Source organism: Nocardiopsis deserti (assembly GCF_008638355.1).
Lineage (GTDB): Bacteria > Actinomycetota > Actinomycetes > Streptosporangiales > Streptosporangiaceae > Nocardiopsis > Nocardiopsis alborubida.
Genome location: NZ_VWVS01000020.1, coordinates 1 through 57,671 on the forward strand (window position 1 = coordinate 1; position 57,671 = coordinate 57,671).

Genomic DNA, 57,671 nt, shown 5'->3' on the forward strand with positions numbered 1-57,671 from the left:
ATCAAGATCCCCCGCGGACAGGGCATCTGGCCCGCCTTCTGGATGCTCGGCGCCGACTTCCCCAACACCCCCTGGCCCGACTCCGGCGAAATCGACATCATGGAGAACGTCGGGTACGAGCCCCACATGGTGCACGGCACCGTGCACGGCCCCGGCTACTCGGGCGCGAACGGCATCGGCTCCTCCTACACCCACCCCCAGGGCTGGTCCTTCGCCGACGACTTCCACACCTTCGCCATCGACTGGAGCCCCGGCTCCATCACCTGGTCCGTGGACGGCAACGCCTACCACACCCTCACCACCGCGGACGTGGGCGGCAACACCTGGGTCTACGACCAGCCCTTCTTCATGATCCTCAACATCGCCGTGGGCGGGAACTGGCCCGGCTACCCCGACGGCACCACCCAGTTCCCCCAACAGATGCTCGTCGACTACGTCCGGATCTACTCGGACGGAGGCGGCTCCGGCGGCACCGGCACGATCACCGCCTCCAACGGCATCTGCCTCGACGTGGCCGGGGCCGCGACGGGCGACGGAACCCCGATCCAACTGGCGCACTGCAACGGCAACCAGGCCCAGCAGTGGACCGAGGGCTCCGACGGCACGTTCCGGGCGTTCAACAAGTGCCTGGACGTGGCGGGCGGCGCCACCGCCGCGGGCACCGCGGTACAGCTGTGGACCTGCAACGGGACCGGCGCACAGCGGTGGACCTACGACAGCGGGACGCAGGCCCTGCGCAACCCGCAGTCGGGCCGCTGCCTGCAACCCCAGGGCCGGGCGCAGAGCGACGGCACCCGCATGGTGATCGCCGACTGCGACGGCAGCGCCGTCCAGCGCTGGAGCCTGAACGGCTGACCCCTCCCCCCAGCGCCGCCCGCCGACCCCCTCCGGCGGGCGGCGCGCTGTCTCGCCGCTCCTCAGGCAAACAGCGGCATCCGTCCCTCAGGACCGGGGGGCCGCCGTGTCGACCATCCGCCACGCCCCGGGGTCGGCCGGGGCATCGGTGAAGGCGTAGCGCACGGTCTCGCGGTCCATGGCCAGCAGGGTCACCGACCCGGTCTCCCACGTCCTGCCCCCGCCCAGGTCGGCGCGGGCGACCAGGCCCGTCGGGTCGCCGGACTCGTCGGGACCAGCCGAGCGGGGCGCGGAGTTGGCGGCCTCGTTGACCAGGCGCGGCCACTCCCCCCACACCTCCTCCACCCCGCGGGCGCGGGCCAGGTCGGCCGGGTCGGGCCGGGTGCGCGCGAACTCGGGCGTGTGGCGGGCGGCGCGCGGGTCGTCCGGGTTCAGCCCGGTGTTGACCACCATGCTCACGCCGACCGGCAGCGGACGGGTGTCCAGGCACCGGCCGTCCCAGCTGCGCAGTCCGGCCCGGTGGGCGTCGGCGTCCAGCAGGTGGAAGGGCGCGTAGAGGGTGGGGTCGTCTCCGTGCAGCGGGTCGCGGCCCGGGTTCCTGCCCGCGTGCGCGAGGGCGCGCAGCGGCAGTTCGCCCCGGCTGGCCGGGTAGGTGCCCTCCCAAGGCATGCGCCCGTCCCAGGGCCAGCCGTTGAGCAGGGCCGCCGTGCGCGGGCCCGTCGGGTCCACCGCCAGCCAGGTGCCCCCGGCGAGGCGGTCACGGCCGCCGACGAGGTCGGGCCGGTCGGGCCAGTGGCGGGCGGGCCGGTCCCAGGGACGGGAGGACATCTCGTCCCTGAGCGCGGCGATGACCAGGGGCGTGTCCGCGCCGGGGTCGAAGCCGACGATGACGGTGCACATGACGACCTTGTGACCTTTGCTGTGGGTCCCCGGTGTGGTGCGGTCCCCGCGACGGTGCGGGCGGAACGGGGATGTGGACAGGAGGTAGACGCAACCGTACCCGGAGGGTGCCCCCGGCGGTGCTCCGCGCGGGCCCGGGGTGGTGCGGGCACCACCCCGGGCCCGGGGGACGGTGTGCCTGTTCCTGGTCCAGAAGTCTTCTACTCTGTAGTCTCCCTCCCCCTTCGCGTGTGCGGGGCGGATGCCGCGTCCAAGGCGCCTCCCGCCCGTCTCGTTTCCCGGACCACACAGGAGTAGTGCGTGCCCGAGCAACCCGACCGGACCGACGACGGTGCGGACAGGCCGCAGGACGCGGTTCCCGAATCCCCAGCCGGAGCCTCCGCCGAGCCCGTCCCCGCAGGCCCCAAGGGTCCGTCGGGCCCTCCGCCCGAGACCGGCCTGACCGGTCAGCAGGTCGCCGAGCGGGTCTCGGCGGGGCGGACCAACGACGTACCCGTGCGCGCGAGCCGCACGGTCGGCCAGATCATCCGCGGCAACGTGTTCACCCGGATCAACGCCATGGTCGCGGTGCTGTTCGCGATCATCGCCGTGATCGGCCCGGTGCAGGACGGGCTGTTCGCGATGGTCATCCTCTTCAACACGCTGATCGGCATCGTCCAGGAACTGCGGGCCAAGCGCACCCTGGACAAGCTCGCCATCGTCAACGCCGCCCGGCCCCGGGTGGTGCGCGACGGCGCCACCGTGCGCGTGGCCACGCAGGAGATCGTCCTGGACGAGATCCTGGAAGTGGGTGTGGGAGACCAGATCGTGGTCGACGGCACCGTCACCTGGGCCGGGGGGCTGGAGGTCGACGAGTCGCTGCTGACCGGCGAGGCCGACCCCGTGGTCAAGCGACCCGGGGACACGGTGATGTCGGGCAGCTTCGTGGTGGCGGGCACCGGCCGGTTCCGGGCCACCAAGGTGGGGCGGCACGCCTACGCGGCGCGGCTGGCCGAGGAGGCGAGCCGCTTCTCGCTGGTGCACTCGGAGCTGCGGTCGGGCATCAACCGCATCCTGACCTGGATCACCTACGCGCTGTTCCCGATCGGCGCCCTGCTGATCTACAGCCAGCTGTTCCTGGGCGGGCACGTGGGCCTGGAGGAGTCGACGGCGGGGGGCCAGATCTCCGGCCCGCTGGCGGACGCCCTGCGCAGCATGGTCGCGGCCCTGGTGTCGATGATCCCCGAGGGCCTGGTCCTGCTCACCAGCATCGCGTTCGCGGTCGGGGTGATCCGGCTGGGGCGGCACCAGTGCCTGGTGCAGGAGCTGCCCGCCATCGAGGGCCTGGCCCGCGTGGACGTGGTGTGCACCGACAAGACGGGCACGCTGACCGAGGCGGGCATGAAGCTGGCCGGAATCCGCGACCTGGGCGGACACGGCGGGGAGGCGTCCCCCTCGCTCGTGCTGGCGGCGCTGGCGGCCAGCGACCCCGACCACAACGCGAGCATGGCGGCGATCGCGCGCGGGTGCGAGGCCACGGGCCAGGCGGCGCCCGACTGGACGGTCACGGCGCTGGCGCCGTTCTCGTCCGCCCGCAAGTGGAGCGGGGCCAGCTTCCTGGCGCCCGGAGGCGAGGAGCACTGGGTGCTGGGCGCGGCCGACGTGCTGGCCTCTCCACAGGACCCGGCGGCCGCCGAGGCGGCCCGGCTGGGCGCGCAGGGCCACCGGGTGCTGCTGCTGGCCCGCGCGTCGGCGCGGGTGGACTCCGACGAGGCGCCCGGAACCGTGCTGCCGGTGGCCCTGGTGGTGCTGGACCAGAGGCTGCGCGAGGACGCCGGTCCGACCCTGGACTACTTCGAAGAGCAGGGCGTGGGCGTCAAGATCGTCTCGGGCGACCACGCGGCGTCGGTGGGCGCGGTGGGCCGTGAGCTGGGTCTGCCGGGCGCGGACCAGCCGGTGGACGCGCGGGCGCTGTCGGAGGACGGCGACGAGCTGGCCCGCGAGGTGGAGGAGCGTTCGGCGTTCGGCCGGGTGACGCCCGAGCGCAAGCGCGACATGGTCAGGGGTCTGCGCGACCGCGGGCACACCGTGGCGATGACCGGCGACGGCGTCAACGACGTGCTGGCGCTGAAGGAGGCCGACATCGGCGTGGCGATGGGCTCGGGGAGCCCGGCGTCGCGGTCGGTGGCCCAGCTGGTGCTGCTGGACAACCGGTTCGCGGTGCTGCCGCGCGTGGTGGCCGAGGGCCGCCGGGTCATCGGCAACATCGAGCGGGTGGCCAACCTGTTCCTGACCAAGACCGTGTACACGATGACGCTGGCGATCATCGTGGGCCTGCTCGCTGTGGCCTACCCCTTCTTCCCCCGCCACGCGACGCTCATCAACGCGGTGACCTTCGGCATCCCGTCGTTCTTCCTGGCGCTGGCGCCCAACACCGACATCGCCCGCCCGGGGTTCGTGATGCGGACGCTGCGGCTGGCGATCCCCTCGGGCATGGTGGCGGGCTTCGCCGCGGTGACGACCTACCTGCTGGTGCTGGGCGGTCGGACGGTGCCCGATCCGGCCGACCGGACGGCGGTGGTCATCACGCTGTGCGCGACGACGCTGTGGGTGCTGCTGCTGGTGGCCAAGCCGTACGTGTGGTGGAAGGTGCTGCTGGTGGGCTCCATGGTGGGCCTGTTGACATTGGCGATGGTGACACCGCTGGGACAGTGGTTCTTCGACCTGGACGTGAGCGACCCGACCAAGGTGCTGACCGGTCTGGCCGTGGCGGGTGTGGCGATCGTGGTGATCACGGTGATCCGGTTGGTGGACGACCGGATGATGGCCCGGTCCGAGGCGCGTGCGGCAGAGAAGGAGAACACGCGCGAGGCCGAGGAACGCACCCCGGAACCGGTGTAGGAGTGCGGTGTGGAGGCCCACGGTCCGCCGCAGATTGGTGTAGAACCCGCAGCGATGGCACCCCGCAGGGGGTTGTTCCTTTCCAGACGACCCCAACCAGGCACCCGTAGAGCGTGCGGGTTCCCCGCCCGCCCCTGGGGGGTGGGCGGTCGTGGTGGGCACTGGCTCCAAGGGTCAGTGCTGGGGGCGGGGACCGACTGAGGGCAAGTTCGCCTAGCGAACTTGGCGAAGGAGATCCCTTGACTCCGATCACTCCAGGGGCCTGGTGGGCGTCACGAAGGCGTTCGGAAGAACACCAGGAGGAACGCCCACCGGGAGTGACCCCTCAGCCATCCAGGGGCGGGGGGTCAACACGGTTCAGACCAACATCAGCCACCAAGCCCCGCACGTGACCGCGCGTCGTAGGGGGCCCGCACGTTGTAGAGCATCCTTGCGTCAGCAACCACGCACCCGTAGAGCCCGGGCTGGTGGTGCACACCAGTGCCGTGCGCGAGCCGGAGGAGACGGAGAGGAGCCGCCACGCCTACGTGATGGCTCGGCGCCCCGAGTGAGCAGCGCCGAGCCCGCGCGGTGGTGAGCCGACCGCCCCGGCCCCGCGAGGCGGCTCCCTCCTTCTCCGGGGCTAAGCTACGCGGGTTCCACGGCAGGGCCCGGGAGAGAGGGCAAGAAGGAGAAAGGACAGGACCATGCTGAGCGAAACCGACATGCGCCACCTGCGGCGCGCGGTCGATCTGGCCGAGGAGTCCCTGGAGGCGGGCGACGAGCCCTTCGGTTCGGTGCTGGTGTCCCGGGACGGGACAGTGCTCTTCGAGGACCGCAACCGCGTCGCCGGAGGCGACCCGACGCAGCACCCGGAGTTCGCCATCGCCCGGTGGTCGACCACCCGCATGAGCCCCGCCGAACGGGCGGCGGCGACCGTCTACACCTCCGGGGAGCACTGCCCCATGTGCTCGTCCGCCCACGGCTGGGCGGGGCTGGGCCGGATCGTCTACGTGAGCTCCTCGGCGCAGCTCGTCTCGTGGCTGGAGGAGTGGGGCGTGCCCCCGGCGCCGGTGCGGGCGCTGCCCATCGGCGAGGTCGTACCCGGAATCGCGGTGGAGGGCCCGGTGGACTCCCTGGTCACGCGGGTGCGGTCTCTACAGGCACGCTTCCACGGTCGGAGCTGACGTCAGCTCCGTCCGCCCCGCCGTCCGATCGGTCCTGCCCTACCACCGCCGGGCCGCCCGGGCCCCATCGCCCGGACTCCCGGTGGGCGCTTCTCGCGGCCCCTCGGCTCCCTACGGCCCGTTGCCGGTGTCGCGCCGTGAGGACCGGGACCGCAACGACCGCGCTCAGTCCCTGTCGTCGTCGCTGGGCTCGAACTGCCCCTGGATGACGCGGCCCCGATTCTTCGGGGCGGCGTCCCCGTCGGTGCGGGGACCGAACGGACTCTGACCGGGGCCGAACGGCCCCGCCGCCGGGCCCGGCCCCGATCCCTGGCCGGGGGCGGTGGACCCGCGGACGACGAACTCCTCGTTCATCCGCTCCTGCATCCTGCGCACACGGCGCTGCGCCCAGGAGGCGAAGGCCCAGCGCAGGACCGGCCGGGTGAAGGGCAGGGCCATCAGCAGGCCGAGCACGGCGGTGATGAACCCGGGAATCACGAGCAGGATGCCGCCCGCCATGAGCATGAGCGGGTCGAGCAGGCCGCCGCGCGGCTGCTCCCCCGAGCGCATGGCCTGGTCCGCGTCCCGGAAGGCCCTGGTCCCGGCCCGGCGCAGCACAGCCACGCCCAGAACCATCAGCGAGACCAGCGCGGCCAGCGTCCACGGAACGCCGATCCAACCGCCGACGGCGATCATCAGCCACACTTCGAGGAACGGCAGCGCCATCAGCGCCAGCACTGTCAGCAGCGGCATGCGTAACCATCCTCCGGGTCATCGGCGGGAGCTCCCCTACAGGAGAGAACGCGCGCGCGAGCGCCAGGGTTCCCGCGGGCATGCTCCTCTCGGAGGCGATGCGGACGTAACCCCTCAGCCACCCCGACGTCAGGCGTAGCGGCGTAGCCCTCTCACCCAGATACGGCTCCTCCTTGCGCAGACACTCCTTGTTGCGCAGACACTCCTTGCTCAGACACGACGACGGCGGCCCAGGACCACCGCCACGACCGCCGCGCCCAGCCCCAGAGCGCTCAGGAGGGCCTCCGGCACCGCGCCGAGGCGGGTCGCGACCGTGGTGCCCTCCATCGCCTCCAACTCGGCCACGTGGATGTCGGGCACCGCCTCGGGCGAGCTGTAGGCCAGGGTCCCGTCGGGGTTGACCACGGCGCTGACGCCACTGGTGGAGACGACCACCGCCGGGCGCCCGTGCTCGACGGCGCGCAGCTGGGTGATGGCCAGCTGCTGGTTGGTCTGGCCGGTGAAGTTGTAGTTGGCGTTGTTGGTGGGGATCACGATGACCTGTCCGCCCGCGGCGACGGACTCGCGCACCGGGAGGTCGAAGGCCACGTCGAAGCAGATGCCCACGGCCAGGGTGGTGTCGCCCACGTCCAGGGCGCCGGGCTCGGTGCCGGGGACGGCGTCGGAGCTGACCTGCTGGAGGCGGGCCACGAACTGCGTGAAGAAGTCGCGGAAGGGGACGTACTCACCGAACGGCACCAGGTAGCGCTTGTCGTAGATCTCGCCCGGGCCGGTCTCGGGGTCCCAGACCACGCTGCTGACGTAGCGGGTGCCGTCGTCGTTGAAGCGGCTCATGCCCCACAGCAGGGGGACGCCCGCGTCGGCCGCGGCTGCGTCGATGATCTCGCGCGCCTGGGGGTCGCGGAAGGGGTCGATGTCGCTGGCGTTCTCCGGCAGCAGCACCATGTCCGGCTGGGGGTACTCCCCCGCGCGGACGGTGTCGGCGAGCTCGTGGACCCCGTTGGCATGGTTGTTGAGGACCTGCATGCGCTCGCCCGCGATGGACATCTGGCCGACGTTGGGCACGTTGCCCTGGACCATGCCGACGGTGACGGTGTGGGAGACGTCGGGACGGCCGATCGCGGGGGCCAGGGTGCCGCCGACGACGACGGCCGCACCTGCGGCCAGTCCGAGGACCGCCGGGACCCAGCCGGTCCGCAGCGGGCCGTCCTGCCGCGCCGGGCCGCCCTGCCGCGTTGAACCGCCCTGACCTTCGGGACCACCCTGACCTTCGGAGTCACCCGGACCTCCGGAACCACCCGGACCTCCGGAACCACCCGAACCTCCGGAGTCGCCCGAACCGTCGGGACCACCCTGCCGCGCATCCGTCGCCCACGGCGCGTTCTGGTCGTTTCGGTCGTCCCGATCACCGTCCTGATCACCGTGTCCGGTCCACCAGGCGCCCACCAGCCGCAGCACGCTCCACAGCAGCAGGCCGCCGGTGAGGGCGACCGCGAAGGTCACCAGGGCCGAGGAGCCGAGGGCGGCGTAGCCGACGAAGGGCGTGTCGGGCTGGGCGAAGGCGAGCTTGCCCCAGGGGAAGCCGCCCAGCGGCCAGCGGGCGCGCAGGGCCTCCTGGGCCACCCACAGGGCCGCGGTCCACAGCGGCCAGCCCGGCAGGCGCATGGCCAGCGCCAGGGCCATCGCCATGGGGAGGAAGTAGACGGTCTCGGCTCCGGCGATGAGCAGCCACACGTCGACGCCGAAGATGTCCTGCCAGTGCACCAGCGGCACCATGAGCGTGGCCCCGGACAGGGCGCCGAGCCAGGCGGCGCGGCGCATCCGGGTTCCGGCGACGGCGAGGGCGAGCAGCGCGGCGCTGAGGGGGCCCAGCCACCACAGGCCGTAGGGCGGCAGCGCGAAGAGCTGGGCGAGACCGGATCCGACCGCGGCGAGCACCCGCCACAGCAGGTCGTGGCGTCCCCAGCGGTGTCCCGGCGCGAACACGGAGGCAGCCCCGGAGGCAGCCCCCGAGGCAGATCCGGGACCAGAGGCGGAGGAGCGTGCCGGGTTCGCCGTCCGCTCCCGCCCCACCGGTTCCGGCGAGGGTCTGTCGGAGCCGTGGGCGCTGCCCTGCTCGGTGTGCTCGGCAACCACGTGGGGTGCTCGCTTTCCGCTTGCTGGTGGGAGGTGCTCGCGGTCAGCATATGGGGGGACGCGGAAAAGGCCCGAGCCACCCTTCGGACCGGCTCCGTCCCGTCGGCGGCGAGCTCGGAAGACCGTTGTCTACTGGATGTTCGGGCCTTTTCCGGGTCCAACCCCCCGCCCGGTCGCGGTACTCCACCCCTCACCCGATCCCAACTGCACCTGGCGCGTGATGCAGCGTCCAATCGGACGAGTGGGGGCCGCACAACCGGTCCGTCCAGTGCTGGACTGGTCGTTAGGTTACCCAGACTCCCCGACCCGATGCCTCAACCCGGCTGCCGTGTCGTGGCCGCCGACCCGAGGGCGTGGAGGGGAGAAAGGAAGGAACCGTCGGACAGGCTAACGCACCTGGGGCCGCCACGCCAGCTGAGCGGACGGGGTTTGTGTCTGACCGCAATCGGATCGACATCGACCCAAGTATGGACTTTTCGATCAGGATCGTGTCTGATGTGATCAGCACAACGGCCTGGTTCGATCAACTGCGAAAGTTCCAGGTCGGCGGCGCGGACACTCCGAGATCCGCGTCACCCCACATCTCGACCCCGGCCCGGGAGCTGACAACCATGGCGGAGATCGTCCTCGATGGCGTTGACAAGATCTACGGCGGCGACGTCAAGGCCGTCGACAACCTGAACCTGAAGATCGAGGACGGCGAGTTCATGGTGCTCGTCGGCCCCTCCGGCTGCGGCAAGTCCACCGCGCTGCGCATGATCGCGGGCCTGGAGGAGATCACGGGGGGCACGCTGGTCATCGGCGACGAGATCGTCAACGACCGTCCGCCCAAGGACCGCGACATCGCGATGGTCTTCCAGAACTACGCGCTCTACCCCCACATGACCGTCGAGCAGAACCTGGCCTTCGGCCTGAAGCTGCGCAAGGTGGCCAAGCCCGAGATCGCGCGCCGCGTGAAGGAGGCGGCCGAGATGCTGGGCCTGGAGCCCTACCTCAAGCGCAAGCCGGGCGCCCTCTCCGGCGGTCAGCGCCAGCGTGTGGCCATGGGCCGCGCGATCGTGCGCGAGCCGCGCGCGTTCCTCATGGACGAGCCGCTGTCCAACCTGGACGCCAAGCTGCGCGTGCAGATGCGCGCCTCCCTCAACCAGCTCCACGAGCGCCTGGGCGTCACCACCATCTACGTCACCCACGACCAGATCGAGGCCATGACCCTGGGCGACCGGGTCGCGGTGATGCGCGACGGACGCCTCCAGCAGGTGGACACCCCCAAGCGCCTGTTCGACGCCCCCAACAACCTGTTCGTGGCCGGGTTCATCGGCTCCCCGGCGATGAACTTCGTCGACGCCGAGCTGGCCGCCGAGGGCGACGGTGCGGTGCTCACCTTCGCCGACCACAAGCTGCCGGTTCCGGCGAGCGTCCTCGGAGAGCGCGAGGGCCTGCGCGACTACCTGGGCCGCAGCCTCATCCTGGGCATCCGTCCCTCGGACTTCAACGACGCCGACCTGGACAACAACGGCGACCCGCAGATCCAGGTCAAGGCGAGCGTGACCGAGGAGCTGGGCACGGAGATCAACGTGATCTTCACCGTGGACGCCCCGCCGGTGCGCCACGAGGACGCCGCCGCCCTGGCCAAGGACGCCGCGGGCGAAGAGGGCGAGGGCGACGGCCTGCCGCTGGGCGGCAACACCTCGCTGTTCACCGCCCGGGTCAGCCCCCGCAGCAACGTACGCCCGGGTCAGCCGATCAGCCTGTCGGTGGACGTGAGCCAGCTGCACTTCTTCGACCCGGAGAGCGGCCTGGCCATCGGCCACCCCAACAACGTCTGAGCCTGTCTCCCCGTGCCCCGCCGGGCCCTTCTCCTCCTCCGTGAGGGCCCGGCGGGGCGCACCCGTGTGTGAGGGGTTCCCGACGGCCGAGGGGCCGCGCCGGTGCGCGCCCACGGGACAGGTGAGGCCATGCCGACCGCCTCCGGGGGCACGCCCCCACGCGTCCGCGAAACCGGTCGGGCTGTCCGGCTTCTTCCCCGGATGCTCGGGCACGTCCCCACGTCCCCACGCCCCCCGCGACCGCGCCCCCGCGCTCCATGCCCCCACGCGACCGCACTTTCGCGGGACCGGGACGAGGGAGTGGGGGAGTGGTGGGGCGGAGGCCTTTTCCAGTCGGCACCGCGGCAAACCTTGCCTCGAAGACACAGTCGCGCGCCCCTGGGCAAGGCATCTGTTCCTTGACCCCCGGATGAGCGCACCCCAACGATTGTGTGGTGCCCAACCGAGCCCCCGGAGCCGCTCCCGTCACCGAGTCCGCGCCCGAGCCCGATCCCGAGCCCGCTGTCGACGTCGACGTCCTGCACGGCCGTCCCGTGCCCGACCCCTACCGGTGGCTGGAGTCCGCCGACTCCCCCGAGACGCTGAGCTGGCTGGAGGAGCGGGACCGTGAGTACGCTGCGGAGGCGCTCACCTGGCCCCTGCGCGACCGCCTGGCCGGGCTCATCCGCTCCCTGGTGGGCACCGACCTGTGGAGTCCTCCGGTGCACCGGCCCGGCGCGGTGTTCGCCACCGTGCGCCCGGCCGGGAGCGAGCACCCCCGCCTGGTGGTCCTGACCGGGGACGGACCGCCGCGCACCGTCTACGACCCCGTCGCCGAGGACCCCGCCGGGCACACCACCCTGGATGCCTGGGAGCCCTCCCCCGACGCAAGCCTGATCGCCGTGCAGACCTCGTCGGGGGGCGTGGAGCGCGGCGTCCTGCGCGTGATCGGCACGGAGACCGGGGAGCCCGTCGGCCCCGCCGTACCGGGGGTGCGCTACTCCCACGTGGCCTGGGCGCCCCGGAGCGTCCCCGCCTTCTACTACGTGCGCCGCGACGGCGCGCGGGGCGTGCGCGGCGTGTGGCTGCGCCGGGTCCCCGACGGCGCCGAGACGCTCGTCCACGCCTGCACGGCGCCCGGCACCGTGCCCGGGGTGCGCGTCCTGGGCGACCGGTGGCTGCTGGTGACCGAGAGCCACGGCACCGGGCACCGCACCGACCTGTGGCTGGCCGACCTGGCCGCCCCGGCCAACTTGGAGAGCCTCACCAACCTCACCAACCTCACCAACCCAGCCGCTCCGACCGACCCCACCGGTCCGGCTGATCCGGCCGTCCTGACCGACCCGGCCGACGCCCCCGAGCACCCCCCGCTGCGGCCCGTCCAGGTGGGCGAGGAGGCCGAGACCGAGGCCCGGATGGGCCCGGACGGTCTCCTGTACCTGCGCACCACCCTGGGCGCGCCGTGGCGGCGGATCTGCGCGGTCTCCCCCGAGGAGCCGGGGGTGGGGCACTGGCGCGAGGTGGTGCCCGAGGAGGACGGGGCGACCCTGGACGCCTTCGCGCCCTGCCCCGCCGGACCGGAGGGCGGCACCGCCCTGTTCGTCGCGCGCACCCGCCTGGGGATCAGCTCCGCGGCCGTCCACGACACCCGCACGGGCGGGCTCCTGTACACGGTGGACCTGCCCGGCGAGGGGATGGTCTCCGCCCCTGAGGCGGCGCCCGACGGGTCGGTGTACCTGGGGTACGCGGACGTGTCCACCCAGCAGCGGGTCCTGCGCCTGGCCCCCGGGGAGCGGACCCCGCGCCCCTGGCCGCCCGGCACCGCCGAGGCCCAGCCCTCCCCGGCCGTGGAGCGCTCGGTGGTCTGGTGCCGCTCCGCGGACGGCACGCGGGTCCCGGTGACCGTGTTCACCGCCGCGGGCCGCGTACGCACCGCGCCCGGCACGGGGCTGATCCCCGAGCCGACCCTCCTGCACGCCTACGGCGGCTTCGGGCGCCCGCGCCAGTTCGGGTTCAGCGCGACCGTGCTGGCCTGGCTGCTCTCGGGCGGCCGGTACGCCGTCGCCCACGTGCGCGGCGGCGGGGACGCGGGCCGCGACTGGCACCTGGCCGGTTCGGGCCGCGGCAAGCCGCGCGCCGTGGAGGACCTGGTGGCCGCGGCGGCGGCCCTGGTCGGGGCGGGGATGTGCACCCGCGACCAGCTGTGCCTGTCGGGCGGCTCGGCGGGCGGGCTGCTCGTCCTGGCCGCCGCGACCGCGCGCCCGGACCTGTGCGGGGCGGTGATCGCCTCCGCGCCGCTCGCGGACATGGCCCGCTTCGAGCGGATGGGCCTGGGCCGGATGTGGACCCGTGAGTTCGGCACCGCCGCCGACCCCGACGACTTCGCCGCCCTGATGTCCTACTCCCCCTACCACCGGGCGCTGGAGGGCGCCGGGGACGGACACGGGCTGCGCTTCCCCAGCGTCCTGCTCACCGGCTTCCACGGTGACACCCGCACCGACGCCGCCCACCCGCGCAAGATGTGCGCGGCGCTGCTGGCGGCGGCCGCGCGGGAGGAGGGGCGCCCACCCGTCCTACTCCGGTACGAGCGCGACGTGGGCCACGGCCCGCGCGCGGTCAGCCGGGCGGTGGGACTGGCCGCCGACGCGCACGCGTTCGCGGCCCACCGGACGGGGCTGTCGCCGCGCTGAGCGCGCGGGGGCGGTCCTGGCAAGAGAAACGGCACACAGAAAGCGAGGTGTGGTGCGTATGGACCCGATCGAGGTCGAGACCGAGGACCTGGCCGAGGTGACCTCCCGCGACATCACCGCGGGTGGCGACAGCGACGGCACCGACTCCAGCTCCGACTTCATCTGACCGCGTCCCGCCCGGCCCGGTCCCCCCGGGCCGGGCGGGGCCCCACCCCCGTGCACGGAGAGGACGCCCCCTCATGACCGATCCCGGCCACCTGTTCACCCGGACCCTGAGCGACGTCGTGGGAAGGGAGGCCCTCACCGAGCGCCTGTCCGAGGAGTTCGTCTTCGCCGACCTGGGCGCGGACGCGGTGCGTTCGCTGCTGACCTTCGACGACCTCAACGACCTGCTGGCCGCGTGCTCCCCCGAGCCGCCCCGGCTGCGCCTGCACCGGGACGGGGCTCCGGTCCCGGCCGACCGCTACACCGAGGCGGCGACCTCCTCGCGGAGCGCGCGGCGGGTGGTGCGGCCCGAGGCGCTGTACCGGGAGCTGCGGGAGGGGGCGAGCCTGGTCCTGGACAGCGTGGACCGGATGCACCCGCCGGTGGGCGCGGCGGCCGACGACCTCATGCGGTTGGTGCGCGAGCGCGCGCAGGCCAACCTGTACCTGATCTGGGGCGGCTCGCGCGGCTTCGACACCCACTGGGACGATCACGACACGGTGATCGTCCAGGTGGAGGGGACCAAGCACTGGCAGGTGCACGGCCCGGGATCGCGCCCGTACCCGATGAAGAACGACGTGGACCACGCCCACACGCCGCCGCGCGACGCCGACGGCGAGCTGCACCTGGTGTGGGAGGGCGTGCTGCGGCCGGGCCAGGTCATCCACGTGCCGCGCGGCTGGTGGCACACGGTGACCGGGACCGGCGGGGTGAGCATGCACCTGACCTTCGGCTTCACCCGGACGACCGGGGTGGAGTGGGCGGACGCGCTGGTGCGCCGGCTGTTCGAGGAGGAGGTCTTCCGTAAGGACCTGCCGCGCTTCGCCGACCCGGACGTGCGGCGCAAGCACCAGGGCGAACTGGTGACCCGGATCGCGGAGCTGGCCGAGGAGCTGGACCTGGACGGCTTCCTGGCCGAGCGGGACGCGCGCTTCCCGCGCCGGACCTCGTTCTCGCTGCCGTGGCCGGTGGAGGAGAGTGCGCCGCCCGCGCACGCGCGGGTGGAGTTCGTGCCGATCCTGCCGCCGCCGCTGTCGCGGGACGGCGAGAGGGTGGCCGTGACGGTGGGCGGGCGCCGGTACCGGTTCCCGGCCGCGGTCGGGCCGGTCCTGGAGGCGCTCGCCGAGCACCGGGAGCTGACCGTGGCCGGACTGGCCGAGCGCGTGGGCGCGGAGGTCGAGCGGACGGCGGAGGTCGTGTCCGTGCTGTCGCAGCACCACCTGGTGGTGGTGCGGTAGTCGTCCACAGGCGCGCGGAGGGCCTGGTGGGCCCGGCCCCCGCACGCCTACCGTAGTACTAGGGGGGTCCCCGGCCCGCCCGCTTCGCGCTGCCCGCGCCCAGCGGCCACCGGCACCGCGCCAGGGGAGGCGGGTCAGCACGTGGAGGTCTCAGGCGGCCTCCATCCGCAGGGGCGGTCTGCACCGGTCCGCGCCCAGCAGCCACGGGCACCGCGCTAGGGAAGGCGGGCCAGCACGTGGGCGTCGAGGAAGCCCCGCTCGGAGGCCGGATCGTGGAGCAGACGGGCGAACGTGACCAGCCCGGCCCCGGTCACCAGCTCGACGAACCGGTCCACCGGCCAGCTGTAGGCGGGCGCCACCTTGTGGTCGAAGCGGACCGGCTCCGGTCCGTCGGTCGCGAAGAACGAGGCCAGGAGCAGGCCCCCCGGTGCCAGGACACGCGCCTGCTCGGCGAGCAGCGCGGGCAGCTCCCCGGGCGGGGTGTGGATCATCGAGTAGTGGGCCAGCACTCCGCCGAGCGCACCGTCCCCGACCGGCAGGGCCTCCATCCGCGCCTCGTCGAACCGCAGCGCCGGATGTGCCCGCCGGGCGTGCCCGACCATGGCCGGGGAGAGGTCGAGTCCGCGCGCGTCCAGCCCCAGGTCGCACAGCATGGCCGTCAGATGCCCGGGCCCGCACCCGACGTCGGCCGCCCGCGGGTTCCCCGTCCCGCGCACCAGCTCGGCGAAGGTGCCGATCATGTTCCGCGAGAACGGCTGCGTCTCCAAACGGTCGGCGAACATCGACGCGTACAGCTCGACGACCCCGTCATAGGCCGCCCTGGTCTCGTCCTGGTGCTCCGTCATGGAAGAGGAAGCTAGCACCCGCGCGCGCTCGCCGCCTCCCCGAGCCCGCTGCTTCCCCGATCCCGGGGACCGTTCGGCTCGGGGCGGCCAGGACGAGGTGGACGCCGACCGGCCCCGCTACTCCCCCGCTCCCGGGTGCCGTCCCCGCTCCCCCGCGGCGCGCTGGCGCTCCACGTACACCTCGATGCCGTCCAGGACCCGGCGGATGGAGAAGTCCAGGTCCTCCGCGGGCCCGCCCGTGCCCTCCTGCGCGGCGTCCGAGAACTCCTCCATGACCCCCTCCCGGAGCAGCCGGTCGATGGTGGGGAACCCCTCCTCGGTGACGACCCGGCGCAGCCCCCGGCTGTAGTCGCGCCCGGTGTCGGCCATCGTGCCGCCCGCCGCCCGGGCCGCGCGGCTCATGTCCAGCTCGATGCGGATCGTCTCGCGCAGGATGGCGGACAGCATCGTCAGCATCTGGAGCGACCAGCCGAGGTCCAGGCCGGACCGGGAGATCTCGCGCAGCCCCGACTCCATCCAGCGCAGCCCGTTGGGTCCGCTGGGCGGCCCGTTCAGGGAGAGGTAGACCGCCCACGGGTGGCCTCGGTACATCACGATCAACCTGCGGGCCCACTCCGCCACACCGGACCGCCAGTCCCCGTCCTCGCGCGGCTCGGGCGGGTCCCCCTCCATGGCCGCGTCGCTCATGAGGACGAGCATGTCCTCCTTGCTGTCCACGTACCGGTACAGCGACATCGTGGTGTAGCCCAGCTCCTTGGCCACCCGCTGCATGGAGACGGCCTCCAGGCCCTCCGCGTCGGCGATGGCGACCGCCGCCGCCACCACCGCCTCCCGGCTGAGCCTGGGCTTGGGGCCCCTCCTCGGTTCGGGCTGGCGCAGCCCCCACAGGAGCTCGACCTCCCGCTCAATCCGGTTCGTCCCCTGCTGCTCGGCCGTCATACCCCACCCGTCGTCGGCTGCGTCTTTGACACCATCCTAGATCTGTGTATTACTTACACTAATACATGTACGGCATAAACAGTTTATGGAGCACACTGACATGCCCCACACGACCCCGGCCATCAGCGCCGAGGGGTTGCGCAAGGACTACGGCGCCACCCGCGCCCTGGACGGCCTCGACCTGACCGTCGGAGCCGGAACCGTCTTCGGCCTGCTCGGCCCCAACGGCGCCGGCAAGACCACCGCCGTCCGCGTCCTGGCCACACTGCTGCGCCCCGACTCCGGGCACGCCCGCGTCGCCGGGTACGACGTGCTCACCCAAGCCGACCGCGTGCGCGCCGAGATCGGCCTGACCGGCCAGTACGCCTCGGTCGACGAACTCCTCACCGGCCGCGAGAACCTCGTCATGTTCGGCCGCCTGTACGGCCTCACCCCCCGGGGCGCCGACGAGCGCGCCCGTGCCCTGCTGGAGCGCTTCGACCTCGTCGAGGCCGCCGACCGCCGCGCCGACGGATACTCCGGCGGGACGCGCCGCCGCCTGGACCTGGCCGTCAGCCTCATCCAGGAGCCCGGCGTCCTGTTCCTGGACGAGCCCACCACCGGTCTGGACCCCCGCAGCCGCCTCCAGGTCTGGGAGTCGGTGCGCGCCCTGACCGCCTCCGGAACGACCGTGCTGCTCACCACGCAGTACCTGGAGGAGGCCGACCAGCTCGCCGACGCCGTCGCCGTCATCGACCACGGCCGCGTCATCGCCGAGGGCACCCCCGACTCCCTCAAGTCGCAGGTGGGCGGCGACCGCCTCGACGTGGTCGTGCGCGACCCCGCCGACCTGGAGGCCACCGCGCGGCTCCTGGGCGCGGCCGTGTCCGCCCGGGCCAGCGTGCACCGCGAGGAACAGCGCGTCAGCGTTCCGGCCGAGGACCGCATGGAGGCGCTGACCCGGGCCGTGCGCGCCCTGGACGGCTCCGGACTGCGGGTGGAGGACGTCGGCGTCCGCCGCCCGAGCCTGGACGAGGTCTTCCTCGGCCTGACCGGAACGACCGCCACCGGCCACGAAGGCGCACACCGCGCCCCGCAGGAGGTGTCCCGATGACCGCCGCCGCCACCGCTCCCTCGACGGGTCCGCACCCGCTGACCCACGGGAGTCTGCCGCCCCGCCAGCTCACCCGGGCCCAGCGCCTGCGCAAGGCCGGCGCCGACACCCTGGTGCTGACCCGCCGCAACTTCCGGTACATGGTCCGCGACCCCTTCGAACCGGTCATCGCGATCACCATGCCGGTGGTGATGGTGCTCCTGTTCGGCTACGTGTTCGGCGACGTGATGGCTCCCCCGGGCACGGAGAACTACCGTGAGTTCCTGGTCCCGGCGATGCTGGCGATGGTCATGCTCTACGGCGTCGGCGGCACCGCCTCCGGGATCGCCCGCGACACCGCCCGCGACGTGATGAGCCGCTTCCGGTCCATGCCCATGTCCCCCGCGGCCCTGCTCGGCGCCCGCGCCCTGGCGGACATGGCGCGCGCCTGCCTGGAGGTGGCCCTGCTGCTCCTGGTCGGGTTCGCGATGGGCTGGCGCGCTGAGAACGGGGTCCTCGGAGCCCTGGCCGCCGTCGGCGTGCTGCTGCTCTTCCGGCTGGCCCTGGTGTGGCTCGGGGTGCTGTTGGGTCTGGTGCTGCCCACCGCCGACTCCGTGAGCATGGTCGTCTACCCGCTGACGTTCCCGCTCAGCATGCTCTCGACGAGCTTCGTGCCGTCCGAGGCCATGCCCTCCTGGCTGGCCCCCGTCGCCGAGTGGAACCCGCTGTCGGCGGTGGTCACCGCCACCCGCGACCTGTTCGGCAACCCGTCCCTGCCCTCGGACGCCTGGCCCGCGGAGAACGCGCTGCTCGTGGCCCTGGCCCTGCCGGTGGTCGTCATGCTCCTGGCCACCCCGCTGGCCGTGCGCCGCTTCCGGCGGCTCAGCCGCTGACCCGGCCGCGCCGGCCCCGCCCGGTTGCCCCGGTCACGCTGGCCCCGCTCCACCGTTCCGGTGCCCGCGGTCCGGGCGGCTCCCACGAAGGCGGAGCCGCCCGGACGCCCAGCAGAACACGCGGCCCAGCCGTGCCCGCCGGGCGGCCGAAGTCCGGCCGCCTGCCTCCCCCTCACCCTCGCCCGCGAGCCCGGCCCCCGCACCGCGGCCCCACCCCCGTACCCGTCTCTTCCAGAAGGACCGACATGACCGCGACCGCCGCCGCCCCTCCGGAGCGGACCGTCCAGCGCCCCGGCCCCCGCTGGTGGCAGCGCCCCTGGATCCTGCCCCTGGCCCTGTTCAACGCGACCTTCCTGGCCTACGCCCTCCCGCCCTACCTCGGCCTGGACCCGGCCCAGGCCCGTCTGACCGTCCCGGAGGACGTCGCCTGGTACTACCCGCTGCTGATCACCCACATCTTCGTCGGTTCCCTGCTGACACTGCTGGTGATCCTCCAGGTGTGGCCGTGGCTGCGCACCCGCCACCCGGCCGTCCACCGCTGGAGCGGCCGCGTCTACGTCCTGGCCGGGATCCCGCTCGTGGGCGTCCCGGGCCTGCTCATCGCCCCGTTCAGCGGTTTCGGCATCAGCGTCCAGATCAGCAACATCATCTGGGCGCTGATGTGGCTGTCCTTCACCGTCCTCGGGTACCGGATGGCGCGTCGACGCCGCTTCGCCCTCCATCGCGAGTGGATGCTGCGCAGCTTCGCCCTCCTCTACGGCATCGCGTTCAGCCGGGTCCTCACCGTCGTGCTGGTCATGGCGAGCCTGCCTTGGCTGGAGAGCGGGTACGGCGGCGACGCCGAGGCGCTGGGGCTGGCCATCGCCCCGGCCAACGCCTTCCTGTCCTGGATCGTGCCGCTGCTGCTGGTGGAGTGGTGGCTCAAATACCGGCGCCCGCGCGGACGGCGTTCGGGCACGGTGGCCGCCGCCTGAACCCCCGGGGCCCTCCCCGCGGCGCGACCGCGGAGAGGGCCCTTCCGCGTGCCCGAGGTGCACGGGGCTGAGCACACGCCCTGGTGTCCCTTCCGCGCGCCTGAGGCGTGCGCGGTCGGTTCCGGATGTGTCCTCCGCGACCGTGCCCGGACGGTGTGCGCGACCCCGCGCGACCCCGCGCGACCCCCCGCGTGGGGCTGGAGGGACGCAAGAGCCGATCTCTGCCGACCCTTCCGACGCTTGTGGCACACCGCGCGCACAGAGGAAACGGTGCCGGTGACGCACGCCACGCCCGCCGCCCCCGGAGAAAAACGCCCGTACCTGCATCTTCTGCCCGCGTTGCGGTTAGGGGGTAGTCCGATGATCATTGCGGTACACGCGTTCGTTAGGGTAGCCTCACTTAAGAGGCGCAGATGCACTCGTTCCCCGAAGGTCACTGCACCCACACGACCCCCGGACATGACGGCATCGTGCGACGAAGGGCAGGTTACGCGGTGGCTCCAGATCCACTCGACGCGTTCCGCGACGCCTGTGCGCCGCTGAAGTTCGCGCCCCTGCCCGAACTGCTCTCCTTCGAGGAGCTCTCCACCGTTCCCCGCGGCCGCGTGCACTGGCACCAGGCGGGCGCCATGGCCGCGGACGGCTGGCTGCCGGTCCTGTACGACCGGCTCCGCAGCGAGCACGGCCCCGGACACCGCCTCCCCGCCGCCACCAACTTCCTGCGGGTGACCCTGCGCGAGCCCATCTTCCTGGTCTCGGCCTCGCTGTACCTGACCGGGCGCGCCCCGCTGCTGAGCCCGGACACCCTCTACCTGCCCTGGGACTCCGGCCTGGCGCGCTTCGGCACACCCGCCTCGGTCGGCACCCGGACGGCCGTCCTGCCGGACGACCCCGCCGTCGGCCACCCCGACACCGTGGTCGCCGAGGACGAGGACGCCCAGCTGCGGATGGCGGCCGAGGCCCTGTTCGCCACGTTCGAGCCGATCATCGACGCCCTGCACGGGCACACGCGCTCGGGCAAGCGCACCCTGTGGGGCTGGGTGCTCGACACCCTGCACTTCTACATGCTCAACCCGGCCCGCTACCTGGGCCGCGACCCCGAGCAGGCCTGGGAGCTGGCCACCCGCCTGGGCGACGCGGTGGTCGCGGCGGGCGCGGTGACCCGCAGGCGTCCGCGCCTGTTCCCCTTCGCTCCCGACCATCCGCGCGGGACCTGGGCGGTACGGGGCACCTGCTGCTTCGACTACAAGGGCGACCCGGAGCACGGGTACTGCACCACGTGCCCGCTCAAGTGCGACGGCGAGCGCCAGCAGGACCTGTCGGAGTGGCTGCGCGACCCGGCGCTGGCCCCCTGAGCCGTCTTCCGAGCCTTTCCGCGGCGCCGCCGGTCAGCTGACCGGCACCTCCACCGGTTCGCCGAAGAAGGGGGAGAAGACCACGGTCTCGGGCTCCACGTCCCCCTCCACCGTGATCACCCCCGAAACGCTCTGTCCGGGGGCGAGCGTGCGCGCACCGATCTCGTCGGCGTCCATGCCGACGGCCTCGGAGGTACTGTGCTGGTCGCCCTGAGCGTCCACGACCCGGAAGTAGAGCGGGTTGACCTCGATGTCCTCCTGGCCGGTGTTCGTCACCGACACGTCCACGCTCGTGTACTCGCCCTCGGTGTAGAGCGGTCCGGGGTCGAAGTCGGTGGGGGCGGCGGTGAGCTCGGCCCGGGGCCCGGCCGCCTCGCCGCCCTCCTGCCGGGACTCGGTCTCCTCCACCGGGGTCTGCCTGTGGGCCGCCGCGAACAGGGCGACGGTCGTGCATCCGGCGATGACGAACATCAGCAGCAGGAGAACGGCGCAGCTGAGGCCGATGATCTTGCCCCACGGGGTGGGTCTGGCCTCCGGCGGCCCGTAGCCGCCCTGGGGCGGGTAGCCCTGGCCCGCTCCGGGCTCCGGCCCGTAACCGTAGGCCTGTCCGTAACCGCCGGTCTGCCCCGGCGCGTACCCCGGCCCCTGGCCCGAGGGGTAACCGCCCGCCGCGGCGTAGCCCGGGCCCTGGCCGGAGCTGAAGTTGTCCGGCGGCCCTCCGGGCGGCTGACCGCCCGCTCCGGTCGCGGTCCCGTCCGACTCCCCGTATCCGGGGGCGTATCCCGCGTGCTCGTATCCGGCCTGGCCGGGGCCGCTGGGGCCCTCGGAGAGCTCACCGGTCACCGGTTCGGGGGGCGCGCCCGTCGGGTGTCCGCTCGGGGGGACGTCTGCGGGGGCGCCTCCCCCGGCCGAGGGCTCCCCGTAGGCGTGGGCTCCCGTGGAGGGAGGGCTCTCGTGGCGGCCGTGCGGGAGCCGGCCTTCCCCGGGTTGCGTCTCCTGGTGGGGGAAGCGGTGCGGCGGCTCCCCCGGCGGCTGCGGCCCGCCCTCGATCGGATCACCGGCGTCACCGGGGCGCCACTCCTCCGGAGGACGGTGGTTCACCGGGTCCGGGCGCTGTCCCGACTGCTCCTGCGGCACACCCTCGGACTCCCGATCGGACACTGAGAACACCCCTCATGTCAGCGCGGCCCGCCCACCGGAAACCGCCGTTGGGCGCTTCACGCCTGCACGGTAACCGCGGGGGCGGTCTTGAGTGTGGAGATCACGAGGCGTTTTCGGTAAAGGCCCGGGCAAATGACACAGGGCAACGGCACAGGGCGCGGTCACCGCGCCTTCCGGACCGGACGGCCCGGGTCCCCGTTCCCGGGGTCCACGCCCCGGCGACCGTTTCCCTGGACTCCACGCCCCGGCGACAGGCCGGTCGGCGGTCAGCGCGCTCCCGCGGCCCGCCCCCGCCGGTCTCCCCGGGCCAGCCGGGCGCGCAGGGCGAGCACGAACACCGGCACGGTGAACACGGCCGCGAACAGGTTGAGCCCGCCGAAGCCCGCCTGGGCCAGCACCACACCCGACAGGGCACCCGCCGCCGCGCCGCCCAGGTTCATCACCAGGTCGCTCACGCCCTGCACGCGGGGGCGCACATCCGCCGCCAGGGACTCCGCCAGCAGGGCCGTTCCGGACACCAGCCCGAACGACCACCCCAGCCCCAGCAGCACCAGTCCGACCGTCACCCTGGCCTCGTCGTGCCCGGCCGTACCCGCCACCACCGCGGCGGCGACCAGGATGCCCTGTCCGGCCAGCAGCACGGGCACCCGGCCGAACCGGTCGGTGAGCCACCCCACCACCGGGGACAGGGCGTACATACCGGCGATGTGCAGGGAGATGGTCAGGCCGATCACGGTCAGCGCCGCGCCGTGGTGGGACATGTGCACCGGGGTCATGGTCATGACCGCGACCATCACCGTGTGGCTGGCCACGATGCCGACCACCGCCAGCAGCGCCCCGGGGCTGGCCGCGATCACCCGCAGCGCCCCGGCCACGGACAGCCGGGCGCCGGAGGGGGCCGCTCCGGAGGGCCGGTCCGCGGTGGCCGCGTGCAGCGGGTCCGGGCGCAGCAGGGCCAGGATCAGCAGCCCGCCCAGGACGAACCCGGTGGTGGTGAACAGCACCGGGCCCAGCAGGTCGGGCAGGCCGAACAGGACGGCCACGCGCGCGCCGGGGCCGGTGAGGTTGGGGCCCACCACCGAGCCGACGGTGGTCGCCCAGACCACGATCGACAGGTCCCGGCCGCGGCTGCGCTCGGAGGCCAGGTCGGCGGCGGCGTGGCGCGCCTGGAGGTTGGTGGCGGTCCCGGCACCGACCAGGACCATGCCCACGAGGAAGAGCGCGAACGCCTCCAGCACCGTGGCGGCGATGACGACGGTGCCGCCGAGCGCGCCGAGCATCCAGCCCAGCGCGAGGCCGGGGCGGCGGCCGCGCCGGGCGGCCAGCGAGGCCAGGGGCAGGGCGAACACGGCGGCGCCCAGCGTGATCATGGTGGTGGCCATACCGGACCAGGTGTCGGAGCCGGTGAGTTCGAGGGCGATGAGCGCGCCCACCGCGATCATCGCGCCCATGCCCACGCCCCCGACCACCTGGGCGAGCATGAGGACCAGGACGGTGCGCCGCTGGAGCCGGGCCCGTTCCGGCTCGGTGAGGGCGTTCCCTGGCTGAGCGGTGTGTGTCGACACGCGTCCGTCCTCTGTTCGGTCCTACCAACGGAGGAATCCTAGTCAGAAGCGTGTTATGCCCGCCATGTCGTAATAGCCACCTTTACGGACGTCGCTCAGCCGCGTCCGTAGCGCCACCGAAGGAAGTCGTGCTCGCGCTCGACGTAGCGCATCTCCGAGTACAGGGTGTGCGGGTCGCGCGCGCTGATGACGACACCGCCCGCGGGGACCACCGGCCAGCACGCGAACGCCCAGAAACAGCGGGTGTAGGGACCCCACAGGACCACCCACGCACCCTGCTTCTGCCACTCGATGTGTTCGGCGATCCGGCGCTGTTCCTGCTCCCCAGTCCTGTCCATGCCGATGGTGGACATACCCGGCGCGGGGACGGGTGATCAGGCCGGAACCGGCCACGCCACCGGTGACCTGCGACCCTTGCCGAACACGGGATTCGGACCCTCGCTCCGGAGGTTTCGGCCGCGCGGGAGCGGGTCCGGGCGCCGTGGAGGCGCCGCACCGGAGCCCCGGAGACGGGGCCCCGACACCGCGGGAACACGTCCCGCCTGCGAGGACACCGGCCCCGTACGACGACGGTGCCCGCGGCGACGCGGGGGCGTCGGCGCGGGCACCGAGGGGAGCCCGGTGGCGGGGCCGGGCGGACCCGGGTTCGGAGAACCGGGTTCAGCGTCCGGAGACCAGCGCGCTCCCCGGCACCGGCTCGGCCGGGTCCTCGCCCAGGGAGACGATCGCGTTGTCGCGGTCCACGTGCACGATGTGCTGGACGTGCTCGGCCCGCTCGGCCTCGGTGAGCTGGGCGTAGGAGATGATGATGACCAGGTCGCCGGGGCTGACCAGCCGGGCGGCGGCGCCGTTGATGCCGATGACGCCGGTACCGCGTTCGCCGGTGATCGCATAGGTGACCAGCCGGGCGCCGTTGTCGATGTCGACGATGTGGACCTGTTCGCCGTCGACGATGTCGGCGGCGTCCATCAGGTCGGCGTCGATCGTGACCGACCCGACGTAGTGCAGGTCGGCCTGTGTGACCGTGGCGCGGTGGATCTTGCCGTTGATGAGGGTGCGCAGCACTGCTCAAGCCTCGTTTCAGGTGTCTTGCGAACTACAGGCCCAAGGGTCCCGTGTCTCTCCATGATGGCCCCTTCGGGTGCCGCTCCGGCCACCGGGGTCCACCATCGCGTCCAACAGCACCCGTCACCGGGGTGTTCCGCGTGTGGCGTCCGCCACCCGGGCGCGCGCTCCGCCCGCGCGACCCCGCCGACCGTCCCGACGCGGCCGGGGACGCGGCTGTCGCGTTCCCCGCTCACCGACCGGGCTCGCTGGGGCACAATGGGACCGCGCGTACCCGGACCTCCCTGAGCCCCCGGGCGGTCGCCCCGTGCGGCGCCCCTCCTCGTGCGGGGGACGCCGCGGACGGTGTCGGGACGGGGGGCAGTACGAGGGGGTGGTAGCGGTGTCGGTGGACCACAACGGCGGTCGGAGGGTCACGGCGGCCCCGGTGCGTCGGGCCACCATGCGCGATGTCGCGGCCCTGTCCGGGGTGAGCCTCAAGACGGTCTCGCGCGTGGTCAACGACGTCTCCACCGTCTCCGAGGAACTGCGCGACCGCGTCATGCGGGCCGTCGCACAGCTGGACTTCCGGCCGAACCTGGCCGCCTCCAGCCTGCGCCGCACCGACGGCGCCACCCGCCAGATCGCCCTGCTGCTGGAGAACGTGGCCAACCCCTTCTCCGCCACGCTGAGCCGAGCGGTGGAGAACGTGGCCCGCGAGCACGGCACCCTGGTCTTCGCCGGGAGCCTGGACGAGGACCCCCGGCGCGAACTGGAGCTGGTGCGGGCGGCCACCCTGCACCGGGTGGACGGAATCCTCCTGGTCCCGGCCGCGCCCGACCACGGCTACCTGCACCGCGAGATCCGCACCGGCACCCCAGTGGTGTTCGCCGACCGCCCGCCGCACGGTCTGGACGCCGACGCGGTCATGGCCGCCAACACCGAGGGAGCCCGCGAGGCGGTGCTGCACCTGGCCGACCACGGGCACACCGAGATCGCCTTCCTCGGCCACGAACGAGGTATCAGCACCGCGGACGAGCGCCTGACCGGCTACCGGGCGGCACTGGCCGAACGGGGCCTGCCCGAGCGCCCCGGGCACGTGGTGTGCGGTCTGACCGGCTCAGCCGGAGCGGCGCGGGCAACCGGCGCGCTGCTGGACTCCGCGCACCCGCCCACGGCGCTGTTCACCGCCCAGAACCTGGTGACCATCGGCGCCATCCAGGCCCTGCAGGAGCGCGGCCTGCACGAGCGCGTCGCGGTGGTGGGCTTCGACGACTTCCCCATGGCCGACCTGCTCACGCCCCGGGTGACCGTGATCGCCCAGGACGTGATGCGGATCGGCGCCCTGGCGGTGCGGCGCCTCTTCGCGCGCATCGCGGGCGACGACGGCCCGCCCCGCGAGGAGCGGGTGCCCACCGCGCTCGTCGTACGCGGCTCCGGGGAGATCCCTCCTCCGCCGTGATCTTGTACTTACAGCGAGGTTGGGCGGTCGAGACGCGCTATAAGTACAAGATCATCGCAGGTCAGAACCCTTGCGTCACACCGGCAACGGTTCCGGCCGGTCCACTAGGTGAACGAGGAGTAGGCCACCACCCCGCGCCGCACCAGGTCACCGGCCTTGCGCGCGGTGGAGCGCACCTCGGCGTCTCCGCTGGCCCCGGCGATCTGGCTGAGCATGTCCACCAGCATCTTGGCGGTGCGCACGAAGTCCCCGGCGGGCATGTCGGCCTGGCGCAGGATGGCGTCCAGCCGGTCGCCGCCCGCCCACCGGTGCGCCGTCCACACGAAGCCCAGGTCGGGCTGGCGCAGGAACGACACCCGGTGCCGGGACTCGACCTCCCCCAGCTCACCCCACAGGCGCACCATCTCCGTGAGCGTCTCCTCGATCCGCCCGCCGGGCAGACGCGGGTAGGCGTCGTCGCCCCGACGCGCCTCGTAGACCAGCGAGGCGGCGCAGGCCGCCAGCTCGACCGGGGTCAGCCCCTTCCACAGGCCGCGGCGCAGGCACTCGGCCACGAGCAGGTCCAGCTCGGAGTAGACCTTGGCCAGCCGCGCCCCGTCGTCGGAGACACTGTCGCCCTCCAGGTACCCCAGGTCCTCCAGCACCCCGCACACGCGGTCGAAGGTGCGGGAGATGACGTGCGAACGCCCCTCCACCCGGCGGCGCAGGCTGTCGGTCTCCCGGCGCAGGCGGAAGTAGCGCTCGGCCCAGCGCGCGTGGTCCTCGCGGTCGGCGCACCCGTGGCAGGGGTGCTGGCGCATCTCCCCGCGCAGGCGCAGCACCTCGGAGTCCTCCCCCGCCTCGCGCGATCCCCGCTCGTAGACGGGGTCGGTACCGCGCTCCTTGAGCTTGTTGCGCAGCGTGGAGGCCAGGTCCTGACGCGAGCGCGGCGACTTGGCCGAGAACGACTTGGGCACGCGGATGCGCCCGGAGGGGTGCACCGGCACGGTGAAGTCGCTGGCGTTGACCCGCTTGACCTGCTTGTCCACGGTGAGCACCAGGGGCGCGGGCAGGTCGTGGCGCAGACCCGGGTCCAGCACGACCGCGTGCCCGGAGTAGCGGCCCGAGGGGATGCGGATGATGTCGCCGGGGCGCAGTTTCTCCAGGCTCTCCAGGGCCTCGTCGCGGCGCCGGACCGAGCGGTTCTTGGAGAGCATGGACTCGCGGTCGCTCAGGGCGCGGCGCAGCGCGGCGTACTCCATGAAGTCACCCAGGTGGCACTCGGCCGCCTGGGCGTAGCCCTCCAGGGCCTCCTCGCTCTTGCGCAGCTGTTTGACCAGGCCCACGACGGCGCGGTCGGCCTGGAACTGGGCGAAGGACGCCTCCAGCATGTTGCGGCTGCGCTGGCGGCCGACCTGGCCGACCAGGTTCACCGCCATGTTGTAGGAGGGCTGGAAGCTGGAGTTGAGGGGGTAGGTGCGGGTGCCCGCGAGGCTGGCCACCGACTCGGGGTCGGTCCCGGCCTGCCACACGACCACCGCGTGGCCCTCCACGTCGATGCCGCGCCGACCGGCGCGTCCGGTGAGCTGCGTGTACTCGCCGGGGGTGAGCTGGGCGTGGGTCTCGCCGTTCCACTTGTCGAGCTTCTCGATGACCACCGTGCGCGCGGGCATGTTGATGCCCAGGGCCAGGGTCTCGGTGGCGAACACCGCGCGGATGAGGCCGCGCGAGAACAGGTGCTCGACGATCTCCTTGAACGTGGGCAGCATCCCGGCGTGGTGGGAGGAGATGCCCGCCTCCAGGGCGCGCAGCCACTGCTCGAAGCCGAGCACCGCCAGGTCCGCGGGCGGGATGTCGGCGCACCGCGTCTCGGCGTACTCGCGGATCTCGTCGGCCTCCTCCGGGGTGGTGAGCACCAGCCCGGCCGCCAGGCACTGGCGGACGGCGTCGTCGCACCCCGCCCGGCTGAAGACGAAGGTGATCGCGGGCAGCAGGCCGCCGTCGTCGAGCTCCTCGATGATGGTGGGCCGCGAGGGCGGCGCGAACCGGGAGCGGGGACGCACATTGCCGCGGGCCCGCGACTGCGGGTGCCGGCGCCGGTTGGCCAGCTGGGTGACGCGCGAGTCCTCCTCGGCGAAACGGGTCAGCCGGGGGTTGATCCGCAGTCTCTGCCCGCCGACCTCGATCTCGCGGGGCTGCCAGCCCTGGCGGCGGCGCTCGCGCCTGCGCTTCTTGGCGCGCCCGGTGGAGCCCTCCTGCCCGTCGCGGTCCTCCGGGTCGGAGGCGGGGTCCTCCTCCATGTCCACGAACAGGTCGTGGACGCGGTTGCCGACCATGACGTGCTGCCACAGCGGCACGGGCCGCTTCTCGTCGACGATGACGGTGGTGTCGCCGCGCACCTGCTGGAGCCACTCGCCGAACTCCTCGGCGTTGCTGACGGTGGCCGAGAGGGCGACCATGCGCACCGACTCGGGCAGGTGGATGATCACCTCCTCCCAGACCGCGCCGCGGAAGCGGTCGGCGAGGTAGTGCACCTCGTCCATCACCACGTAGGCCAGGCCGCCGAGGGTGGACGAGCCCTCGTAGAGCATGTTGCGCAGCACCTCGGTGGTCATGACGACCACGGGCGCCTCGCCGTTGACGCTGTTGTCACCGGTCAGCAGCCCGACCTGGTCGGCGCCGTAGCGCTTGACGAGGTCGTTGTACTTCTGGTTGGACAGCGCCTTGATGGGCGTGGTGTAGAAGCACTTGGTGCCCTCGCTCAGGGCCAGGTGCACGGCGAACTCGCCGACCACGGTCTTGCCGGAGCCGGTGGGCGCGGCCACCAGCACCCCGTGGCCGCTCTCCAGGGCCTTGCAGGACCGGATCTGGAACGGGTCGAACTCGAACCCGTAGAGGCCCTGGAAGGCCTCGATGGCGGCGCTGGAGGACTCCTGGCGCCGACGGAAGGCGGCGTACCGCTCAGCGTGACTACTCATATGGCCTCCAGCCTATGAGGTCAGCTCCAACATCTCGACCGCTTTGGGCGCCACCTCGCAGACCAGCGGCGGCTCCCCGGTGCGTTCGCCGTCGGCGTAGGCGGTGCCCGCCGCGCCGCGGATGGTGACGGTGCGCCCGCGCTCGACCACCACCTCGTCGAGGCCGGTGTGGCTGCCGTTGAAGACGCGGGGGAACACGCGCAGGAAGCGGCCGATCGGGGCCTGGCGGACGAAGACCACGTCGAGGAGGCCGTCGTCGGGGACGGCGTCGGGGCACACGCGCATGCCGCCACCGTAGGCGCTGGTGTTGCCGACCGCGACGAGCATCCCGGGTTCGGCGATGCGGCGCCCGTCCACCTCGATGTCGTAGTCGATGGGGCGGAAGGAGCGCAGCTCGGCCAGGAGCCCGGCCACGTACCCGGCGCGGCCGACGCGGTAGCGGAACCCGTTGACGCGCTCGTTGACCCGGGCGTCGAAGCCGCAGGCCAGGACGCTGAGGAAGTAGCGCTGCGTGCCGTCGGCCAGGGTCAGGCGCACGGCGTCGGCCGGGCGGGTGCGCCCCCGCAGGATCGCCTCGGCCACGTCCCGGGCCGACCCTCGGGGGCGGCCGAAGGCGCGGGCGATATCGTTGCCGGTCCCGGTGGGGACCACGGCCAGGGGGACCCCCGTGCCCACCACCGCCTGCAGGGCCTGGTGGACGAGCCCGTCGCCGCCCACGGCCACGAGCGCGTCGGGCCGGTCGGAGGCGGCCAGGCGTGCCATGCGGCGGCTGTCGGCGGCCGAGCGGCCGGTGTAGACGTGCACGCGGGCCCCGGCATCGCGCAGTGCCTCCTTGAGGCGTACCGCGACGACGGCCGCGCGGCGCCGCCCGGAGTTCGGGTTGACCAGGAGGGCGATGTGTGGGGGCATGGGAGTCCTAGCGGGAACGGGGGCGCGGGACGCGCCGGGGCGCCCCGTGCCCGGTGCGCTCGTCTCCCGCTGGCCACGGGGGCGGGAACGGAGCGCGGCGGTGTGGCCGCGGGCTCCCTGGCCCGGACCGTGGGCCCGGCCGGGGTACCCGATGGGTCACACTACCTACCCCCGCCCCGCCACCGCACCAGTCGGCCACCAGGTTTGTGACGGCCTCGGTTCCCGGCCCGGGGGCACGCGCCGCCGCACCCGCCGCAGGCCTGGTCTCCGGCCCGGCCCTCCGAAGGTCCCGGCCTCCGGCCGTGCGGGACCGTGCGCGGCCGGGTCCGCGGGAGGTCTCAGTTCCCGGCGGTGTGGGGCTGCGCGGTGCCGTACTCGCCGGGGCTCATGATCCTGCCCTCCAGCGTCGGCTGCGCGACCGGCTGCTCGGGCTGGGCCTGCGGACGGGGCCGCGCGGCGGCCCGCTGCGGCTCGGCGGGCCGGGGCCGCGCGCCGTCGGCGTCGCCGTCGTCGCTGTGCATGCCCCTGGTCTCGGCCCTGAGGATGCGGGCGCTGCGCCCCAGGGAGCGCGCCAGGTCCGGAAGCCTCTTGGCTCCGAACAGCAGTAGCGCGATGACCAGGAGGATCAGGATCTCACGTGCCCCGAAACCCATCGTTCTCACTTCCTTCTTACCGCGGCGTGCCCCGTGGCACGGCCTCCTCGGCTCGGGTGCCCGGTCCCCCGGGTCCGCGGCCGCTCGACACAACGATGAACCACGCGTGCGGTGTCCGTCATCCGGGGGGCCGGAAACGGTACCCCATGCCGGGCCCGGTGATGAGGAACCTCGGCGCCTTGGGTTCGGGTTCGAGCTTCTTGCGCAGCTGGGAGACGTACAGGCGCAGGTAACCGGTGTCGGTGACGTGCTCGGACCCCCACACGTCCGCCAGCAGCCTCTGGCGTGTGACGAGCTTGCCCGCGTGGCGCATGAGGTGGCGCATGAGGATCTCCAGGATGCGCCACTCGGTGGGGGTCAGCCGGACGCTCTCCACCCCCGACCCGCCCTCGCGGGTCACGGTCCTGGCCGACAGGTCCACGGTCAGCTCCCCAGCCTGAACAGCGGTTCGGCGTCGCCGCCCGCGCCCCGACGGGTCAGGGCCCGCACCCGCGCCAGGAACTCGTCGATGGAGAAGGGCTTGGTGACGTAGTCGTCGGCGCTGAGGACCGCCCCGCCCGAGCGCAGCCGCACCGCGTCCAGGGCGAAGGCCTCCCGGTGCGGCCGACCAGGGCCCTGAGGGCGTCCTGGCCCCGCAGGACGCTGCCCGCGACGGTGGCGAGCAGCTCGAACCCGGCCCCGGCCCGCCGGGCGGCGCGGGTGCGGCGCGCGGCCTGGTCGACGACGTAGCCGACCAGGACCGCGTTGAGGGCGTACAGGACCGGGGCGCCCAGGTGGAGGGGGTGGTCGATCCTGATCTGGAGCAGCGGTTCGATGAACAGCAGGTCCAGCGTGACGGCGGACATCACGGCGGCGTAGAGCGCGGGCCAGATGCCGCCGGCTAAGGCCACGACCACCACCAGCAGCTGGTAGGACAGCACGTCCGCGACCAGCGACTCCGTGCTGCGGTGGAAGACCAGCAGCCAGGTCAGGAGCGGGCCCGCGGCGAGCGAGAGCGCGAACCCGGCCAGGCGGCGCCGGAGGCTGAGCGCCCCTCCCAGGCGGGGCAGGGTGAGCCCCCTCGCGGCCGCGGCGTGGTTGACGATGTGCACGTCGATGGGGCCCGACTCGCGGATGACGGTCGCGCCGACCCCGGGGCCGGTGAGCGCGGTGAGGAGGCGGCCGCGGCGGCTGATGCCGATGACCAGCTGGGTGGCGTCGACCGCTCGGGCGAACTCCACCAGCGAGCGGGGAATGGCGCAGGGCCCTATTTCCTGCGGGTGGCCACCTTTTCCACAGGTGGTGGTTGGGGGTGGCAGCGGGTAGCTCCGTGATGGTTTCCTGGAAATAGGGGGGATCCCACCCACGTGCGTTTCGGCATGCCCTCAACCGGCCGACAACAGGAAAAGAATCCCTCAACCGGCCACCAGCAGGAAAAGAACAAGGAATTGAGGGGTAGGGAGGGGCCGCCAACAGGGCTCCTCCCTACGCTATTCCTGCCAGGGGTTGTCGGCGGCGACGAAAGCGCGCCTGCTGCCGCGCAAGGGCGCGGGGATGCGGAAAAACGGTCAGCGTCCGGCGGGGGCGGGGGTGTCCAACGAACAGCGGCACCAAAGGCGGGAGCCAACTGGCGGAGGGCGACCAACGCCCAGGGCGTGGGGGTGGTGGGGCTCTGCTGCGTCGGCACCAACGGCAAGCGGGCCCTCCCGCTTCGGGCAACGACTCCGGCCCCTGCGGCCGGGGCGGGTGACGATGGCACCAACAGCGAGCGATCATTTCGGCCGCGCATTTACGGACACTTTTTGGTCCGCCCTAATTGTGGCTTTCCAATCAGGGGCGGATTCTAGGAAAGATGGCCAAAAGGCGGTGAATTCAAGGCTGTGAATGCTGGAACAATGGTGGATTCTGGCTTATAATAAGAGGTATGGAGATGATGCTTGCAGCGCCCGACGCGGCCCCCGGGGAGTGCTCCCCGGTCGTGGTCGCGCTGGCCGGTGCGCGCGAGATCATCGACCAGGCATGGAGTGGGGAAGTGCCGCCCGGAGCGGACGAGAGTGCGGCTGAGGAAGTCGCTGCCCTGTGGGCGCAGCTGGAGAAGATCCGCTTGCGCGCGTTGACGCGGATGGCGGGTTTGTACGCGCGGGGCGAGGTGGCCCGCTACAGCGGTTACTCCACGTTGGACAAGTGGCTGGTTCACCACGGCAAGATGCCCACCGCCCAGGCCAAGGACCTGGCCCGTCTGGCCCAGCACGTGCACGAGGAGACGCTGCCCGCCACCACTCAAGCGGTGGCTGAGGGCGCGGTGGTGTTGGGTGAGGCGGTGGCGATCGCCAAGGCCACCGACACAGCCGTCCAGAACCGGGATGAGAACCACTTTCCCGACGAGCAGGGGTACCGGGGCGGGTTTGAGTCGGCGTTGGTGGCCGCGAAGGTCGAGCGGCCTGCGTTGTCGGTCAACCAGCTTCGGTCGGTGGCCCGCCAGGTCGCCTACCGGTTGGACCCGCACCGCCTGGACCGCGACCACGCAGCCGCTCACGCCGCACGCGGCCTGACGGTTCATGACACGTTCCAGGGCAGCTACCAGTTGCAGGCCTGGGGAGGCAGTGGGGACGCGTTGGTCGTGCGCGCGGCCATCGACACCTTCACCACCCCACCGAGTGAGGACGACACCCGCACCCGGTCCCAGCGTGAGCATGACGCGCTCATCGCGGCACTGCGCTTTGCCACCACCCACACCGGATGCACCCAGGCTCCGGCTCCGTTGGCGCAGATCCGCATCGTCGTACCGGTGCAGACTTACCTGAACGCCCAGGGCCAGGAGGTTCCGGCCTTGGACGAGCGCGGACGGGTGATCCCGGCCGGGGTGGTGCACGAGTTGGCGGGGGACTCCGAGGTGGTGCGGATGCTCACCGCACCCCCCACCGGACAGGTCCTGGATGTGGGCCACAGCCGACGGCTGGCCTCAGCCCGACAGCGCACCGCCGCCTTCCACGGACACACCACGTGCGCCCACCCGGGCGGATGCGAGGTGCCGGTGACCTGGTGCCAAGCCGACCACGTCACCTCGTTCTCCCGAGGAGGGCGCACGGTGGTAGCCAACTTGCAACCGTTGTGCGGCCCGCACAACCGGGCCAAGTACCAACGCGAACTGCGCACACACCAACACCGAGGACAAGGACGGCACCACCCGCCCGGCGGGGACCCGGACCCACCGCCCCGGGAATGACCCCCGGCCGTACCGAGCCCCGGCATGCCCGCGCCCGACACGCAACCCGCGCCCAACGCCCACCGTCGTCGCTGCCACCGTCGCCCACCCCCACCACCGGGGGCCGGTACCGCTGCCCGAGGCCGGAAGGTCCGCTCGCCTTTGGTGCCAACGCAGCAGAGGCCCACCACCCCCGAACGCCCACCGTTGACCGCCCTCCCGCACCACCACGCGGCAGCCGGTGCCGCTGCCTCGGCCACCATCAGCGGGTGGGGCGTTGGGCGGGGACCCCGGACACCCGCTGCCTTTGATGCCAACGCAGGAACGAGCAACCACCCCCGAACCCCCACCGTTGAACGCCCTCCCACACCACTACGCGGCAGCCGGTGCCGCCGCCACCGCCACCACTCGCGACCAGGGCGTTGAACAGGGACCCCGGACATCCGCTGCCTTTGATGCCAACGCAGGAGCGAGCGACCACGCACGCACAGCAAGCGTTGAACGCCTGCCTCATGCCCGCGATCGCTCCGGGGCACTCCCCCGACGACCTAGTAGTCGTTCTCCTCGCACCAGTTCGCGATCAGTGACACCGCCTCCTGCGGCTGGTCATAGTTGTCGTTGTAGATCTGGAGCACCTCGTCGTCGATCGCGGGCGCCGCCGCCACCGCCATCAGCGTGAGCCGCTCCCCGCTCTCCGCGATCTGGGCGGCACCGTCCTCCCGGGCCTGGGCCGCTTCGACGGCTCTGCCGCAGACGTCGGCGGTGGCGTCCTCCCCGGAACCGGTCGAGGCGGATACCGAGGGCGAGTGGGACGGGGAGGGAGACGGGGACGGTGTCACCGCCTCCGCGGCGGAGGGGGACGGGGACGGGGAAGGAGCTGCGCCGTCGTCAACGCCTCCGTCGGCACCCGCACACGCCGTCACCGCCGCGAGCAGGAGGACCGCGGTAAGAAATCGCACCATCACGCACCTTCGGGGTCGGAGGACCGCCCGGGCACGGCCCACGGAAAACCGTGACCGTGCGCGTCGGGGCGGCCACAGGACCAGGACAACACTAGGCCCGCCATGCGGTCAGCGCACCCCCTGACCGGTTCCGGTCAGGGTCCGTGCCACACGCCCGGCAGGAAGGTGGGACAGCCGTGTTGCGGCCCGCCCCAAACGACATCTGCCAGACCACAGCCGCCCGGCCCGGCCACGGCGCGGACCACCGTGGACCTGCGGGGCGCACCGGTTCCACCAGTACCGTCGGCGAGCACTCCGCAGCCGGTCCCGGCCACGCTGCGCACGGTCTCGGCCACGCTGCGCACGGACGTGTTTGCGGACGCCCCCAAAGCCCTCCCTCGGAGTCCGAACCCGGTCCCCGCGGAACCGGCGCGCACCGCGTCCGCGTTGGGCGGGCGACACCAGCGCACCGGCCGCCAGCGCGCCGCGGCGCACACGACGCCTCCCGGAAGGAAGCCATGGTCCTCAAACGCCTGCTCGCCGCCTTCGGTGCCGACGGACCCACTGTCGACACCGTCCTGCCGCACCCCCACACCCGGCCCGGAGACCTGTTGGAGGGCAGCGTCGAGCTCACGGGCGGCGGAAGCCGCACCGACATCGCCGAGATCGTCCTCGTGCTGGTCGTCCAGACCGAGGACGAGGAGGGGGAGGCCACCGGCGGCGCGGAGTGCACCCGCGTCCCCGTGGCGGCGGGTGTGAGCCTGGACGCCGGGGAGCACCTGTCGATCCCCTTCAGCCACCCGGTCCCCTGGCAGGCGCCCGTCACCGAGGCCGGGGGCTCGTCGCTGCCAGGTGTCTCCGCGGGATTGCGCACCGAGGTGGTCGTCGACGGGGCCGCCGACAAGGGCGACCTCGACCGCGTCCACATCCATCCGCTGCCGGTCCAGGAGCACGTGCTGGAGGCGATGCCGCGGCTGGGGGCCGTGTTCGCGGGGGTGCGGGTGGAGGGCGGGCCGCCGCCCGGACCCCACGAGGAGGCCGCGTTCCTCCAGAGCCTGGTGTTCCACCCCGCCGAGCACCACGCGCACGAGGTCGGCGAGGTGGAGGTCCTCTTCTGCGCCGATCCGGCGGGCGTCGCGGTGGGCTTCGCCTTCGACCGCCACGCCGAGGAGTTCTCGGAGGGCGGCGCCCCCAGCTGGCTCCGGGCCGAGCACTCCGACGCCGACCACACCGACTGGACGCGGGCGGTGGACGAGTGGATCGGGCAGGCGCTGTACCGGCGCCGCGGGTTCTCCGGCCACCCCGGGCACGAGGGGGAGCACGGGGAGCAGGAGGGCGGCGGCATGCTCGGCGCCGTCGGCGGGGTCGCGCTCGGTGTCGCGGGCGGCCTCGCGGCGGGCTACGTGGCGGCCGAGGTCGTGGACGAGATCGGCGACGCGTTCGAGGGCGACGAGGACGAGCCCGAGGAGGCAGAAGAGGTGGAGGAAGTGGAGTAGGGACCGGAGGAGAAGTGGCTCGCCGGGCCCCGCGCCATCGCGTGGAGGACCGTTTCGAGGCCGGGGTCCGCTCCGGTTCCCGGCCCGGCGCACACCCCGCTCCGCGCGCGCCGGACGCCGCCGTGCTGACGGTGCCCGGCGCACGGGCGGGTCGGTGCTACTCGGAGCCCTCCGCGTCGTTGCGCTCGGCTTCCTCGCGCTGGCGGCGGTGGTACTCCTCCATCGCCCGGGGGGTGTTCAGCGGCGAGGGGACCCAGGCCACCTCGGTGTCGACCTCACCGCGCTGGATGCGGCGCTCCTCCTCGGTGAGGTACTCCTCGGGGATGTCGAACTCGCCGTCACGGGCGCCCAGGACGAAGGCCTCCCACTCGGCGGGAGTGAAGAACAGGGTGCCCTTCTCGGGGGACTTGCCGTCGCGAACTGCACGGAAGCCGTCGTCGAAGGTGGCGACCTCGACCACGGCCTCGGACTCCTCCTTGGACAGGGAGGACCGCATCCAGACCGCGTCGGTGGTGTCGTGCCACTTCTCGTTGCCCATGGCCTCGGGCGGGAGCTCCCGCTCGGTCTCGGTCCGCTCGCTCATCGCACTTCCTCATTCCCAGCAACCGGCGTCGGCCGGGGTCCCCGGACCGACGGGACAGCGCCGCGGCCTGCCCCACCGCCCGACCCTAGCGTGTGCCGGAGGGGCTCAGGAGCGCCTTCCGCTCTCCTCGCCCACGTCGGGGCCGTCCAGCGGTGAGGGGGTTTCGTCCAGCTCGGAGGGCGTCTCGTCGAGTTCGGAGATCTGGTCGTCGTCCAGGTCGGCGTAGGGGTCGTCGCGCCTCTTGCGCCGGTCGTTGAGGAAGGCGAACAGCTCGGCCACCTCGAAGAGGACGATGAGCGGAACGGCCAGGGCGAGCATGGAGATCGGCTCGGCCGGGGTGATGACGGCCGCGATCACGAACACCGTGAAGATGATGACGCGGCGCCACTTGGCGATGGCCGCGTGCGGCAGGACCCCGAGGATGTTGAGCAGCACCACCAGCAGCGGCAGCACGAAGCCGAGGCCGAACATGCCCATCATGATGAGCATGTAGTTGAGGTACTCGCTGATGGTGAGGAAGGGGTCGGCGTCCTCGGGCAGGAACCCGAAGAGCATCGTCAGCGCGTACGAGGTGATGAAGTACGCCAGGATCGCGCCCGTGACGAACAGGATCGCGGCCAGGGGAGCGAAGATGTAGGCGTAGCGCTTCTCGCGCCCGTGCAGGGCCGGGGCGACGAAGGCCCACAGCTGGTACAGCCAGAACGGCGCGGAGACGAGGGCGCCGACGAAGAGCCAGATCTTCATGGAGACGAAGAAGGCGTCGAAGGGCCCGGTGACGATGAGGGAGCAGTCGTCGGGACCGTTCACCTGGGACACCGGCAGGGAGCAGTAGGGCTCCACCAGGAAGTCCCACACCCACTCGTCGGTCAGGACGCCGACCACCGCGCCCAGGGCGAGGGCGATCATCGCCTTCACCAGGCGGTTGCGCAGCTCGCGCAGGTGGTCCATGAGCGGCATCCGGGCCTCGGGGTTGGTGGCCCGGCTTCGTGCCCTCATCGTGCGGTCACTCTCTCGTCGTCTCCTGCGGCCCCGTGCCGGTCGGCGTCAGGGCCCTGGACTCCGGGGCGGACGGAGCTGGCGCGCGTCGCTCCGCGGCCTCCGGGAACCTAGTTGCCGTAGGTGCGGTGCGTGGTCTCACCGGACTCGTCGACGATGCGCTGGCCGGGGGGCAGCTGCGGGTAACCCTGCTGCTGGGGCTGCTGCGGCTGCTGCGGCTGCTGCGGCTGCTGCGGGTAATCCTGCTGCTGGGGCTGCCCGGGCGCGTTCTGCTGGGAGGCCTGCTGGTCGTGAGCCTGGGCGCGGGTGTCCGCGTTCTCCTCGGACTCGTTGTTGTCGTCGACCATGCCCTTGGTCTCAGCCTTGAGGATGCGCGCGCTGCGTCCCAGGGAGCGGGCCAGGTCCGGGAGCTTCTTGGCTCCGAAGAGCAGGATCGCCAGGACGATGAGGATGGCGATGGTAGGTCCGTTGAACGGTCCCATGGTTCTACCTCTCTGTGGGGCGCGACCAAGCGCCTTCGATGGTACGCGCATTCGGACACGGGGCCGTCACGGCCCCGCACCGCCGCGGCCGACGCGCTCACGCAGGTCAACGCTGCTCGCCCGGTACTCGTCCGACGCCCGTGCCACCGCTCGGGACAGCAGCCCCGCCGCGCGGCGTGCGCGCAGCCCGAGAGCGCCGATGGCGACGAGCCCGGCCGCAACCACACCGAACAGGACAGCGAGGACGATCACGCTGCAACCTTATCCCTTCCGACCCGAACTGTCCCCTGACCCGGGGTGAACGTCTGGGCTTCACTCGGGAGACGAAGTGGTCTCGACCAATTTCGCGGAGGTTTGGGGCGTCCGGTAGTGCTCCAGCGCACGGCGGGCCTCGGCCCGGGCCTCCTCGGCGAGCGCCACGGGAGACACCACGCGCCCCTGCTGGCCCAGGCGCAACGCCAGCCGCACCACCCAGGCCGGGGCGGGGGTGCGCAGGGTGGCGCGGACCCCTCCCCCGGGCAGCTCGGCAACCGACTCGCACACGTAGTCCTCGGTCACCCAGCGGGCCGCGGGCTCCAGGTCCAGGACGACCAGGGCGTCGCGCTCCGAGCGCTGGAGGACGCCCCCGGACAGGTCGCGGCGGCCCACCCCCTCGGGCACCTCGGCGGCGAAGGGCAGCACGGTCAGTTCCAGGACCCGGTCCAGGCGGAACAGGCGCACGTCCCGGCGCAGGTGGCAGTAGCCCTCCAGGAAGGGGTAGCCGTCCTGGACCACCAGGCCCATCGGGTCCACGTCGCGCTCGGTGACCTGGTCCAGGTAGCCCGACAGGTAGCGCAGGTGCAGGCGCTGGCCCGCCTCCAGGGCGTCGGCGCAGCGGCGCTGGGTCTGGGCGACCTGCGCGTCACCCTCCAGGCGCACCTGGACCGAGTCGGCCAGCGAGCCCAGGGCGGCCCCCGCGGCGGCGCGCAGCTTCTCGCCCACCCGCTTGAGGGCGCCGGTCTCCAGGCCCCCGGTCTCGGGCAGCGCCTCCAGCAGGGACAGGCCCACGACCAGGCTGGCCGCCTCGTCGGCGGTCAGGCGCAGCGGCTGGGCGAGGGTGTCGGCGTTGGCGATGATGATCTCGCCGGTCTCCTTGGCCGCGTCGAGGTCGACGTCGATGAGGTCACCGGGGGTGTAACCGGGCAGGCCGCACATCCACAGCAGGCTGAGGTCGGCGACCACCTGCTTCTCGCTGAGCCCGAAGTGGCTGGCCACCTCGGGTACGCGCACGTCGCGACCCAGCGCGTAGGGGACGAGCATCAGCAGGCGGCGCAGCTGGTCGGCGGAGCGGGGCCCCCGGGCGGGGGCCTCGGCCTCCTCTGCGGAGCCGGGGCCGTCGCCGGCCTCGGTGGCGGGGACGGTCTCGGCGGTGGCCCTCAGGTGCGCGGCCATGGCCTCGCGGGCGCCGACGGGTTCGACGACGACCGCGTTGGAGCCGAAGTAGGCCACGCGCCGCACCAGGTCGGGGGTGTCGGTGTAGGGCAGGGTGAGCGTGTCCCAGCCGACGCCGGAGCTGTCGCGCTCGCCGGGCACCACGCGCAGGGCGCTGCGGCGCAGGGCGTGCGCGGAGTCGGTGCGCACCCGCAGGACGGCGGTGCGCTCGGACTCGGCGCTGTGGCCCGCGACCACCGAGCGCAGGTCCACGCCCTCGGGGACGACGATGTCGGGGCCGCCGCGCAGGACGGTCACCTCGCCGCGGATGCGGCCCAGGCGGAAGACGCGGCGGGCGTCGCGCAGGCGGTCGTGGCCGACCACGTACCAGTGGCCGCGCAGGTTGACGATGCCCCAGGGTTCGATCTCACGGGTCTCGGCCTCGGTCTGGCCGGGCTTGCGGTAGGCGAAGGAGACGGGGCGCCGGTCCCGCACGGCCTGCCAGACGGGTCCGAAGGAGGGCTCGTCGGTGCGCATGGCGGGCGTGAGGCCGGGGGCGGCCTCGCTGTCGACAGGGACCCCGGCGGAACGCAGCTTGAACAGGGCGTTGGCGGCGGCCTCACCGAGGGACGCGTGCCGCCAGGCACGGGCGGCCAGGCCCAGCACGAGGGCCTCGTCGGGCAGGAGCTCGATCTCGGGCAGCTCGTAGTCGGAGCGCGAGATGCGATAGCCCTCCTCGCCGCTGATGGCGTCGCCGGTGCCCACCTGGATGGGGATGCCGCTGTCGCGCAGTTCGCGCTTGTCGCGCTCGAACATGCGCTTGAAGGCCGACTCGGTCTCGGCCTCGGCGTAGCCGTGCACCGTCTTCCTGATCTCCTGAGCGGTCAGGTGGCGGCGCGTGGACAACAGACAGATGACCAGGTTCAGCTGTCGTTCCGTCTTCCTGCGCGACATCGTCCGCACCCTTCTCGCCCGTGGTGGATGGACCGGCGGCGGCGGACGCTGGCGCGTCGCCCCGGCACCGGTTCAGCAACGACGGTACCGTGCCTTGCTTGGCTTCTTCCTCCCTCAAGGGGAGGGGATTCCAGCGGTCACCCGCTGGGCTTCCTGTTTCACCGCCGGTCGCCCCGTCCGGGAGGACTCCCGTTGAGGTCTCACACCAGCTCCACAGGCAACAACCGCCAGCCCGGCGGCCCTGAGGTTGTTCGCCGCGTTCACATCACGGTCATGGGTGGCCCCGCACTGGGGGCACGTCCACTCACGCACGTTCAGCGACAGTTCGTTCCGCACGGTTCCGCACTCCGGGCACGCTTTGGAGGAGGGAAAGAACCGGTCGACCACGACCAGGTCCCGCCCGTACCACCGCACCTTGTACTCCGACATGCTGCGCAGCCCACGCCAGGCCACATCCGAGATCGCCCGGGACAGCCTGCGGTTCTTGACCATGGTGCGCACCGCCAGATCCTCGAGCACGACCACCGGGTTCTCGCGGACGAGTCGAGCAGTGAGCTTGTGCAGGAAATCCCGGCGCCGGTCGGTGACACGGGCGTGCACCCGCGCCACCTTCCGACGCGCCTTGCCCCGATTCGCACTGCCCTTGGCCTTACGCGACAGCGCCCGTTGCACATTAGCCAGCCTGGCGCGGTCACGAGGCTCATGGCGGGGGTTGGTGATCTTCTCCCCCGTGGACAGGGTGACCAGGGAGGTGATTCCGGCGTCCACACCGACCGCGCTGTCGGTGGCCGGGTGATCGGCAACGACGTCCTCGCACAGGACCGAAACGAACCACCGGCCTGCCGCGTCCCTGGACACGGTCACGGTGGAGGGCTCAGCGCCCTCGGGCAGAGGCCGAGACCAGAGGATGTTCAACGGCTCGGTCATCTTGGCCAGTGTGTTGTGGCCGTCGCGGTACCTGAACCCGGAACGGCTGTACTCGGCCGAGGTACGCGACTTCTTGCGGGACTCGAAACGCGGATACCGCGCGCGCTTGTCGAAGAAGTTGCGAAACGCCGCTTGCAGGTGACGCAGTCCCTGCTGGAGCGGAACACTGGAGACCTCGTTCAAGAACGCCAGGTCGGGGTCTTTCTTCCACTCGGTGAGCACGGCCGAGGACTCGTCGTAGTCCACCCGGCGCTGTTCGGTGTACCACGCGCGGGTGCGGTGGGCCAGAGCGCGGTTGCAGACCAGGCGCACGCAGCCGAACGTGCGCGACAGCTCCGCCGACTGCACATCCGTGGAATGGAAGCGGTACTTGAACGCCCGCTTCACCGTCGACCTGGCCATGTTTACATTCTAATTGTAATTCTTGTTATCTCATGACAGAAAGGAGACGGACGTCGCCTGTCCGACCCGAAAGGCGGGAGGCGATGCCCAACAATCTCATGATCCGGTGGCGCCGTGGTGAAGTCCGTCAGATCCTCCCCTCCTGGCCGGGGGTCGTGCTGTGCGCGGTGGCGCTGGAGCCCGTCGGCGAAGCAGGCGGCAGAGGAGGCGCTGGAGGCCGCGAGGCCGCGGGAGCGGGCGGGGAGGTGACCTGCCGCGCGCTGGCCTACACCGACCTGGTGGGCTCGCCCGAGACGGGCGACACCGTACTACTCAACACCGGCGCCCTGGACCTGGGGCTGGGGACGGGCGGGTACGCGCTGGTGGTGGCCGTGCCCGACCGGCTGCCCGCCGACCCCCGGGGGCCCGGCCACCTGGTCAAGGCCCGTTACACGCCGTTGCAGGCGACCGTTCTGGGCGCCGACGAGCAGGGCTCGCCCCACCACGAGGCACTGCGCTCGGCCGAGGGCGTGGACGGCATGCCGGTGGTGGTGGCCGACCTGCACTCGGCGCTGCCCGCCGTGGTGGCGGGGGTGCGCGCGCACCGTCCCGGGGCTCGGATCGTCCACGTGATGCTGGACGGGGGCGCGCTGCCCGCGGCGTTCTCGCGTCTGGTGGGAGCGCTGCGGGAGGAGGGGATGCTGGCGGGGTGCGTGACCACGGGGCAGTCCTTCGGCGGCGACCTGGAGGCGGTGACCGTGCACTCGGGGCTGCTGGCGGCCCGGCACGTGCTGGGCGCGGACGTGGCAGTGGTGTGCCAGGGCCCGGGCAACCTGGGCACCGGGACCCCGTGGGGGTTCTCGGGCGTCTCGTGCGGTGAGGCGGTGAACGCGGCGGCGGTGCTGGGCGGGCGTCCGGTGGCGTCGCTGCGGGTGAGCGAGGCCGACGCGCGCGAGCGGCACCGTGGGGTGTCGCACCACAGTCTGACCGCCTACGGGCGGGTGGCGCTGGCGCGGGCGGAGGTGGTGGTGCCGCTGCTGCCGGGGGTGTTCGGCGAGCGCGTGCGCGTCCAGGCCGAGGCGCTGGGCGAGCGGCACACGCTGGTGGAGGTGGGTGTGGACGGGCTGGAGGAGGCGGTGCGGACGCTTCCGGTGAAGGTGTCGACGATGGGCCGGGGCCTGGAGGAGGACCGCGCGGCCTTCCTGAGCGCCGCGGCGGCGGGCCGTCACGCGGCCGCGCTGCTGTAGGCGCGCGAAACGGGGACGCCGCGGGCGGGTTGTCCACAGGTTCCAGAGCGCTCTGGTCCGGGATGGGGCCGGGCTTCTACCCTGGTAAAGGGGGCGCTCGCGCCCCGCCCGCCTTGCGCTGCCCGGCCTCCAGCGCACCCCGCCCCGGGGTGCGCGTTCCAGGACGCAAGTTCCAGGACGCGGGTCCCGGGCCGCGGGTTTCCGGGTCCCGGGCCGCGGGTTTCCGGGTCCCGGGCCGCGGGTTTCCGGGTCCCGGGCTCCGGGCTCCGGGCTCCGGGCTCCGGGCTCCGGGCTCCGGGCTCCGGGCTCCGACGCCGCCTCAGCGCTGGACGGCCTACGACACGTCCCGCCCGAGGCCCCGGAATCCGGCCCGCCCGCCTCAGCGCTGGTCGGCCGGGCTGGGGTCACCCGTCACGATCCCGGGTGCGGGGTTCGCACCGCCCGCCTGGGCTTCGGGAGCCCGGGGCTTCGAGACCTGCTCGGGGGCCCGCGCCTCCGGAACCTCCGCCCCGGCCGCCTCCGGCGCCCCCCGCCCCCCTGCCACGTCCGTCTCCGAAGCCCCCTCCTCCGAGGCCGAGGTCTCCGACCGCGCGTCCCCCGCCCCTGCCCCCGGGCTCCGGGATTCCAGTGCCGGTGCCTCCGACGCCGTCCGGGCCGCGGGCACGGCCCTGTTCGGACCGCTCGGCGCCTGGCCGGGCAGGGGCGCCCGCCGGGTGCCCTCCAGCATGTGCTGGGAGGGGGCCTCGAAGAAGGTCCCGGGCCGGAACATGGCCAGCGAGGTCGGCCGGGCGCGCACCCCCTCGTCCACCCGCAGCACCTCGGGCACGAACACGGACCCGTCCCCGCAGGTGATCCCCCACTCCCGCCCCCGACCGGTCGCGACCACCTGCCCGGGCGCCCCGCCGGGGACCCCGCCGACCAGGCGTCCCGAGCACAGTGTGATCCGGGCGCTGCCGAACATCGCGAACGCCCCCGGGTAGGGCTCGGCCAGCGCGCGCACCATCCGGTCCACGTCGCTTCCGGAGGCGGTGAGGTCGAGGTGGCCGTCGCTGGGGCGCCGGCGCGGCCACACCGACGCGTGGCCGCTCTGCGGCCGCCGGGGCGCGGTGCCCTCCAGCAGGCCCTCCACGTGGCGCACGAGCAGGTCCGCCTGTAGGTGCCCCACGCGTTCGTACAGACCGGCGGCGGTGGCGTCCGGGGCCACGTCGAACCAGGCCTGGTCGACGATGTCGCCGCTGTGCTCCTCCCCGTCGAGGTGGAAGAGGGTGACGGCGCTGGAGCGCATGTCGCGCAGGATCGTCCACGGGATGGGCGCCCGGCCGCGGCCGACGGGCAGCGGCGCCGGGTGCAGTCCGACCCCGCCCAGCGCCAGGGAGGACAGGACCTCCCCCGGTACGGTCCCCGACCAGCCCGCGACGACCATCAGGTCGATGCCGTGGGCGGTGAGGGCCTCGCGCACCTCGCCCGAGTCGAGGTCGGCGCGCAGGTGCGGCACGCCGAGCCGACCGGCGAGGGCGCCGTAGTCGAGGTAGCCGGAGCAGTGGGCGAACTCGGCCGGATGGGACACCACCAGGCTCGGCGGGAAGCCTTGGGCGCACAGCTCCTCCAGCGCCGGAACACCGAGGCCCAGCCCGGAGACGTAGCAGTAGCGCCGACGGTCTGACATGAGCTTCCCCCTCGCCCGTCCACCGATGGATTCGACTCTACGCACCGGTCGGGGAACGGTAGTGGAACGCGGTACCCGGGCGTGTCCGCCCGGGTACCACCCGCGCCGGACACGCGGACGCCCCCGCGGGTTCTCCTCCCCGCGGGGGCGTCCGGTGTCCGGCTGTCCGGGTGTTCACGCGTGTACGCGCTCGGGCCTGCCGGGGACCGCTCCCCGGCCTCGGGCGTACACCGACGCGCCGGGGGCTACTCCCCGCCCTCGGCGCCCTCCTCGGGCGCGGGGGACTCCTCCGGCGCGGCCTCCCCGCCACCGGCGCCCTCGCCCTCGGCGGGCTCGGCGGGCGGCGGGTTGTCGTAGGCGCCCAGGACGTCGATGACGAAGACCAGCGTCCCGGCGGGGGCTCCCCCGGTCTCCTCCGCGGTCTCGCCGTAGGCCATGTCACCGGGCACGACCAGCAGCAGGCGGCTGCCGACCGGCTGGCCGACGATGCCCTCGTCCCAGCCCTGGATGACCGCTCCCGCGCCGATCGTGGTGTCGAAGGGGTCGCCGCCCCGGCTCCAGGTGGAGTCGAACACCGGGTGCTCGCCGTTCTCGTCGGCCTCCCAGCGCACACCGCTGTACTGGACGATGACCTGCTGGCCCTCCTCGACCTCGGCGCCGTCGCCCTCGATGAGCGGGACGACCTCCAGGTCCTCGGGCGGGTCGGTGTCGGGGATCTCGATGGTGGGCTCGCTGTGGCCCTCCTGGGTCACCGTGGGCAGGCCGTCGCCGCCGTCGGTGACCTGCTCGCCCTGCACGACCGAGCCCTTGTTGAAGCGGTCCATGAGGTCGATGACCAGGATGCTCGCGCCCTCCTGGACGGGCTGGCCCGACATCTCGGCCTGCTGGCGCTCCTGCTCGGTGAGCGGCGGGAAGACGTACACGGCCCGGCTGCCAACCGGCTGGCTGACCAGCACGTCGCTGATCTCCTCGGGCATCTGCTCCATGCGGATGAGGTCCGGGGCGCCGGTCTCGTAGCTGGACTGCCCCTCGACGGGCGCGCCCTCGCCGGGACCGGTCCACTGGTACTGGACGACGTTGGCGATCAGGAGGTCGTCCGCGCGCACCAGCTCGTTCTCGCCCGGGCCCTCCTCGACAACGCCCGAGATCTGCTCGGTCGGCGGCTCCTCGTCGGGGAAGGCGACCTCCGGTTCCTCACCGACCTCGCCGGTGACTTCGGGAAGCCGCGGGTCGAGCTGGTCCTCCCCCATACGCATGAAGGCGGGAGTACGCCACTCTTCGGGGATGTTTCCGCAGCTTGAGACCGCCAGGGCGATCGCGGTCAGCGGCACCGCGAGGGCGGCAGCACGTCGGTGCATGGGTCACAACCTCTGATTTCCGGCTTGGGACAGAGTCACACTACCGAAAAGAAGGACCGTAACCACCCCCCGGAACACCACGAACACCGGAGCCCCGCCGCGGACGGCCTTCGACCGCCGGACGGGGCTCCGGGAGCAGTGGTCCGGAAGTCCTACATACCGGCGATGAGCTTCTCCACCCGCTCGTCCACCGACTTGAAGGGGTCCTTGCACAGCACCGTGCGCTGGGCCTGGTCGTTGAGCTTGAGGTGCACCCAGTCCACCGTGAAGTCGCGGCGCTGCTCCTGGGCGCGTCGGATGAACTCGCCGCGCAGCCGGGCCCGCGTGGTCTGCGGCGGCACCGACTTGGCCTCGAAGATCTTCAGGTCGCCGACCACCCGCTCCATCTGGCCACGGGCCTGGAGCAGGTAGAACAGTCCGCGGTCGCGGTGGATGTCGTGGTAGGTCAGGTCGAGCTGGGCCACCCGCGGCGAGGACAGGGACAGGTCGTGCTTGTCGCGGTAGCGCTCCAGCAGCAGGTACTTGGCCACCCAGTCGATCTCCCGCGAGACGGTCTCCAGGTTCTGGGTCTCGACCGCCTCCAGGGTGCGCTGCCACAGTTCCAGGACGCGCTTGCCGGTGGCGTCGGTGCCGTGCCGGTCGACGTAGCTCTGCACCTTGTCCAGGTACTCGCGCTGGATCTCCAGCGCGCTGGCCTCGCGCCCGTTGGCCAGGCGCACCTTGCGGCGGCCGGTCATGTCGTGGCTGACCTCGCGGATGGCCCGGATCGGGTTCTCCAGCGTGTAGTCGCGCATGACCACCCCGGCCTCGATCATGCGCAGCACCAGGTCGGTGGAGCCCAGCTTGAGCAGGGTGGTGGTCTCGCTCATGTTGGAGTCGCCGACGATGACGTGCAGGCGGCGGAAGCGCTCGGCGTCCGCGTGCGGCTCGTCCCGGGTGTTGATGATGGGGCGCGAGCGCGTGGTGGCCGAGGAGACGCCCTCCCAGATGTGCTCGGCGCGCTGGCTGACGCAGAACAGGGCTCCGCGGGGGGTCTGGAGCACCTTTCCGGCACCGCAGATGATCTGGCGGGTGACCAGGAAGGGGATGAGCACGTCGGCCAGGCGTCCGAACTCGCCGTGCCGCCCCACGAGGTAGTTCTCGTGGCAGCCGTAGGAGTTGCCCGCCGAGTCGGTGTTGTTCTTGAAGAGGTAGATGTCCCCGGCGATGCCCTCCTCGTGCAGGCGCTGCTCGGCGTCGACCTGCAACCCCTCCAGGATGCGCTCACCGGCCTTGTCGTGGGCCACCAGGTCCACGAGGCTGTCGCACTCGGGGGTGGCGTACTCGGGGTGGCTGCCCACGTCCAGGTACAGGCGGGCGCCGTTGCGCAGGAACACGTTGCTGCTGCGCCCCCAGGAGACCACCCTGCGGAAGAGGTAGCGGGCGACCTCGTCCGGGGACAGGCGGCGCTGTCCACGGAAGGTGCACGTGACCCCGTACTCGTTCTCCAGCCCGAAGATCCGTCGTTCCACGCGGCCTCACCAACTTCCCTCACCGGGGTGTGGACGACGGGGCCGCGCCGTCCACACCCGCCCGGCCGGTGCGGCGCCTCGGGAGCGCAGCACCGTGATCATCGTTTCCAGGTCACTCGTCGGTCCCGCCCGCGGTGGTGCTTCCGGTGGTTCCGGTGCCGGTGCCTCCGGTGGCGCCGCCGGACGCGGTGCCGCCGGCCGCCCTGCCCTCCTCGATGAGGTCGGTCAGGCGCTGGCCGTGGATGCGGCGGAACTTGCGGTGCTCCCTGGACCGCTCCAGGACCGCGACCTCCAGGTTGGTGGCCTCCAGTTCGCGCTCCTCGCCGTTCTCCCTGGCCAGGGCGTGGGTGGCCGCGTTGAGGGCGGCGCTGAGGGGGGCGTCGGCGGCGAAGCGGTCCTTGAGCACGCCGGACACGTGCTCGGAGGAGCCGCCCACGGCCACGAAGCCCTGCTCGTCCACGATGGAGCCGTCGAAGGTGATGCGGTAGATCTCGTCCTCGGCGGAGGTGTCGCCGACCTCGGCGACGACGATCTCCACCTCCCAGGGCTTGAGGCTCTCGCTGAAGACGGTGCCCAGGGTCTGGGCGTAGATGTTGGCGAGCTGGCGCCCGCTGACGTCGCGGCGGTCGTACTGGTACCCGCGCACGTCGGCGAAGCGCACGCCCATCAGGCGCAGGTTCTCGAACTCGGGGTAGCGGCCGACGGCGGCGAAGCCGATCCGGTCGTAGAGCTCGCTGATCTTGTGCAGGGTGCGGGACATGTTGTCCGCCACCAGGAGGATCCCGCCCTCGTACTGCAGGACGACGGCGCTGCGGCCGCGCGCGATGCCCTTGCGCGCGTAGTCCGCCTTGTCCTTCATCTGCTGTTCGGGGGCGACGTAGAACGGCATCGACACCGCGGATCGTTTCCTTACCTAGTCGGGAGATGTCTGGTGTGGGACGGGACCGGTTCAGCCCAGCGTGGCCGTGGGGCCGTCGGGGTCGGCCGCGCGTCCCTGGACCACCTCGGTCGCCAGGCGGGCGACGTCCTCGGCGGGCAGACGGCGGTGGCCGTCCGCGGTGACGACGTCGACGAGGGGGAAGATCTTGCGGTGCAGGTCGGGGCCACCGGTGGCGGAGTCGTCGTCGGCGGCGTCGTAGAGGGCTTCCAAGGCGACCCTGGCGGCACCGGTCTGGTCCAGGTCCTCGCGGTAGAGCTTCTTGATCGAGCCCCTGGCGAAGACCGAGCCGGAGCCGATGGAGTGGTAGCGCTGCTCCTCGTAGCGGCCGCCGGTGGCGTCGTAGCTGAACACACGGCCCTGTCCGGTGTTCTCGTCGTAGCCGACCAGCAGCGGGACGACGACGAAGCCCTGCATGGCCAGGCCGAGGTTGCCGCGGACCATCTGCGCGAGCTTGTTGGCCTTACCCTCGAGGGAGAGCGAGCGGCCCTCCATCTTCTCGTAGTGCTCCAGCTCGACCTGGTAGAGGCGGGCCAGCTCGATGCCGAACCCCGCCGAACCCGCGATGGCCACTGCGGAGAACTCGTCGGTGCGGAAGACCTTCTCCATGTCGCGGTTGGCGATGACGTTGCCCTGCGTGGCCCTGCGGTCGCCCGCCAGGAGCACACCGCCGGGGAAGGTCAGTGCGACGATGGTCGTGGCGTCGGGGGTGAGGTGCTCGGTCCCTCCGCCCGGGGGCAGTTTGTGTCCGGGCAGCATCTCGGGGCGGACCGAACTGAGAAACTCGGTGAAGGACGAGGTTCCCGCACTCATGAAAGCGGCGGGCAACCGTCCGCCCTCGAACCCTTCGAACACGCGACTCCCTCCACGCGCGCCCCACCCCGGCATGGGGGCGGGTGGGGCGCCTGTTGTCCTTGTTGTCTGCGGCCAGGCTGTGCGCCGACCGTTGGAACTGACCCTAGTCCTGCGCGCGACGGGGCTGACGGCGCTGGAGTGCGCTGTCAGCGAACCGCCGCGGGGCGACTACTGGCCGCCCTTCTGCACGAACTGCCGGACGAAGTCCTCGGCGTTGCTCTCCAGCACGTCGTCGATCTCGTCGAGGATGTCGTCGACGTCCTCGTCCAGTTGGTCGTTGCGCTCCTGAACGTCCGCCGAGGCCTCGGTCTCCTCGACCTCCTCGTCACGGCGTGAGGCGTGCTTCTGGCCGCCCGTGTCCTTCGTCGCCATAGCCGGTTACCTCCCGTTCGGGCTCCCCGTTCGGGGCTCTTGCCCTTATCTTGGCCCAACACCGGGCACCTCAACCCCCTTCCCGGGGCCCGATACTCGCTAGTTACCTCGGATCGTCCCATGTGCGCGCCCACGTGCTCGTACGCGTGTGCGCCGCGCCCCGGGCGTGTCACGGCCGACGCCGCGGACGCCGCGCGGGCTCGGCGGGGACCGCCGGGCCGCCGCTTCCCGGACCGCTCCGGGAGCCCGCGTCGGCCCGTTCCAGCCCGCACCGCCGCACCCGCACCGAGCCGTCACAGGTACGGCTGATCGCCCTGCGCACGTGAGTTACCCGCGGGTCACCGCCCTGACCTTCGGGGTTACTCCTACGTGTCCACATGGTCACGGATGGCACCCGGTTCCGGTGACCGCATCCGGCCACGCAACACCTCTTGCCAGAACTCCGCTTCCATGTTGTGGAAGCGATATCGACAGAGAAGCACAAGGTCAGACACATCATCACCATGCGTCACATATTGCAATTCATTCGATCATCCGATGGCCCTGCCATCCCTGGAGAGGTGGACTCCGGTGCCCGCTCTTCCGCTATCCAGGTTGTGCACTTATGGTGTGTGTTCGTTTACCGAGTGTCTTGGTGACAGGGCCTTCGGTAAGCACATCGTGGGGCCGGGCCCTGTGCACGGCCCCGCTGGGGTCCGACGTCCTCGCCGGCGGGCGTCGGGCCCCGAACCCCCGTCAGTTCCCCAAGGAGAGTAGGGATCTATGCGACCCTCCCCCGCTATCTCCGCTATCGGCACCGGCGCACTCGCGTTCGGTCTGGCGTTCTCCGTGACGCCGGGCGCCAGTGCGGCGACCGTACCGGCCGAGCCAGCGAGCGAGGCCCAGACGATGATGGAAGCGCTGCAGAGAGACCTCGGCCTCACCCCGCTCGGGGCCGAGGAGCTGCTCGCGGCGCAGGAAGAAGCGATCGAGACCGACGCCGAGGCCACCGAGGCCGCGGGAGCGTCCTACGGCGGCTCCCTGTTCGACACCGAGACCCTCGAACTCACCGTGCTGGTCACCGACGCCTCGGCCGTCGACGCGGTCGAGGCCACCGGCGCCGAGGCCACCGTGGTCTCGTACGGCACCGAGGGCCTGGCCGAGGTCGTCGACGCGCTCAACGAGACCGGCGGCCGGGAAGGGGTCGTCGGCTGGTACCCGGACGTGGAGAACGACACCGTCGTGGTCCAGGTCGCCGAGGGAGCCAGCGCCGACGGCCTCATCGAGGCCGCGGGCGTGGACCCCTCCGCCGTCCAGGTGGAGGAGACCGGTGAGACGCCGCGCCTGTTCGCCGACATCGTCGGCGGCGAGGCGTACTACATGGGCGGCGGACGCTGCTCGGTCGGGTTCGCCGTGACCGACGGCTCCGGCGCGGGCGGCTTCGTGACGGCGGGCCACTGCGGCACCGTCGGCACCGGCGCCGAGAGCTCCGACGGCAGCGGCTCCGGCACGTTCGAGGAGTCCGTCTTCCCGGGCAACGACGGCGCCTTCGTCGCGGCCACCTCCAACTGGGACGTGACCAACCTGGTCAGCCGGTACGACTCCGGCAGCCCCCAGGCCGTGTCCGGTTCCAGCCAGGCCCCGGTCGGCTCGGCGGTGTGCCGCTCCGGCTCGACCACCGGCTGGCACTGCGGGAGCATCGAGGCCCGCGGCCAGACGGTGAGCTACCCGCAGGGCACGGTCCAGGACCTGACCCGGACGGACGTGTGCGCGGAGCCCGGTGACTCCGGCGGCTCGTTCATCTCCGGCTCGCAGGCCCAGGGCGTCACCTCCGGCGGCTCCGGCAACTGCTCCGTCGGCGGCACGACCTACTACCAGGAGGTCACTCCCCTGCTGAGCAGCTGGGGGCTGTCCCTGGTGACCGGTTAGCGCTCCGGCAGCGCCCACGGCGCCCCCGTCCACGCAAGTGGGCGGGGGCGCCCTTGTTGTGCGGGGGCGCTTCGTGCGGGGGCGCTTCGTGCGGGGGAGACCACGGCTTCTCCCCCGCGCCCGCACACGCAGGCACCCCAGGCGTCCCGCAAGCCCCTCCCGTGTCCGGGTCCGGCCACGTGCGCGCCCGCCCTCCTCCGGGGCCGGACCCCGTCGGAAGGCCCGCGCGGGCCGCCCCTGACCTTCGGAGTTACAGCCCTGTAGCCGTGGTGTTACGGATGGCACCCGGTACCGGTGTCCGCATCCGGCCAGAGAAACCCCTTGACGCGCCCGCGCCGATTCGCTCTGTCACCGGTCGAACGCGAAAAGCGCAAGGTCGCACGCAGAGCGACTACGCGTAGCCATCGCGAAACGAAGGGTCATGGGACAATCCCGCGTCCTTCTGAATGAATCCACACCACACGGGTCTTTGCAGCGTCAAAGTGTGCACTTATGTTGGTGATCGTTTACCGGATGTCTCGGTGAATTTCGGGAATCGGATCAACTTCGATGCCCGAAAGGGGCTTTCCGTTCCTACAGGAACGCAGAGCCCCGAATCCCCCGTCTATCCCCCTTGGAGAGTAGGGACCCCCATGAGACCCTCCACCATCATCTCCGCCGTGGGCACAGGAGCCCTGGCCTTCGGCATGGCACTGTCCATGGCCCCCGGTGCCCTCGCGGCGCCCGCCCCCGTCCCCCAGACCCCCGTCGCCGACGACAGCGCCGCCAGCATGGCGGAAGCGCTCAAGCGCGACCTCGACCTGTCCTCGGCCGAGGCCGAGGAGCTGCTCTCGGCGCAGGAAGCCGCCATCGAGACCGACGCCGAGGCCACCGAGGCCGCGGGCGAGGCCTACGGCGGCTCCCTGTTCGACACCGAGACCCTCGAACTCACCGTGCTGGTCACCGACGCCTCGGCCGTCGACGCGGTCGAGGCCACCGGCGCCGAGGCCACCGTCGTCTCCCACGGCGCCGAGGGCCTGACCGAGGTCGTGGAGGACCTCAACAGCGCCGAGGCCCCGGAGAGCGTCCTCGGCTGGTACCCGGACGTGGAGAGCGACACCGTCGTGGTCGAGGTGCTGGAGGGCTCCGACGCCGACGTCGCCGCCCTGCTCGCCGACGCCGGCGTGGACGCCTCCTCGGTCCGGGTGGAGGAGTCCGAGGAGGCCCCGCAGGTCTACGCCGACATCATCGGCGGCCTGGCCTACTACATGGGCGGCCGCTGCTCCGTCGGCTTCCCGGCGACCAACAGCGCCGGTCAGCCCGGTTTCGTCACCGCGGGCCACTGCGGCACCGTCGGCACCAGCGTGACCATCGGCAACGGCCGCGGCACCTTCCAGAACTCGGTCTTCCCGGGCAACGACGCCGCCTTCGTCCGCGGCACCTCCAACTTCACCCTGACCAACCTGGTCTCGCGCTACAACTCCGGCGGCTACCAGTCCGTGACCGGCACCAGCCAGGCCCCGACCGGCTCTGCGGTGTGCCGCTCCGGCTCCACCACCGGCTGGCACTGCGGCACCATCCAGGCCCGCAACCAGACCGTGCGCTACCCGCAGGGCACCGTCTACTCGCTCACCCGCACCAACGTGTGCGCCGAGCCCGGTGACTCCGGCGGCTCGTTCATCTCCGGCTCGCAGGCCCAGGGCGTCACCTCCGGCGGCTCCGGCAACTGCTCCTTCGGCGGCACGACCTACTACCAGGAGGTCATGCCGATGGTGAACTCGTGGGGTGTTCGCATCCGCACCAGCTGACCCCCTCCCCCGCACGTCCCCCGTCCGCGCGCAGGCGCGGGCGGGGGACGCCCATGTGCGGGGCCCGAGGCCCCGGACAGCGGAACCGGACGTGCGCCGCGCCCGGGAACGGGCCACGAAGGCGGGTAACCGGCGGGGACCGGCGGGAAGCCGCCGCCGGGCACGGACCCCCGGGTCCCGCGCGCCGTCCCGGTCAGGCCTCAGGGGCGCGGTGGACGACGCGCCCGTCGAGCACCGTCATCCACGCGTCGACCTCGCGCAGCCGCTCGGCGGGCAGGGACTCCACGTCGCGGTCCAGCACCACCAGGTCGGCCAGGTGGCCGGGGCGCAGCGCGCCCAGGCGGTCCTCCACGCCCAGCGCGTGCGCGGCGTCCAGGGTGTGGGCGCGCAGGGCCTCGTGCAGGGTGACGGCCTGCTCGACGCCGATCGCCGCACCCTCGCGGGTGGTGCGGCACACCGCGTTGGCCACGGTGTCCATCGGACGCAGGCTGGAGACGAAGGAGTCGCTGGAGAGCACCGGGCGCAGCCCCAGGTCGAGTTCCTCGCGCATGGGCTGGAGCCGGTGGGCCCGCTTCCCCAGGCGGCGCAGGAAGTCGCCGCCGCTGTCGTACAGGAAGTTGGGCTGGTTGACGGGGATGACGCCGTAGTCGGTGAAGCGCTTGGCCTGCTCCGGGGTGGGGTAGCCGCAGTGCTCCACACGCGGGCGCGGGTCGGGGCCCGACACCCGCGTGGCCGAGGCGATGGCGGCCAGGGTGTTCTCCATGGCCGCGTCGCCCTGGGTGTGGACGGCCACCTGCCAGCCCTCGGCGGCGGCCCGCGTGACCAGGTCCACCAGCTGGTCGGGGTGGTGGTAGAGGCTGCCCGCGAACTCGCCGTGCTCGCCGTAGGGGACGCTGAACTTGGCGGTGCCGCCCAGCAGGGTGCCGTCGGAGTAGAACTTCATGCCGGTCAGCCGCAGCCAGTCGTCGCCGAAGGGGCTGGCCAGCCCGGCGGAGGTGAGCGCGTCCAGCTGGTGGGACAGCGGCATGCCGAACGTGCGCAGCGGCAGGGTCCCGGCCGCGCGGGCGGCCCGGTACACGCGCAGTTCGCGGGCCGAGACCTGCGGATCGCACACGGTGGTGACCCCGGCCGACAGGTAGGGGTCGGCCGCTGCGGCCAGCCAGCCCAGGAGCTGTTCGGCGGGCAGGTCGGTGTGGAAGTTGGGGCCGTGGCAGCCGATGTCCACGGCCAGGGGCAGCAGCAGTTCCATCGCCGAGTCCAGGACCATGCCCGTCAGGCGCCCGCCCTCGTCGCGGACGAAGGAGCCGCCCGCCGGGTCGGGGACGTCCTCGCCGATGCCGCTCCAGGCCAGGGCGGCGGAGTTGACCACGGCCTGGTGGCCCGAGACGTGGTAGACGATGACCGGGTGCTCACCGGTGGCCCCGTCCAGGTCGCGGCGGGTGGGGCGCCCTCCCGGGAACTTGGCGTCGTCCATGTGGAAGGCGCGGATCCACTGGCCGGGCGGGGTGCGCTCGGCCTCGGCCCCGATGACGGCGACCAGGTCGGCGGCGCTGCCCACCCGGGGGTACCCGGCGTCGACGGCGGCCAGCGACTCGGCGGTGGACAGTAGGTGGTTGTGCGGGTCGATGAACCCGGGCAGGACGGTCCGTCCGCCCGCGTCCACCTCCACCGCGCCCGGGCCCGCGGCGGCGCGGGCGGCCTCGGTGTCCGCGGCCAGGCGGACCCGGCCCTCGCGCACGGCCACGGCGCGGGCCCGGGGGTTGGCGTCGTCCATGGTCAGGACGTTGGCGTTGTGGATGAGCAGACCGGACACGGGTGGGGTTCCTCCTTGATGGACTGGCGCCGGGCCGGTCGGCCCGGCGGCGGTGCGGGGGACGCGCGGCGCCCGGGGGGCCGCGCGGCGGTCACGGGACGGGGTTCAGGCGGCGACGAGGTCGGTGTCACTGTGGCGCGGCGCCCTGGCCAGGCACAGGATGCTCACCACGGCCATGGCCATGAGCAGGCCCGCCACCGGCAGGATGCTGCCGGTCGCGGCGAGCAGGGCGGTGCACACGATCGGCGCCAGGCCGCCGAAGACCGCCCCCGCGAACTGGTAGGCGATGGAGATGCTCGTGTAGCGGGTGCGCGGCGGGTACATCTGGGCGAGCACGCGGGCGATGGGCCCGTAGACCGCGGCCATGGCCAGGCGCATCACGCACAGCATCACGAAGATCAGCACGGTGCTGCCGGTCTCCAGCACCAGGAACTGGGGAAGCGCCAGCACGATGACGCCGACCAGTCCGATGGTGACGACGCGGACGGTGCCGAAGCGGTCGCCCAGCCAGGACACGCCCAGGGTCGCGACGAGTTCGACGAACGCGGCCAGGCTCAGGCCGCTGAGGATGACCTGCTCGCTGATGCCGACCTCGGTGACGCCGTAGGCCTGGAGGAAGGTGGTGACGACGTAGTAGCCGCCGACGGCCACCGGCAGGATGCCGACGCCCAGCAGCAGCGGGCGCCAGGAGCCGCGCACGGCCTCGCGCAGCGGCAGCTCCCGCGGCTGGTCGGCGCCTTCGCGCACGGCCTCGAAGACCGGGGACTCCTCCACCTTCAGGCGGATGAACAGGCCCACCAGAACCAGCAGGACCGACGCGAGGAAGGGCAGGCGCCAGCCCCAGGTGTGGAGCAGGTCGGCGTCCCAGGCGGCGATGAGCCCGAACGAGCCCGTGGCCAGCAGCGCACCGGCCGGGTTGCCGAGTTGGGCGAAGGAGCCGTAGAAGGTCTTGCGGTTCTCGGGGGCGTGCTCGACCGCCATCAGGACGGCGCCGCCCCACTCCCCGCCCACGGCGATGCCCTGGACGAAGCGCAGCAGGACCAGCAGCGCCGGGGCGAGGAACCCCGCCTGCTCGTAGGTGGGCAGCAGACCGACGCAGAACGTGGCCGTGCCCATCATCAGCAGGGTGATGACCAGCGCGGACCTGCGGCCCAGGCGGTCACCGAAGTGGCCGAAGACCAGGCCGCCCAGCGGGCGGGCGAAGAAGCCCACCGAGAAGGTGGCGAAGGAGGCCATCAAACCGACCACCGGGTCGGTGCCGGGCGGGAAGAACAGGGTGCCGAAGACCAGGCTGGCGGCCGTGGCGTAGACGTAGAAGTCGAACCACTCGATGGTGGTGCCGACGAAGGCCGCCACGGCCGCACGCGCGGGGTGCGAGGACGTGGGGGCGGTCCGCTCTGACATGTGTACTCCGTTGCGCGTTCGGTGCGGCCCCGGACCGGGACGTCCGGTCGGCGTGCGCCGCGGGCCGGCACCGCGGACCGGCGCGGCCCCGCCGCGGCGGGGCCCGTCCGCGGTCGGCGGCCCCGCCGCTGACACGTCGCGGACGGGCGCCACCGCAGACCACAGCCGGTGGTTCGGGTGTTGTTGTGACCGTAGACACTCCGAGGTCGTCCGTGCCGGGACGGTGTGCACCACGCCAGCTGTTACACATGTGCACAGTGCACAACCCGCGAGGCAGGAGGAGGGGCGTTGGCGATCACGGTCCGCGACATCACGGCCGACCCGGACCTGGAGGTGCGGGTGGCGGCGGGGCGGTCCGGCCTGGACCGGGCGATCCGCTGGGCGCACGTGATCGAGCTGCACGACCCGGTGCGCTGGCTGCGCGGCGGGGAGCTGGTGCTGACGGTCGGGCTGGGTCTGGGCGCCGACGAGCGGGCGCGCCGCGCCTACGTGCGCCGACTACACGGGGCCGGGTGCGCCGGTTTGGGGTTGGCCATCGACATGTGGCTGCGCGAGATTCCGCCCGAGGTGCTGGAGGAGGGCGACGCCCTGGGTCTGCCGATCCTGCGGGTGGAGGGCGAGACCCCCTTCGTCGCGGTGGTGGAGGCGGTGGCCGACCGCTACGCGGCCGAGCGCACGCGCGAGCAGCACCGGGTGCTCACCGCGCAGGACGCGATGGCGCGCGCGTCGCTGCGCTCGGGCCCGGCCGGGGTGATGGGCGAGCTGTCCTCGGCCGCCTCGGGGGCGTCACTGCTGCTGGACCGCAACGGGATGACGAGCGCGGCCGTGCCCGACACCGAACCCCCCTGGCACGCGCTGGTGCGCTCGGCCCTGGCGGGGCGCCCGCGCGGGATGACGGTGCTGGCTGACGGGGAGGCGAGCGTCCTCCTCCAGACGCTGGGGCCGACCGGGCGGACGCTGGGCTGGCTGGCGCTGCGCTGCCCGTCCCCGGTGACGCCGCATGTGCGGATGCTCGCCAACCACG

The 57,671-nt window shown here is 72.7% G+C and carries 44 protein-coding genes and 2 pseudogenes (1 of these 46 running past the window's edge); 17 read left to right on the top strand and 29 right to left on the bottom strand.

Features of this window, described 5'->3' with window-relative positions; translation table 11 throughout:
- Positions 1 to 855, top strand: an 855-nt coding sequence (locus FYW99_RS25230) for a ricin-type beta-trefoil lectin domain protein (RefSeq protein ID WP_150254531.1), incomplete at its 5' end; no start/stop codon positions are given.
- Between the two features lie 87 nt (positions 856 to 942).
- Here FYW99_RS25230 and FYW99_RS25235 read toward each other — a convergent pair.
- Positions 943 to 1,755, bottom strand: coding sequence for an NRDE family protein (locus FYW99_RS25235; protein WP_150254532.1), 813 nt, complete (start codon positions 1,753 to 1,755; stop codon positions 943 to 945).
- A 300-nt stretch (positions 1,756 to 2,055) separates the two neighbouring features.
- Between FYW99_RS25235 and FYW99_RS25240 the strand changes: the two genes are divergently transcribed.
- Positions 2,056 to 4,635 carry an HAD-IC family P-type ATPase gene (locus FYW99_RS25240; RefSeq protein WP_150254533.1) on the top strand — a complete coding sequence of 860 codons (2,580 nt, stop codon included), beginning with the start codon at positions 2,056 to 2,058 and terminating at the stop codon, positions 4,633 to 4,635.
- A 686-nt stretch (positions 4,636 to 5,321) separates the two neighbouring features.
- Positions 5,322 to 5,801, top strand: coding sequence for a nucleoside deaminase (locus tag FYW99_RS25245; protein WP_150254534.1), 480 nt, complete (start codon positions 5,322 to 5,324; stop codon positions 5,799 to 5,801).
- A gap of 165 nt (positions 5,802 to 5,966) precedes the next feature.
- Here the strand turns inward: FYW99_RS25245 and FYW99_RS25250 are convergent, their stop codons facing one another.
- Both FYW99_RS25250 and lnt read right to left on the bottom strand, forming a co-directional pair.
- Positions 5,967 to 6,533, bottom strand: a complete 567-nt coding sequence (locus FYW99_RS25250; RefSeq protein WP_150254535.1) for an FxsA family protein — start codon at positions 6,531 to 6,533, stop codon at positions 5,967 to 5,969.
- A 210-nt stretch (positions 6,534 to 6,743) separates the two neighbouring features.
- Positions 6,744 to 8,669 carry an apolipoprotein N-acyltransferase gene (gene lnt / locus FYW99_RS25255; protein WP_150254536.1) on the bottom strand — a complete coding sequence of 642 codons (1,926 nt, stop codon included), beginning with the start codon at positions 8,667 to 8,669 and terminating at the stop codon, positions 6,744 to 6,746.
- Positions 8,670 to 9,280: 611 nt separating this feature from the next.
- Here lnt and FYW99_RS25260 point away from each other — a divergent pair.
- The 3 genes from FYW99_RS25260 (at position 9,281) to FYW99_RS25270 (ending at position 14,606) form a co-directional block, all read left to right on the top strand.
- Positions 9,281 to 10,495, top strand: coding sequence for an ABC transporter ATP-binding protein (locus FYW99_RS25260; protein WP_150254537.1), 1,215 nt, complete (start codon positions 9,281 to 9,283; stop codon positions 10,493 to 10,495).
- A 431-nt stretch (positions 10,496 to 10,926) separates the two neighbouring features.
- Positions 10,927 to 13,164 (top strand): prolyl oligopeptidase family serine peptidase, encoded by a 2,238-nt coding sequence (locus FYW99_RS25265; protein ID WP_150254538.1) that lies wholly within the window; start codon positions 10,927 to 10,929, stop codon positions 13,162 to 13,164.
- A gap of 239 nt (positions 13,165 to 13,403) precedes the next feature.
- Entirely contained in the window at positions 13,404 to 14,606 is a 1,203-nt protein-coding gene (locus tag FYW99_RS25270) for a JmjC domain-containing protein (protein ID WP_150254539.1), read from the top strand.
- A gap of 215 nt (positions 14,607 to 14,821) precedes the next feature.
- On the opposite strand, the gene FYW99_RS25275 is transcribed toward FYW99_RS25270, so the two are convergent.
- Complete coding sequence (locus FYW99_RS25275) at positions 14,822 to 15,451, bottom strand: class I SAM-dependent methyltransferase (RefSeq protein ID WP_150254540.1); 630 nt, start codon at positions 15,449 to 15,451, stop codon at positions 14,822 to 14,824.
- A 117-nt stretch (positions 15,452 to 15,568) separates the two neighbouring features.
- Positions 15,569 to 16,390, bottom strand: coding sequence for a TetR/AcrR family transcriptional regulator (locus FYW99_RS25280; RefSeq protein ID WP_150254541.1), 822 nt, complete (start codon positions 16,388 to 16,390; stop codon positions 15,569 to 15,571).
- A gap of 100 nt (positions 16,391 to 16,490) precedes the next feature.
- Between FYW99_RS25280 and FYW99_RS25285 the strand changes: the two genes are divergently transcribed.
- The 4 genes from FYW99_RS25285 (at position 16,491) to FYW99_RS25300 (ending at position 20,684) form a co-directional block, all read left to right on the top strand.
- Positions 16,491 to 17,483, top strand: coding sequence for an ATP-binding cassette domain-containing protein (locus FYW99_RS25285; protein ID WP_150254542.1), 993 nt, complete (start codon positions 16,491 to 16,493; stop codon positions 17,481 to 17,483).
- A complete protein-coding gene (locus tag FYW99_RS25290) occupies positions 17,480 to 18,355 on the top strand; it encodes an ABC transporter permease (protein WP_150254543.1) in 876 nt (291 codons plus the stop codon). Before FYW99_RS25285 ends, FYW99_RS25290 begins: the two co-directional genes overlap by 4 nt.
- A gap of 245 nt (positions 18,356 to 18,600) precedes the next feature.
- Positions 18,601 to 19,329 carry a DUF2306 domain-containing protein gene (locus FYW99_RS25295; RefSeq protein ID WP_150254544.1) on the top strand — a complete coding sequence of 243 codons (729 nt, stop codon included), beginning with the start codon at positions 18,601 to 18,603 and terminating at the stop codon, positions 19,327 to 19,329.
- A 494-nt stretch (positions 19,330 to 19,823) separates the two neighbouring features.
- Positions 19,824 to 20,684 (top strand): (2Fe-2S)-binding protein, encoded by an 861-nt coding sequence (locus FYW99_RS25300; RefSeq protein WP_150254545.1) that lies wholly within the window; start codon positions 19,824 to 19,826, stop codon positions 20,682 to 20,684.
- Positions 20,685 to 20,717: 33 nt separating this feature from the next.
- On the opposite strand, the gene FYW99_RS33015 is transcribed toward FYW99_RS25300, so the two are convergent.
- The 4 genes from FYW99_RS33015 to panD all read right to left on the bottom strand — a co-directional run bounded on the left by FYW99_RS33015 (position 20,718) and on the right by panD (position 24,475).
- The gene (locus FYW99_RS33015) at positions 20,718 to 21,845 is read right to left on the bottom strand and encodes a DUF4352 domain-containing protein (RefSeq protein ID WP_317847015.1); all 1,128 of its coding nucleotides are present in this window, start codon (positions 21,843 to 21,845) and stop codon (positions 20,718 to 20,720) included.
- 266 nt (positions 21,846 to 22,111) lie between these two features.
- Positions 22,112 to 23,410 carry an MFS transporter gene (locus FYW99_RS25315; RefSeq protein ID WP_150254548.1) on the bottom strand — a complete coding sequence of 433 codons (1,299 nt, stop codon included), beginning with the start codon at positions 23,408 to 23,410 and terminating at the stop codon, positions 22,112 to 22,114.
- Positions 23,411 to 23,505: 95 nt separating this feature from the next.
- Entirely contained in the window at positions 23,506 to 23,763 is a 258-nt protein-coding gene (locus FYW99_RS25320; protein WP_017564856.1) for a hypothetical protein, read from the bottom strand.
- A 307-nt stretch (positions 23,764 to 24,070) separates the two neighbouring features.
- Positions 24,071 to 24,475 (bottom strand): aspartate 1-decarboxylase, encoded by a 405-nt coding sequence (gene panD, locus FYW99_RS25325; RefSeq protein ID WP_150254549.1) that lies wholly within the window; start codon positions 24,473 to 24,475, stop codon positions 24,071 to 24,073.
- Positions 24,476 to 24,857: 382 nt separating this feature from the next.
- Here panD and FYW99_RS25330 point away from each other — a divergent pair, with 382 nt between their 5' ends.
- Complete coding sequence (locus FYW99_RS25330) at positions 24,858 to 25,916, top strand: LacI family DNA-binding transcriptional regulator (RefSeq protein WP_150254550.1); 1,059 nt, start codon at positions 24,858 to 24,860, stop codon at positions 25,914 to 25,916.
- A gap of 104 nt (positions 25,917 to 26,020) precedes the next feature.
- Here the strand turns inward: FYW99_RS25330 and FYW99_RS25335 are convergent, their stop codons facing one another.
- From FYW99_RS25335 to FYW99_RS25355, 5 genes are all read right to left on the bottom strand, one after another.
- Positions 26,021 to 28,873 (bottom strand): DEAD/DEAH box helicase, encoded by a 2,853-nt coding sequence (locus tag FYW99_RS25335; RefSeq protein WP_150254551.1) that lies wholly within the window; start codon positions 28,871 to 28,873, stop codon positions 26,021 to 26,023.
- Positions 28,874 to 28,885: 12 nt separating this feature from the next.
- A complete protein-coding gene (locus FYW99_RS25340; RefSeq protein WP_150254552.1) occupies positions 28,886 to 29,782 on the bottom strand; it encodes a diacylglycerol/lipid kinase family protein in 897 nt (298 codons plus the stop codon).
- Between the two features lie 338 nt (positions 29,783 to 30,120).
- Positions 30,121 to 30,435 carry a Sec-independent protein translocase subunit TatA gene (gene tatA / locus FYW99_RS25345; RefSeq protein ID WP_150254553.1) on the bottom strand — a complete coding sequence of 105 codons (315 nt, stop codon included), beginning with the start codon at positions 30,433 to 30,435 and terminating at the stop codon, positions 30,121 to 30,123.
- Between the two features lie 118 nt (positions 30,436 to 30,553).
- Positions 30,554 to 30,856: a winged helix-turn-helix domain-containing protein gene (locus FYW99_RS25350; protein WP_317847016.1), complete on the bottom strand. Its 303-nt coding sequence runs from the start codon at positions 30,854 to 30,856 to the stop codon at positions 30,554 to 30,556.
- A gap of 55 nt (positions 30,857 to 30,911) precedes the next feature.
- Positions 30,912 to 31,655 (bottom strand): DUF4118 domain-containing protein, encoded by a 744-nt coding sequence (locus FYW99_RS25355; protein WP_317847017.1) that lies wholly within the window; start codon positions 31,653 to 31,655, stop codon positions 30,912 to 30,914.
- A gap of 692 nt (positions 31,656 to 32,347) precedes the next feature.
- Between FYW99_RS25355 and FYW99_RS25365 the strand changes: the two genes are divergently transcribed.
- A complete protein-coding gene (locus tag FYW99_RS25365) occupies positions 32,348 to 33,640 on the top strand; it encodes an HNH endonuclease signature motif containing protein (RefSeq protein WP_150254619.1) in 1,293 nt (430 codons plus the stop codon).
- 527 nt (positions 33,641 to 34,167) lie between these two features.
- Here FYW99_RS25365 and FYW99_RS25370 read toward each other — a convergent pair.
- Entirely contained in the window at positions 34,168 to 34,581 is a 414-nt protein-coding gene (locus tag FYW99_RS25370; RefSeq protein WP_150254556.1) for a hypothetical protein, read from the bottom strand.
- Between the two features lie 497 nt (positions 34,582 to 35,078).
- Here FYW99_RS25370 and FYW99_RS25375 point away from each other — a divergent pair, with 497 nt between their 5' ends.
- Positions 35,079 to 36,056 (top strand): sporulation protein, encoded by a 978-nt coding sequence (locus FYW99_RS25375; protein WP_150254557.1) that lies wholly within the window; start codon positions 35,079 to 35,081, stop codon positions 36,054 to 36,056.
- A gap of 157 nt (positions 36,057 to 36,213) precedes the next feature.
- Here the strand turns inward: FYW99_RS25375 and FYW99_RS25380 are convergent, their stop codons facing one another.
- From FYW99_RS25380 to FYW99_RS25405, 6 genes are all read right to left on the bottom strand, one after another.
- Entirely contained in the window at positions 36,214 to 36,639 is a 426-nt protein-coding gene (locus tag FYW99_RS25380; protein ID WP_150254558.1) for a DUF397 domain-containing protein, read from the bottom strand.
- Positions 36,640 to 36,744: 105 nt separating this feature from the next.
- Positions 36,745 to 37,596 (bottom strand): twin-arginine translocase subunit TatC, encoded by an 852-nt coding sequence (gene tatC / locus FYW99_RS25385; RefSeq protein WP_150254620.1) that lies wholly within the window; start codon positions 37,594 to 37,596, stop codon positions 36,745 to 36,747.
- A gap of 149 nt (positions 37,597 to 37,745) precedes the next feature.
- Positions 37,746 to 38,117 (bottom strand): Sec-independent protein translocase subunit TatA, encoded by a 372-nt coding sequence (tatA, locus tag FYW99_RS25390; protein WP_150254559.1) that lies wholly within the window; start codon positions 38,115 to 38,117, stop codon positions 37,746 to 37,748.
- A gap of 66 nt (positions 38,118 to 38,183) precedes the next feature.
- On the bottom strand, positions 38,184 to 38,369 hold the full coding sequence (locus FYW99_RS25395) for a hypothetical protein (protein ID WP_150254560.1): 186 nt from the start codon (positions 38,367 to 38,369) through the stop codon (positions 38,184 to 38,186).
- A 60-nt stretch (positions 38,370 to 38,429) separates the two neighbouring features.
- The gene (locus tag FYW99_RS25400; protein ID WP_150254561.1) at positions 38,430 to 40,481 is read right to left on the bottom strand and encodes a helix-turn-helix transcriptional regulator; all 2,052 of its coding nucleotides are present in this window, start codon (positions 40,479 to 40,481) and stop codon (positions 38,430 to 38,432) included.
- 114 nt (positions 40,482 to 40,595) lie between these two features.
- On the bottom strand, positions 40,596 to 41,810 hold the full coding sequence (locus tag FYW99_RS25405) for an RNA-guided endonuclease InsQ/TnpB family protein (RefSeq protein ID WP_150254562.1): 1,215 nt from the start codon (positions 41,808 to 41,810) through the stop codon (positions 40,596 to 40,598).
- A 98-nt stretch (positions 41,811 to 41,908) separates the two neighbouring features.
- Here FYW99_RS25405 and FYW99_RS25410 point away from each other — a divergent pair, with 98 nt between their 5' ends.
- Positions 41,909 to 43,036, top strand: coding sequence for a DUF3866 family protein (locus FYW99_RS25410; protein ID WP_150254621.1), 1,128 nt, complete (start codon positions 41,909 to 41,911; stop codon positions 43,034 to 43,036).
- A 676-nt stretch (positions 43,037 to 43,712) separates the two neighbouring features.
- Here the strand turns inward: FYW99_RS25410 and FYW99_RS25415 are convergent.
- From FYW99_RS25415 to FYW99_RS25440, 6 genes and pseudogenes are all read right to left on the bottom strand, one after another.
- Positions 43,713 to 44,702: pseudogene (locus FYW99_RS25415) on the bottom strand (methionyl-tRNA formyltransferase); the annotation flags it as partial.
- Positions 44,703 to 44,947: 245 nt separating this feature from the next.
- A complete protein-coding gene (locus FYW99_RS25420; RefSeq protein WP_150254564.1) occupies positions 44,948 to 46,060 on the bottom strand; it encodes an FKBP-type peptidyl-prolyl cis-trans isomerase in 1,113 nt (370 codons plus the stop codon).
- Between the two features lie 152 nt (positions 46,061 to 46,212).
- Positions 46,213 to 47,571: a Pup--protein ligase gene (pafA, locus tag FYW99_RS25425; RefSeq protein ID WP_017564832.1), complete on the bottom strand. Its 1,359-nt coding sequence runs from the start codon at positions 47,569 to 47,571 to the stop codon at positions 46,213 to 46,215.
- Between the two features lie 112 nt (positions 47,572 to 47,683).
- The gene (gene prcA / locus FYW99_RS25430) at positions 47,684 to 48,466 is read right to left on the bottom strand and encodes a proteasome subunit alpha (protein ID WP_150254565.1); all 783 of its coding nucleotides are present in this window, start codon (positions 48,464 to 48,466) and stop codon (positions 47,684 to 47,686) included.
- Between the two features lie 54 nt (positions 48,467 to 48,520).
- Positions 48,521 to 49,363 carry a proteasome subunit beta gene (gene prcB / locus FYW99_RS25435; protein WP_017564830.1) on the bottom strand — a complete coding sequence of 281 codons (843 nt, stop codon included), beginning with the start codon at positions 49,361 to 49,363 and terminating at the stop codon, positions 48,521 to 48,523.
- A 168-nt stretch (positions 49,364 to 49,531) separates the two neighbouring features.
- A complete protein-coding gene (locus FYW99_RS25440) occupies positions 49,532 to 49,735 on the bottom strand; it encodes a ubiquitin-like protein Pup (RefSeq protein WP_017564829.1) in 204 nt (67 codons plus the stop codon).
- A gap of 762 nt (positions 49,736 to 50,497) precedes the next feature.
- Between FYW99_RS25440 and FYW99_RS25445 the strand changes: the two genes are divergently transcribed.
- Entirely contained in the window at positions 50,498 to 51,643 is a 1,146-nt protein-coding gene (locus FYW99_RS25445) for a S1 family peptidase (protein ID WP_150254566.1), read from the top strand.
- Positions 51,644 to 52,275: 632 nt separating this feature from the next.
- Complete coding sequence (locus tag FYW99_RS25450) at positions 52,276 to 53,430, top strand: S1 family peptidase (RefSeq protein ID WP_150254567.1); 1,155 nt, start codon at positions 52,276 to 52,278, stop codon at positions 53,428 to 53,430.
- Positions 53,431 to 53,623: 193 nt separating this feature from the next.
- Here FYW99_RS25450 and FYW99_RS25455 read toward each other — a convergent pair whose 3' ends face one another.
- Entirely contained in the window at positions 53,624 to 55,243 is a 1,620-nt protein-coding gene (locus FYW99_RS25455) for an amidohydrolase (protein ID WP_150254568.1), read from the bottom strand.
- A 105-nt stretch (positions 55,244 to 55,348) separates the two neighbouring features.
- The gene (locus tag FYW99_RS25460) at positions 55,349 to 56,647 is read right to left on the bottom strand and encodes an MFS transporter (protein WP_150254569.1); all 1,299 of its coding nucleotides are present in this window, start codon (positions 56,645 to 56,647) and stop codon (positions 55,349 to 55,351) included.
- A gap of 288 nt (positions 56,648 to 56,935) precedes the next feature.
- Between FYW99_RS25460 and FYW99_RS25465 the strand changes: the two are divergent.
- Positions 56,936 to 57,671: pseudogene (locus FYW99_RS25465) on the top strand (PucR family transcriptional regulator); it runs 778 nt beyond the window's last position.

Excerpts from the sequence above, each read along its gene's own strand:
- FYW99_RS25275 (WP_150254540.1), bottom strand. The coding sequence starts at position 15,451 with ATGACGGAGCACCAGGACGAGACCAGGGCGGCCTATGACGGGGTCGTC.
- FYW99_RS25235 (WP_150254532.1), bottom strand. The coding sequence starts at position 1,755 with ATGTGCACCGTCATCGTCGGCTTCGACCCCGGCGCGGACACGCCCCTG.
- FYW99_RS25380 (WP_150254558.1), bottom strand. The coding sequence starts at position 36,639 with ATGAGCGAGCGGACCGAGACCGAGCGGGAGCTCCCGCCCGAGGCCATG.
- FYW99_RS25340 (WP_150254552.1), bottom strand. The coding sequence starts at position 29,782 with ATGCCCCCACACATCGCCCTCCTGGTCAACCCGAACTCCGGGCGGCGC.
- tatC (WP_150254620.1), bottom strand. The coding sequence starts at position 37,596 with ATGCCGCTCATGGACCACCTGCGCGAGCTGCGCAACCGCCTGGTGAAG.
- FYW99_RS25290 (WP_150254543.1), top strand. The coding sequence starts at position 17,480 with ATGACCGCCGCCGCCACCGCTCCCTCGACGGGTCCGCACCCGCTGACC.
- tatA (WP_150254553.1), bottom strand. The coding sequence starts at position 30,435 with ATGGGTTTCGGGGCACGTGAGATCCTGATCCTCCTGGTCATCGCGCTA.
- FYW99_RS25405 (WP_150254562.1), bottom strand. The coding sequence starts at position 41,810 with ATGGCCAGGTCGACGGTGAAGCGGGCGTTCAAGTACCGCTTCCATTCC.
- FYW99_RS25375 (WP_150254557.1), top strand. The coding sequence starts at position 35,079 with ATGGTCCTCAAACGCCTGCTCGCCGCCTTCGGTGCCGACGGACCCACT.
- FYW99_RS25400 (WP_150254561.1), bottom strand. The coding sequence starts at position 40,481 with ATGTCGCGCAGGAAGACGGAACGACAGCTGAACCTGGTCATCTGTCTG.
- FYW99_RS25440 (WP_017564829.1), bottom strand. The coding sequence starts at position 49,735 with ATGGCGACGAAGGACACGGGCGGCCAGAAGCACGCCTCACGCCGTGAC.
- FYW99_RS25370 (WP_150254556.1), bottom strand. The coding sequence starts at position 34,581 with ATGGTGCGATTTCTTACCGCGGTCCTCCTGCTCGCGGCGGTGACGGCG.
- FYW99_RS25335 (WP_150254551.1), bottom strand. The coding sequence starts at position 28,873 with ATGAGTAGTCACGCTGAGCGGTACGCCGCCTTCCGTCGGCGCCAGGAG.
- FYW99_RS25295 (WP_150254544.1), top strand. The coding sequence starts at position 18,601 with ATGACCGCGACCGCCGCCGCCCCTCCGGAGCGGACCGTCCAGCGCCCC.
- FYW99_RS25285 (WP_150254542.1), top strand. The coding sequence starts at position 16,491 with ATGCCCCACACGACCCCGGCCATCAGCGCCGAGGGGTTGCGCAAGGAC.
- FYW99_RS25460 (WP_150254569.1), bottom strand. The coding sequence starts at position 56,647 with ATGTCAGAGCGGACCGCCCCCACGTCCTCGCACCCCGCGCGTGCGGCC.
- FYW99_RS25260 (WP_150254537.1), top strand. The coding sequence starts at position 9,281 with ATGGCGGAGATCGTCCTCGATGGCGTTGACAAGATCTACGGCGGCGAC.
- FYW99_RS25250 (WP_150254535.1), bottom strand. The coding sequence starts at position 6,533 with ATGCCGCTGCTGACAGTGCTGGCGCTGATGGCGCTGCCGTTCCTCGAA.
- FYW99_RS25410 (WP_150254621.1), top strand. The coding sequence starts at position 41,909 with ATGATCCGGTGGCGCCGTGGTGAAGTCCGTCAGATCCTCCCCTCCTGG.
- FYW99_RS25450 (WP_150254567.1), top strand. The coding sequence starts at position 52,276 with ATGAGACCCTCCACCATCATCTCCGCCGTGGGCACAGGAGCCCTGGCC.
- FYW99_RS25320 (WP_017564856.1), bottom strand. The coding sequence starts at position 23,763 with ATGTCCACCATCGGCATGGACAGGACTGGGGAGCAGGAACAGCGCCGG.
- FYW99_RS25445 (WP_150254566.1), top strand. The coding sequence starts at position 50,498 with ATGCGACCCTCCCCCGCTATCTCCGCTATCGGCACCGGCGCACTCGCG.
- FYW99_RS25270 (WP_150254539.1), top strand. The coding sequence starts at position 13,404 with ATGACCGATCCCGGCCACCTGTTCACCCGGACCCTGAGCGACGTCGTG.
- FYW99_RS25420 (WP_150254564.1), bottom strand. The coding sequence starts at position 46,060 with ATGCACCGACGTGCTGCCGCCCTCGCGGTGCCGCTGACCGCGATCGCC.
- FYW99_RS25280 (WP_150254541.1), bottom strand. The coding sequence starts at position 16,390 with ATGACGGCCGAGCAGCAGGGGACGAACCGGATTGAGCGGGAGGTCGAG.
- FYW99_RS25245 (WP_150254534.1), top strand. The coding sequence starts at position 5,322 with ATGCTGAGCGAAACCGACATGCGCCACCTGCGGCGCGCGGTCGATCTG.
- tatA (WP_150254559.1), bottom strand. The coding sequence starts at position 38,117 with ATGGGACCGTTCAACGGACCTACCATCGCCATCCTCATCGTCCTGGCG.
- FYW99_RS25365 (WP_150254619.1), top strand. The coding sequence starts at position 32,348 with ATGCTTGCAGCGCCCGACGCGGCCCCCGGGGAGTGCTCCCCGGTCGTG.